General features: G+C 61.9%; 59 protein-coding genes, 1 tRNA gene and 1 pseudogene (1 of these 61 running past the window's edge). 35 read left to right on the top strand and 26 right to left on the bottom strand.

What is annotated here, in order from left to right; genetic code table 11:
- A protein-coding gene (gene htpX, locus ACKOED_RS13385) for a zinc metalloprotease HtpX (protein WP_408917096.1) crosses the window boundary here: on the bottom strand, positions 1–770 show its 5' portion. 154 nt of this gene lie to the left of the window's left edge; 770 of the gene's 924 nt are visible here — the first part of the coding sequence; the start codon lies at positions 768–770; its stop codon lies off the left edge, out of view.
- 72 nt (positions 771–842) lie between these two features.
- Here htpX and ACKOED_RS13380 point away from each other — a divergent pair, with 72 nt between their 5' ends.
- Positions 843–1013, top strand: coding sequence for a DUF1674 domain-containing protein (locus ACKOED_RS13380; RefSeq protein WP_408917095.1), 171 nt, complete (start codon positions 843–845; stop codon positions 1011–1013).
- Here the strand turns inward: ACKOED_RS13380 and gluQRS are convergent, their stop codons facing one another.
- Positions 1014–1793: a tRNA glutamyl-Q(34) synthetase GluQRS gene (gluQRS, locus tag ACKOED_RS13375; RefSeq protein WP_408917093.1), complete on the bottom strand. Its 780-nt coding sequence runs from the start codon at positions 1791–1793 to the stop codon at positions 1014–1016. It lies immediately after the preceding gene.
- A 43-nt stretch (positions 1794–1836) separates the two neighbouring features.
- On the opposite strand from gluQRS, the gene ACKOED_RS13370 reads away from it, so the two are divergent.
- Both ACKOED_RS13370 and ACKOED_RS13365 read left to right on the top strand, forming a co-directional pair.
- On the top strand, positions 1837–2466 hold the full coding sequence (locus tag ACKOED_RS13370; protein ID WP_408917092.1) for a DNA-3-methyladenine glycosylase family protein: 630 nt from the start codon (positions 1837–1839) through the stop codon (positions 2464–2466).
- Between the two features lie 79 nt (positions 2467–2545).
- Positions 2546–3106 carry an HNH endonuclease gene (locus ACKOED_RS13365; protein WP_408917090.1) on the top strand — a complete coding sequence of 187 codons (561 nt, stop codon included), beginning with the start codon at positions 2546–2548 and terminating at the stop codon, positions 3104–3106.
- On the opposite strand, the gene ACKOED_RS13360 is transcribed toward ACKOED_RS13365, so the two are convergent.
- The 3 genes from ACKOED_RS13360 to arfB are packed head-to-tail and all read right to left on the bottom strand — an operon-like array spanning position 3073 to position 4602.
- Complete coding sequence (locus ACKOED_RS13360) at positions 3073–3570, bottom strand: disulfide bond formation protein B (RefSeq protein WP_408917089.1); 498 nt, start codon at positions 3568–3570, stop codon at positions 3073–3075. The two genes, ACKOED_RS13365 and ACKOED_RS13360, sit on opposite strands and share 34 nt — an antisense overlap.
- Positions 3564–4175 (bottom strand): YqaA family protein, encoded by a 612-nt coding sequence (locus ACKOED_RS13355; protein WP_408917088.1) that lies wholly within the window; start codon positions 4173–4175, stop codon positions 3564–3566. Before ACKOED_RS13355 ends, ACKOED_RS13360 begins: the two co-directional genes overlap by 7 nt.
- Positions 4176–4182: 7 nt before the next feature.
- Positions 4183–4602 carry an alternative ribosome rescue aminoacyl-tRNA hydrolase ArfB gene (arfB, locus tag ACKOED_RS13350; RefSeq protein WP_408917087.1) on the bottom strand — a complete coding sequence of 140 codons (420 nt, stop codon included), beginning with the start codon at positions 4600–4602 and terminating at the stop codon, positions 4183–4185.
- A 64-nt stretch (positions 4603–4666) separates the two neighbouring features.
- Here arfB and ACKOED_RS13345 point away from each other — a divergent pair.
- The 5 genes from ACKOED_RS13345 (at position 4667) to ACKOED_RS13325 (ending at position 8411) form a co-directional block, all read left to right on the top strand.
- Positions 4667–4752: transfer RNA gene (locus ACKOED_RS13345), tRNA-Leu, on the top strand.
- A gap of 43 nt (positions 4753–4795) precedes the next feature.
- Positions 4796–6058: a D-alanyl-D-alanine carboxypeptidase family protein gene (locus ACKOED_RS13340; protein ID WP_408917086.1), complete on the top strand. Its 1263-nt coding sequence runs from the start codon at positions 4796–4798 to the stop codon at positions 6056–6058.
- Between the two features lie 6 nt (positions 6059–6064).
- Complete coding sequence (locus ACKOED_RS13335; RefSeq protein ID WP_408917085.1) at positions 6065–6955, top strand: DMT family transporter; 891 nt, start codon at positions 6065–6067, stop codon at positions 6953–6955.
- A 1-nt stretch (position 6956) separates the two neighbouring features.
- A complete protein-coding gene (locus ACKOED_RS13330) occupies positions 6957–8054 on the top strand; it encodes a CobW family GTP-binding protein (protein ID WP_408917084.1) in 1098 nt (365 codons plus the stop codon).
- Between the two features lie 6 nt (positions 8055–8060).
- Positions 8061–8411, top strand: a complete 351-nt coding sequence (locus ACKOED_RS13325; protein ID WP_408917083.1) for a Spx/MgsR family RNA polymerase-binding regulatory protein — start codon at positions 8061–8063, stop codon at positions 8409–8411.
- A gap of 12 nt (positions 8412–8423) precedes the next feature.
- Here the strand turns inward: ACKOED_RS13325 and ACKOED_RS13320 are convergent, their stop codons facing one another.
- From ACKOED_RS13320 to ACKOED_RS13305, 4 genes are all read right to left on the bottom strand, one after another.
- Positions 8424–9302, bottom strand: coding sequence for a dimethylarginine dimethylaminohydrolase family protein (locus ACKOED_RS13320; RefSeq protein WP_408917082.1), 879 nt, complete (start codon positions 9300–9302; stop codon positions 8424–8426).
- Positions 9299–9535 carry a sulfurtransferase TusA family protein gene (locus ACKOED_RS13315; RefSeq protein WP_408917081.1) on the bottom strand — a complete coding sequence of 79 codons (237 nt, stop codon included), beginning with the start codon at positions 9533–9535 and terminating at the stop codon, positions 9299–9301. The genes ACKOED_RS13320 and ACKOED_RS13315 overlap by 4 nt, the downstream gene beginning before the upstream one ends.
- Before the next feature lie 275 nt (positions 9536–9810).
- A complete protein-coding gene (gene polA, locus ACKOED_RS13310) occupies positions 9811–12738 on the bottom strand; it encodes a DNA polymerase I (protein WP_408917080.1) in 2928 nt (975 codons plus the stop codon).
- A gap of 40 nt (positions 12739–12778) precedes the next feature.
- Positions 12779–13828: a zinc-dependent alcohol dehydrogenase family protein gene (locus ACKOED_RS13305; RefSeq protein WP_408917079.1), complete on the bottom strand. Its 1050-nt coding sequence runs from the start codon at positions 13826–13828 to the stop codon at positions 12779–12781.
- A 235-nt stretch (positions 13829–14063) separates the two neighbouring features.
- On the opposite strand from ACKOED_RS13305, the gene ACKOED_RS13300 reads away from it, so the two are divergent.
- The 15 genes from ACKOED_RS13300 (at position 14064) to ACKOED_RS13230 (ending at position 24678) form a co-directional block, all read left to right on the top strand.
- Positions 14064–15302, top strand: a complete 1239-nt coding sequence (locus ACKOED_RS13300) for a flagellar hook protein FlgE (protein WP_408917078.1) — start codon at positions 14064–14066, stop codon at positions 15300–15302.
- A gap of 31 nt (positions 15303–15333) precedes the next feature.
- On the top strand, positions 15334–16788 hold the full coding sequence (gene flgK, locus ACKOED_RS13295) for a flagellar hook-associated protein FlgK (RefSeq protein WP_408917077.1): 1455 nt from the start codon (positions 15334–15336) through the stop codon (positions 16786–16788).
- A complete protein-coding gene (locus tag ACKOED_RS13290) occupies positions 16788–17828 on the top strand; it encodes a flagellar hook-associated family protein (RefSeq protein ID WP_408917076.1) in 1041 nt (346 codons plus the stop codon). Before flgK ends, ACKOED_RS13290 begins: the two co-directional genes overlap by 1 nt.
- Before the next feature lie 22 nt (positions 17829–17850).
- Positions 17851–18231: a flagellar biosynthesis regulator FlaF gene (flaF, locus tag ACKOED_RS13285; protein WP_408917075.1), complete on the top strand. Its 381-nt coding sequence runs from the start codon at positions 17851–17853 to the stop codon at positions 18229–18231.
- Positions 18206–18610, top strand: coding sequence for a flagellar biosynthesis repressor FlbT (flbT, locus tag ACKOED_RS13280; RefSeq protein WP_408917074.1), 405 nt, complete (start codon positions 18206–18208; stop codon positions 18608–18610). The genes flaF and flbT overlap by 26 nt, the downstream gene beginning before the upstream one ends.
- A complete protein-coding gene (locus ACKOED_RS13275; protein WP_408917073.1) occupies positions 18610–19017 on the top strand; it encodes a flagellar hook capping FlgD N-terminal domain-containing protein in 408 nt (135 codons plus the stop codon). The genes flbT and ACKOED_RS13275 overlap by 1 nt, the downstream gene beginning before the upstream one ends.
- Positions 19014–19280, top strand: coding sequence for a flagellar biosynthetic protein FliQ (locus tag ACKOED_RS13270; RefSeq protein WP_408917072.1), 267 nt, complete (start codon positions 19014–19016; stop codon positions 19278–19280). The genes ACKOED_RS13275 and ACKOED_RS13270 overlap by 4 nt, the downstream gene beginning before the upstream one ends.
- 61 nt (positions 19281–19341) lie before the next feature.
- On the top strand, positions 19342–21435 hold the full coding sequence (flhA, locus tag ACKOED_RS13265) for a flagellar biosynthesis protein FlhA (protein ID WP_408917071.1): 2094 nt from the start codon (positions 19342–19344) through the stop codon (positions 21433–21435).
- The gene (locus tag ACKOED_RS13260) at positions 21432–22193 is read left to right on the top strand and encodes a flagellar biosynthetic protein FliR (protein ID WP_408917070.1); all 762 of its coding nucleotides are present in this window, start codon (positions 21432–21434) and stop codon (positions 22191–22193) included. The genes flhA and ACKOED_RS13260 overlap by 4 nt, the downstream gene beginning before the upstream one ends.
- Positions 22193–22597: a hypothetical protein gene (locus tag ACKOED_RS13255; RefSeq protein WP_408917069.1), complete on the top strand. Its 405-nt coding sequence runs from the start codon at positions 22193–22195 to the stop codon at positions 22595–22597. The genes ACKOED_RS13260 and ACKOED_RS13255 overlap by 1 nt, the downstream gene beginning before the upstream one ends.
- A 21-nt stretch (positions 22598–22618) precedes the next feature.
- Complete coding sequence (locus ACKOED_RS13250) at positions 22619–23116, top strand: rod-binding protein (protein ID WP_408917068.1); 498 nt, start codon at positions 22619–22621, stop codon at positions 23114–23116.
- 9 nt (positions 23117–23125) lie between these two features.
- A complete protein-coding gene (locus tag ACKOED_RS13245) occupies positions 23126–23494 on the top strand; it encodes a hypothetical protein (protein ID WP_408917067.1) in 369 nt (122 codons plus the stop codon).
- A 6-nt stretch (positions 23495–23500) separates the two neighbouring features.
- Entirely contained in the window at positions 23501–23983 is a 483-nt protein-coding gene (locus ACKOED_RS13240) for a hypothetical protein (RefSeq protein ID WP_408917066.1), read from the top strand.
- Positions 23970–24431: a hypothetical protein gene (locus ACKOED_RS13235; protein WP_408917065.1), complete on the top strand. Its 462-nt coding sequence runs from the start codon at positions 23970–23972 to the stop codon at positions 24429–24431. Before ACKOED_RS13240 ends, ACKOED_RS13235 begins: the two co-directional genes overlap by 14 nt.
- A 46-nt stretch (positions 24432–24477) precedes the next feature.
- A complete protein-coding gene (locus ACKOED_RS13230) occupies positions 24478–24678 on the top strand; it encodes a hypothetical protein (protein ID WP_408917064.1) in 201 nt (66 codons plus the stop codon).
- On the opposite strand, the gene hpt is transcribed toward ACKOED_RS13230, so the two are convergent.
- Positions 24646–25233: a hypoxanthine phosphoribosyltransferase gene (gene hpt / locus ACKOED_RS13225; protein WP_408917063.1), complete on the bottom strand. Its 588-nt coding sequence runs from the start codon at positions 25231–25233 to the stop codon at positions 24646–24648. The two genes, ACKOED_RS13230 and hpt, sit on opposite strands and share 33 nt — an antisense overlap.
- A 143-nt stretch (positions 25234–25376) precedes the next feature.
- On the opposite strand from hpt, the gene ftsE reads away from it, so the two are divergent.
- The 5 genes from ftsE to ACKOED_RS13200 all read left to right on the top strand — a co-directional run bounded on the left by ftsE (position 25377) and on the right by ACKOED_RS13200 (position 30406).
- Positions 25377–26033, top strand: coding sequence for a cell division ATP-binding protein FtsE (gene ftsE / locus ACKOED_RS13220; protein ID WP_408917118.1), 657 nt, complete (start codon positions 25377–25379; stop codon positions 26031–26033).
- Complete coding sequence (locus tag ACKOED_RS13215) at positions 26030–26920, top strand: cell division protein FtsX (RefSeq protein WP_408917062.1); 891 nt, start codon at positions 26030–26032, stop codon at positions 26918–26920. The genes ftsE and ACKOED_RS13215 overlap by 4 nt, the downstream gene beginning before the upstream one ends.
- On the top strand, positions 26917–27651 hold the full coding sequence (locus ACKOED_RS13210; protein ID WP_408917061.1) for a lysophospholipid acyltransferase family protein: 735 nt from the start codon (positions 26917–26919) through the stop codon (positions 27649–27651). Before ACKOED_RS13215 ends, ACKOED_RS13210 begins: the two co-directional genes overlap by 4 nt.
- Before the next feature lie 62 nt (positions 27652–27713).
- Positions 27714–29957, top strand: coding sequence for an adenosylcobalamin-dependent ribonucleoside-diphosphate reductase (locus tag ACKOED_RS13205; protein WP_408917060.1), 2244 nt, complete (start codon positions 27714–27716; stop codon positions 29955–29957).
- 41 nt (positions 29958–29998) lie between these two features.
- Positions 29999–30406 (top strand): hypothetical protein, encoded by a 408-nt coding sequence (locus ACKOED_RS13200; RefSeq protein WP_408917059.1) that lies wholly within the window; start codon positions 29999–30001, stop codon positions 30404–30406.
- Here the strand turns inward: ACKOED_RS13200 and ACKOED_RS13195 are convergent.
- Entirely contained in the window at positions 30379–30924 is a 546-nt protein-coding gene (locus ACKOED_RS13195) for a gamma-glutamylcyclotransferase (protein ID WP_408917058.1), read from the bottom strand. The genes ACKOED_RS13200 and ACKOED_RS13195 overlap by 28 nt on opposite strands.
- A 40-nt stretch (positions 30925–30964) precedes the next feature.
- On the opposite strand from ACKOED_RS13195, the gene ACKOED_RS13190 reads away from it, so the two are divergent.
- Positions 30965–31876 (top strand): DUF2125 domain-containing protein, encoded by a 912-nt coding sequence (locus ACKOED_RS13190; protein WP_408917057.1) that lies wholly within the window; start codon positions 30965–30967, stop codon positions 31874–31876.
- Here ACKOED_RS13190 and ACKOED_RS13185 read toward each other — a convergent pair.
- The 4 genes from ACKOED_RS13185 to ACKOED_RS13170 form a co-directional block, all read right to left on the bottom strand.
- A complete protein-coding gene (locus ACKOED_RS13185) occupies positions 31851–32789 on the bottom strand; it encodes a prephenate/arogenate dehydrogenase family protein (RefSeq protein ID WP_408917117.1) in 939 nt (312 codons plus the stop codon). The genes ACKOED_RS13190 and ACKOED_RS13185 overlap by 26 nt on opposite strands.
- A 5-nt stretch (positions 32790–32794) precedes the next feature.
- The gene (hisC, locus tag ACKOED_RS13180) at positions 32795–33895 is read right to left on the bottom strand and encodes a histidinol-phosphate transaminase (RefSeq protein ID WP_408917056.1); all 1101 of its coding nucleotides are present in this window, start codon (positions 33893–33895) and stop codon (positions 32795–32797) included.
- Positions 33896–33897: 2 nt separating this feature from the next.
- A complete protein-coding gene (locus ACKOED_RS13175) occupies positions 33898–34659 on the bottom strand; it encodes a chorismate mutase (RefSeq protein ID WP_408917055.1) in 762 nt (253 codons plus the stop codon).
- A 93-nt stretch (positions 34660–34752) separates the two neighbouring features.
- Complete coding sequence (locus ACKOED_RS13170; RefSeq protein ID WP_408917054.1) at positions 34753–35481, bottom strand: class I SAM-dependent methyltransferase; 729 nt, start codon at positions 35479–35481, stop codon at positions 34753–34755.
- Between the two features lie 41 nt (positions 35482–35522).
- Here ACKOED_RS13170 and gloB point away from each other — a divergent pair, with 41 nt between their 5' ends.
- Positions 35523–36296 (top strand): hydroxyacylglutathione hydrolase, encoded by a 774-nt coding sequence (gene gloB, locus ACKOED_RS13165; protein ID WP_408917053.1) that lies wholly within the window; start codon positions 35523–35525, stop codon positions 36294–36296.
- On the opposite strand, the gene ACKOED_RS13160 is transcribed toward gloB, so the two are convergent.
- The 8 genes from ACKOED_RS13160 to ACKOED_RS13125 all read right to left on the bottom strand — a co-directional run bounded on the left by ACKOED_RS13160 (position 36289) and on the right by ACKOED_RS13125 (position 44352).
- On the bottom strand, positions 36289–37170 hold the full coding sequence (locus ACKOED_RS13160; RefSeq protein ID WP_408917052.1) for a DMT family transporter: 882 nt from the start codon (positions 37168–37170) through the stop codon (positions 36289–36291). The genes gloB and ACKOED_RS13160 overlap by 8 nt on opposite strands.
- Entirely contained in the window at positions 37170–38084 is a 915-nt protein-coding gene (locus ACKOED_RS13155; protein WP_408917051.1) for a DMT family transporter, read from the bottom strand. Before ACKOED_RS13155 ends, ACKOED_RS13160 begins: the two co-directional genes overlap by 1 nt.
- Before the next feature lie 18 nt (positions 38085–38102).
- A complete protein-coding gene (locus ACKOED_RS13150) occupies positions 38103–40619 on the bottom strand; it encodes an FAD-dependent oxidoreductase (protein ID WP_408917050.1) in 2517 nt (838 codons plus the stop codon).
- A gap of 105 nt (positions 40620–40724) precedes the next feature.
- Complete coding sequence (locus ACKOED_RS13145) at positions 40725–41261, bottom strand: DUF924 family protein (protein ID WP_408917049.1); 537 nt, start codon at positions 41259–41261, stop codon at positions 40725–40727.
- Positions 41258–41758 (bottom strand): molybdopterin-guanine dinucleotide biosynthesis protein B, encoded by a 501-nt coding sequence (mobB, locus tag ACKOED_RS13140; protein ID WP_408917048.1) that lies wholly within the window; start codon positions 41756–41758, stop codon positions 41258–41260. Before mobB ends, ACKOED_RS13145 begins: the two co-directional genes overlap by 4 nt.
- Complete coding sequence (gene mobA, locus ACKOED_RS13135; protein WP_408917047.1) at positions 41755–42348, bottom strand: molybdenum cofactor guanylyltransferase MobA; 594 nt, start codon at positions 42346–42348, stop codon at positions 41755–41757. Before mobA ends, mobB begins: the two co-directional genes overlap by 4 nt.
- Complete coding sequence (locus ACKOED_RS13130; protein ID WP_408917046.1) at positions 42345–42929, bottom strand: MOSC domain-containing protein; 585 nt, start codon at positions 42927–42929, stop codon at positions 42345–42347. Before ACKOED_RS13130 ends, mobA begins: the two co-directional genes overlap by 4 nt.
- Positions 42930–43113: 184 nt before the next feature.
- Positions 43114–44352, bottom strand: a complete 1239-nt coding sequence (locus ACKOED_RS13125; protein WP_408917045.1) for an FAD-dependent monooxygenase — start codon at positions 44350–44352, stop codon at positions 43114–43116.
- Positions 44353–44581: 229 nt separating this feature from the next.
- Here ACKOED_RS13125 and ACKOED_RS13120 point away from each other — a divergent pair, with 229 nt between their 5' ends.
- The 5 genes from ACKOED_RS13120 (at position 44582) to ACKOED_RS13100 (ending at position 50797) form a co-directional block, all read left to right on the top strand.
- Positions 44582–44920: a P-II family nitrogen regulator gene (locus ACKOED_RS13120; RefSeq protein ID WP_408917044.1), complete on the top strand. Its 339-nt coding sequence runs from the start codon at positions 44582–44584 to the stop codon at positions 44918–44920.
- A 25-nt stretch (positions 44921–44945) separates the two neighbouring features.
- The gene (locus ACKOED_RS13115; RefSeq protein ID WP_408917043.1) at positions 44946–46484 is read left to right on the top strand and encodes an ammonium transporter; all 1539 of its coding nucleotides are present in this window, start codon (positions 44946–44948) and stop codon (positions 46482–46484) included.
- Between the two features lie 150 nt (positions 46485–46634).
- A complete protein-coding gene (locus ACKOED_RS13110; RefSeq protein WP_408917042.1) occupies positions 46635–49193 on the top strand; it encodes a DNA translocase FtsK 4TM domain-containing protein in 2559 nt (852 codons plus the stop codon).
- 99 nt (positions 49194–49292) lie between these two features.
- The gene (locus ACKOED_RS13105) at positions 49293–49946 is read left to right on the top strand and encodes a LolA family protein (protein WP_408917040.1); all 654 of its coding nucleotides are present in this window, start codon (positions 49293–49295) and stop codon (positions 49944–49946) included.
- 44 nt (positions 49947–49990) lie between these two features.
- Entirely contained in the window at positions 49991–50797 is an 807-nt protein-coding gene (locus tag ACKOED_RS13100) for an exodeoxyribonuclease III (protein WP_408917039.1), read from the top strand.
- A 274-nt stretch (positions 50798–51071) separates the two neighbouring features.
- Here the strand turns inward: ACKOED_RS13100 and trpS are convergent, their stop codons facing one another.
- From trpS to ACKOED_RS13085, 3 genes and pseudogenes are all read right to left on the bottom strand, one after another.
- The gene (trpS, locus tag ACKOED_RS13095) at positions 51072–52112 is read right to left on the bottom strand and encodes a tryptophan--tRNA ligase (RefSeq protein WP_408917038.1); all 1041 of its coding nucleotides are present in this window, start codon (positions 52110–52112) and stop codon (positions 51072–51074) included.
- A gap of 124 nt (positions 52113–52236) precedes the next feature.
- Positions 52237–54336 (bottom strand): transglycosylase domain-containing protein, encoded by a 2100-nt coding sequence (locus ACKOED_RS13090; protein WP_408917037.1) that lies wholly within the window; start codon positions 54334–54336, stop codon positions 52237–52239.
- Positions 54337–54460: 124 nt separating this feature from the next.
- A pseudogene (locus ACKOED_RS13085) lies at positions 54461–54806 on the bottom strand (altronate dehydratase); the annotation flags it as partial.

Raw genomic sequence — 54806 nt, 5'->3', positions numbered from 1 at the left:
ATCCGCGCGCCCGACAGCGGATTGATGATGAACATGTGCGCGGTCGCCGGATTGGCTTCGGCGGTTCGGTTCTCGATGCGCTGCGCAGCGCCCGAGATCTTGGCAAGCGCCGAGGCGAGCGCCAGCGGCTGGCCCGAGATTACGGCGCCGCCACGGTCAGCGCCATATTCGCGCGTCCGGCTGATCGCCATCTGCACCAGCATCGCGGCCAATGGCGCGAGCACCACCAACAGGATCATGCCGATGGCGCCAAACGGATTGTCGCGGTTGCGGCTGCCGCCGAACAACATGCCGAAATTGGCCAGCATGGAAATGGCGCCGGCGATGATGGCCGTCATGGTCATCACCAGGGTATCACGGTTCTTCACATGCGCGAGTTCATGGGCCATGACGCCGGCGATTTCATCGCGGCTCAGGAGCTGGAGAAGTCCAGTTGTTGCTGCAACAGCGGCATTTTGCGGATTGCGGCCGGTCGCGAACGCATTGGGCTGTGGATTGTCGATGATATAGACCTTGGGCATCGGCAGGCCGGCGTTCCGCGCCAGGTCCTCGATAAGGTCATAGAACTCAGGAGCCGACTGACGGTCGACCTGGCGCGCGCCATACATGCGCAACACCATCTTGTCGGCGTTCCAGTAGGCGAACAGGTTCATGCCCGCCGCCATGATGAAGGCGATGACCATGCCCTGCTCACGGCCGATCACATAGCCGACCGCCAGAAACAGCCCCATCAGGGCCGCCATCAGCAAACCGGTCCGCATGGTGTTCATCCGCCTTATCCTTTCTTGCCATCTCTACCAGGCGCGCCTCATATGATAGCATGTTCCTGAAAGGACAAGATCATGACCGAGCGGCAGCTTACAGATGCAGCCCAAAGGGCGCTTGCCGAGGCCGAGCAGCGGCGCAAGGCAAGAACCGATGCGAAGCTTCCCAAGGAGGTGAATGGCCGGACCGGCCCCGAACCCACCCGGTTCGGTGACTGGGAGAACAAGGGCATCACTTCCGATTTCTGATCAGGCGAAGCCCAGCTGGTTGCGGATGGCCGCAGCGCTCACACCCTCTTGCCGGAGTTGGCGGAGTGAGCGGCTGCCGATGCTCTTGGACAGCTTCCGGCCTTGCTCATCCAGGATCAGATCGTGGTGGTGGTAGTGCGGGGTTGCAAGGCCAAGCAGGCGCTGGAGCAGAATGTGGAGCGGCGTTGCTGGCGCGATGTCCTTGCCGCGCACCACATGGGTGACGCCCTGCAGGGCGTCGTCGGTCACCACCGCGATATGGTAACTTGAACCGACCCACCGTTTGGCAATCACCGCATCGCCCCAGACAGCGGCTTCGGGGTCGGCAGCCCGCGCCATGTCGATCCGCCAGCCGTGAATGGCACCGCTGGCAACGCGACGGCGGGCCTCATTCGCCGTAAGGCCGCGACAGTGGCCCGCGTAATGCGGTTGTCCCTCAGGGTCGCGGGACGTAAGTACGCCCGCCTGTTTCCGTGAGCAGAAACAGGGGTAGATGGCGCCCATCTCCCACAGCCGGCCGAGGTTTGCCTGGTAATCGGCGAAATGCTGGCTCTGGATGCGCACTGGCTCTTCCCAGCTGAGGCCCAGCCAGGCGAGGTCCTCGAGAATGGCGGCAAGGAATTCGGGCCGGGCGCGGCTCTCGTCGGTATCCTCGATCCGCAGCAGCAGCCGGCCGCCCGCCGCGGCTGCCATCTGAGCGTTCAGCAGGGCCGAGTAGGCGTGGCCCAGATGCAGATAGCCGTTGGGGCTCGGCGCGAAACGGAAGACGGGACAGCTCATGATGTGGTCTTGCGGTCAATTCGTGCGAAGGTCAAACAGGGTCATGGAACGGCTTAATGACATCGATGATCTGAAAGTGGCAGTTCGAAGCCTGATCGCAGCCGAGCCGCGGTTTTCTGCCGTTGTCGAGCATCATGGCCTGCCACAGTTACGCCACGCCGCACCCGGTCTGCAAAGCCTGCTACGCATCGTCACCGACCAGCTGATTTCGCTCAAAGCAGGCGAGTCGATATGGGCCCGGCTTACAACCCAATTGGGCAGCTTCCTGCCAGAGGAAATCATGGCCGCCAGCCACGACGATCTCCGGGCTCTTGGCCTCTCCGCGGCCAAGGCGCGTACCTTCCATGCCGCCGCCAAGGCGTTTGCCGCGGGAGATCTTGAAGAAAACCTGCAGCTGAGCGACGCTGTACTTTACCGCAGGCTGACAGGTATCACCGGCATCGGTCCCTGGACAGCCAGCATCTATCTCCTCATGACGCACCGAGCGGTCGATGCCTGGCCGGCAGCCGATCTGGCCCTGCAGTACGCGGCCAAGGATCTTCTTGCCCTTGGGGAAAGGCCCTCACCACGCCGCATGGTGGTTCTGGCGGAGCCTTGGCGGCCTTATCGCTCCGCAGCCGCACTACTGCTCTGGCAGCATTACCGCAATCTCCGCACCATTACGCCGGACTGACGAAGTGACGAAAGGGCTTCACAGGATCGCCATACTGGATATATTAAATTTCCAAGGATTCGAGCTGAAAGAGGTGGTCTTGCAATTCGCCCCGGTTGCGCCGGAAGCCTGCCCAGCCCTGGTTCTCAACGCGGACTTCCGCCCGTTGAGCTACTATCCGTTGTCTCTGTGGAGCTGGCAGGACACGATCAAGGCGGTGTTTCTTGACCGGGTGAATATCGTTTCCGAATATGACCGGGTGGTGCGCAGCCCCAATTCCGAGTTCCGGCTGCCCAGCGTCGTTTCGCTCAAGACCTATGTCAAACCCTCGCGCACGCCCGCTTTTACCCGTTTCAATGTGTTCCTGCGTGACCGGTTCACCTGCCAGTATTGTGGCGGCCATGAAGACCTGACCTTCGACCATGTGGTGCCGCGCTCGAAAGGCGGCCAGACCACCTGGGAGAATGTCGTTGCCGCCTGTTCGCCTTGTAACCTGTTGAAAGGCGGGCATCTTCCGCAGCACATCCAGATGTATCCGGCGCAGAAGCCGGTACGGCCCACGGTGGCGCAGCTGCACCGCAACGGGCGGTTCTTCCCGCCCAACTACCTGCATGAAAGCTGGCAGGACTATCTGTACTGGGATACCGAGCTCGATCCCTGATTGCGAAGTCCGGCGAGCGCCAGCAGAGCCAGCCCCAAAGACACCACCGCGTTCCACCCGGCCAGCGATAGTCCCAAAATCCGGATTGCCGCGGTGTCGCACAGGATGACCGGGCGCGTCAGGTCCGGAAGACCGCCTGAAAAATCCGCCTGCGTGCCACAGGTGCTGGGGCCGGGCCACCATTTCCATTCCACGCCCGCATGGTAGATGCCGAACACCATGCTGCCGAGCCACAACAGCGCCAGCAGGGCAAATCCGCCCTTGGCGATGGTCTGGTTGCCGGGCGCAAGCAGGGCGGTGGCCAGCGCCAGCGGCACACCCACATAGTAGACCCAGCGCTGCTTGAGGCAGAGATCGCAGGGCGCGTAGCCGAGATACTCGAAAATCCATGCGCCGGCGATGGTCGCCAGGGACACGGCGAAGATCAGCCAAGCGGCGCGTTGCGGGGAGAGGCTGTTCAGCATGAGGCGAGACTTCCGGCGAGGCCTGAGTATTTGAGAAGGATATAGAGGAGGATCACCGCCGCCGCTATACCGGCGGCAACCAGCCCGAGGCGGCGCTCGATGAAGTGTCGCACCGGCTCGCCAAACCGGCGCAGCGCCCAGGCCAGGACGAAGAAGCGCGCGCCTCTGGCGATGATGCAGGACACCACGAAAAACGTGAAACTGATTTGCGCAACGCCAGCAAGGATGGTCACCAGTTTGATCGGCGGGAGATGGGTGAGGCCTGAGGTGACAAGAAGCAACATCAGCGTGTCCTCGCCGGTACAGGCCCGCAGATGCTGGAACTCGTCAAGCTTGCCGTAGAAAGACAGGACCGGTTCGGCCAGCGCCGCAAAGGCCCAGTAGCCCAGGAAATAACCGGCGATTCCCCCAAGTGTCGAGGCGATGGTGGCAATCAGGGCAAAGCGATAGGCCCGCTTCGGCCGGGCAAGTGCCATCGGCAAGAACAGCACATCGGCGGGTACCAGAAAGACCGAGCTTTCGACAAAGGCGATGACGGCGAGCCAGATTTCCGCGGTCTCGCGTGCGGCCAGCAAGAGTGTCTTGTCATAGAGCTGGCGCAGCATGATGGGCCTAGTCCGGCTCCGGCCTTGCGCCGCGCAGCTTCTTGGTCTGGGCTCGCTTGGCTTTGGAGTCGAGCCGCCGTGCCGTGGAGCTGCGGGTAGGCTTGGTGGCGATGCGGCGCTTGGGCCTGTGCGCCGCCTTGCGCAGGAGTTCCACCAGTTTTCGCAAAGCGATGTCGCGGTTGCGCTCCTGCGAGCGCGTCTCCTGCGCGGTGATCACCAGAATGCCGTCCTGGGTCAGCTGCCGGCCGGCCAGCGGCCGCAGTCGCGCCTTCAGGTCATCCGGCAGAAAAGCCCGCGCCACGTCGAAACGCAGTTCAACGGCGGTCGAGACCTTGTTGACATTCTGGCCGCCAGGCCCGGAGGCGCGGGTGAAGGACCAGGCCATGTCGTTCTCGTCGATGGCGAGTGAATCGGTGATGCGGATCATGGAATGTCCTTCTCGCCCTTTGCGGTTGACGGCGCAAGGGCGGGGAACTATGCGATTTCGGCTTGCCTCTGTGGCGGAATGGTAGACGCGGCAGACTCAAAATCTGTTGCTCGCAAGGGCGTGGGGGTTCGAGTCCCTGCAGGGGCACCAGCCGGCCGCGCGCAGCTTCTGGAGTAGCCGAGATTTGTTGATCGTGCGACGTTTCCTCCTGGCCGCCGTGCTGCTGCTGACGGTTCCACAGGCGTTCGCCGGCGGGCCTTCGTTGCTGTTCGACCCGATGACCGAGGAGGTGATTGCCCAGGATCGCGCCGGTGAGCCGTGGTATCCGGCATCGCTCACCAAGCTGATGACCGCATATGTGGTGTTTCACAAGATTCGCGCGGGGCAGCTGAAGCTCGACCAGAAGATCGCCGTCTCCGCGCTGGCCAATTCGCAGCCGCCCAGCAAGATCGGCGTGCCGGTTGGCCAGAAACTGCGTGTCGATTTCGCGCTGCAGGCGCTGCTGGTCTATTCCGCCAATGACATGGCCTATGTTCTCGCTGAAGCCGCGTCTGGCAGCGTCGCTGCTTTTGCTGCCGAAATGAACGCGGAGGCGCGCAAGCTGGGCATGACCGGCAGCCATTTCGTCAATCCGAATGGGTTGTTCGACCCACGCAATATCTCCACGGCCCGCGACATCGCGCTTCTCGCCGCGGCGATCCTGCGGGACTACCCGGAACATAACCACTACTTTTCACAACAGTCGCTGCGGGTTGGCAAACGCCGCCTCGCCAATCGCAATTCACTGCTGCGGCAGATGCCGGAAGCCGATGGCATGAAGACAGGCTTCGTTTGCAGTTCCGGTTTCAATCTGGTGGCCACCGCCACCCGGGACGGAAGACGCCTGGGCGCGGTGATTTTCGGCGCGAACAATGGCAAGCAGCGCGCGGATCTGGCGGAAATGCTGCTGGTCGATGGTTTCTCGCGGCCACGTACCGTGGGGATCAAGCTTGACACGATCCCTAATGTCAAAACCGGTGCTATCGTGCCGGCGGACATGACCAAAGAGGTCTGCAAATCCAAGCCCGTCATGGTGGCGCGCGCCAAGGACCTGGCTGGCTGGGGCATTTCCTTTGGCAATTACGAAACTGCTGCCACTGCTGACATGGCTCTGCGCGGCCGTATGCTGAGCAAGTCGGGCATCACGCTTCCCGGTACAGCGGGGATCATCCGTCTTCCGGAAAACCGCGGCTTTGCGGCGGCAGTCTGGAACCTCGACAAGGCCACCAGTGAAGAGGCCTGTGCGCGTTACCATGGTGAGAAGGCGCCCTGCACGCTGCTGCCGCCAGAGGTTCTGGCCGGTCTTGCGGCGATTGCAGCTGTGGCCAAAGAGACGGCGCCAGCGGCGGACGACCCAGAAGGCGACGAGGTCGAGACTCAGAGGAAGATCAAGCCCCGCAAGGTGCAGAAGAACTGATTGGCAATGATCAACAGAGCGGGATTGGGAATAGTCTGCGCGCTTGGCGCTGCCAGCCTTTATGGCATGGTGCCGAACTTTGCGCGGGCCGCCTATGTGAATGGTGTTCCGGCGATTGAAAGCACACTGTTCCGTACCTTCATCGTTTCGATTGCTTTCGCGATCATCGCTGTCGTCTGCAATGAGCGGCTGACAGTCCCCAAGGCGGCGGTCCCAAGCTTCACCGGACAGGCCGTCGCCACATTCCTTGTCTCCTCGGCCTATCTGGCTTCGATCCAGTTCATTCCGGTTGGCCTGACGGTGATCATTTTCTTTCTATTTCCGGTGCTGATCATGCTGCTGGCTCCGGTCGTGGAAGGGCGGAACCCCGGCCTGTCCCGGGTTGCGGTTGCGCTGGTGGCATTTTGCGGGCTGGCGGTGGCGATTGGCCCCAGCTTCGAAGACCTGGATATCCGGGGCATACTGCTCGCCGCCGTGGCGGCTGCTGGCGCGACACTCCAGTTCTTTTCCGGCCGTTCGATATCGCGTTACATGCCACCGGCGGCGTTCGGCAGCCTTGTGCACATGATGATCCTGCCACCCATTCTGGTCATTGCGCTGTTTGCAGGATCGGGCTCGCTGCTTATTCTTCCAGGGGGATCAGCGACCGGACTCGGCCTTCTTTTTATGACTGGCGTGGCCGCGGTCTATGTCGTTGCCTATATGGTTCACATGCTGTCCCTGCGCTTTGCCGCGGCTTCGACAGTGGCGCCGTTTTTCAATCTTGAACCGGTGGTGACGACCGCCATCGCCGCCACGGTGCTGGGCGAACGCCTTGAGCTCAATCAATATGCCGGGGGTGGCCTCGTTCTGGCTGCCCTTCTGGCCTCGGCCTTTCTTGGAAAACGGAGGACTTAGCTTGATCGCGGACGCTCCAATACCTGTCGCGGTGCTCACCGGATTTCTCGGTGCGGGCAAGACCACGCTGTTGAACTTTCTGTTGAAGGACCCGTTTCTTTCCGATGCCGCGGTGATCATCAACGAGTTTGGCGATGTCGGCATCGATCATCTGCTGGTTGAACGGGCTGATGAGAATGTGATCGAGATGGCCTCGGGCTGCCTGTGCTGCACCATCAGGGGCGATCTGATCGATACCATCCATGATCTGCTGGCCCGGCGCGGCCGGGGAGAGCTCTCCAGGTTCAACCGCATTGTGATCGAGACCACGGGCCTCGCCGATCCCGCCCCGGTGCTGCACGCGGTGATGAGCGAGCCTGGGCTTCTGGCCGCTTGCCGCCTCGAAGGGGTGATCACCGTCGTCGATGCCGTCAATGGCATGGCCACACTCGATGCTCACGCTGAAGCCGTGAAGCAGGTGGCGGTGGCGGACCGGATCGTGCTGACCAAGGTCGATCTGCTCGTCGGCCAGGAGGGCGAGGATACGCTGTTCGCCATCATCGGGCGATTGCGCAAGCTCAACCCTGCCGCACGGCTGCTGACGACCCATCGCAACGAGGCCACGGCGGAGCGGCTGTTCACAATGGGGCTTTTCGATCCCCGCACCAAGACGGCGGACGTGCAGCGGTGGCTGGCGGCGGAGGCCTATGAGATGGGCGGCCGCCATCATGGCCACCATCACCACCACGACGTCTCCCGCCATGATGCCTATATCCGCTCGTTCAGCTTTACGGAGGCCAACGCCATCAGCCCGCAGGGCCTCGAACTCTTCATGGAACTGATAAAATCCTATCACGGGCCCAACTTGCTGCGGATGAAAGGCATCGTGAAGCTGGCGGACGACCCGGGCAAGCCGGTGGTCCTCCACGGGGTGCAGCACGTATTCCATCCGCCAGTGAGGTTGCAGGCCTGGCCGGACGGCGACGAACGGACCCGCCTCGTATTCATCGTGAAGGATATCGAAAAACCGATGATCGAGGGATTGTTCCGGGCGTTTACCGATCAGATCTCCGGTGGGGCCGACGCTTTCACTGACAAGACCCTTTCGCTCAACAGGTGATGTGACATGACACTCAAGCTCTACGGACTTTCGAAATGCTCGACCTGCCAGAAAGCCATCGACTGGCTTGACGAGCACAAGATCAAGCACAGCTTTTCCGATGTGAAGGACAACCCGCTCACCAAAGAGATGGTAGCCAAATGGTCCAAGGCGCTGGGCGGCTGGGAGAAGATGATCAACAAGGCCGGCTACACCTGGCGCGGGCTACCGCCCGAAAAGACCGCGAATCTGACGGAGGCCAAGGCCGTGGCCCTCGCGGTGGACAATCCGTCGCTCATCCGCCGCCCCCTGATCGAGCACAAGGATGGCAGCGTGACGGTTGGCTTCTCAAAGAAGATACAGGATCTTCTCTCCTGACACCGCGTGGCCTCAGCCGCGCACCAGCGGCCGCGTCATGCAGGTGGGGCCGCCTTCGCCTTTGCGGCAGATGTCAGTACCGGCGATCACCTCGACCCTGACGCCGGCTTTGCGCATGCGTCGCTCGGTTTCCGGGTTGCCCTCCACCATCATCGCATGGCGGGGTCCCAGCGCCAGGACATTGCAGCCCATGGTATCGAATTCCTCCTGTGGAACCTCCACGAATTTGATGCCACGGGCTTCCAGGAATTCGATCTGGCGGGCTGCCATCAGCGGCGGGTAGACCACCGCCAGGTCCTGGTCGAGTGGCGACAGGCAGGACATCAGGTGGAATACGTCTGACCGGCCCTTGTAGTGGGGCATGTCGAACCACAGGATTTCCACATCCGGCCCCGCCAGCTCGCCCAGCTGGCGCAAGCCTTCGAGGTTGGTGCGGTAGCCAACCCCGGCCAGCAGGGTGTAGCGGTCGATCCACACGAGGTCGCCGCCCTCGACCTTCCCGTTGCCCGTGATTTCGCCGGCAATCGGAAAGCCCAGCGCTTCCAGCGCCGCGCCATTGACCGCCGCCTCCTGGCGCCGCTGGGGCTTGCCCATGCGCGGCTTCACCAGGCCGCGCGGAGTGACGATCAGCGCATCATGGGTATAGATCGAATCGAGGGTAAGGCCCGGCGCCGGCGGCAGCCTGATCACCTCGGCGCCGGCCCCCGCAAGCATTGCTTCGACCGCCGCGTACTCCTTCCTGGCATTGGCGAGATCGGGGCGCGAATGGAAATTGAGATCCTTCCATTCGGCGTCGATCTTGGCATCGCTCACAAAGGCAGCGTCAACGTCGCGGATGGCGACTTTCCTGAGCGGTCCCCAATTGTTGAAGGCGCCGAAATCGAAACTCATTTGCGTCTGATCCTGAAGATGAAGGCGCCGCCGTCCTGGGATTGGTCCAGCAGCACGTGGCCCTGTTCGTTGCAGAAGTGGGGCATGTCTATGGCGGACATGGGGTCGGTGGCAATGACCTTGATAATGGCGCCGGCCGGCATGGCCTCAAGCCGTTTTCGCGCCTTCAGCACCGGCAGCGGGCAGAGCAGGCCGGTGAGGTCGAGCACGGTTTCAGGTTGATTTCCGGTCATTTCCTGCCGCCGGGATCAGGCATCATACGCTCTGATGGCGGATCGGTGATAGTTTGGTGTCCATGATAATGGCTTTCGGATCAGCGCCGCCAGCAGTTGGGATCTGTGCAGGAGGTTATTTGGGTTCAGATCGAAAGTGAAGAGGTGTTTGGCGAGGTGTCGCTCCGCGACTTTGGTCCTTGTGATCTCTGTTCCAGCATAGCAGTGCGACCGATGGAATTTGCGCAGGGGGCTGGCGGAAGTTCCGGCGCAATTCAGTCCTGCCGGAAGACGTGTCAGTGGGCGGCTTCCCAGTCGGCGGCGGCGCGGGCGTCGACTTGCAGCGGCACGCTGAGTTTCACGGCGGGCTCGGGTGCTGCGATCATCACCTGCCTGGCCACCGCCATGGTCTCTTCCGCTTCGGCCGTGGGGCATTCGAAGATCAGCTCGTCATGCACCTGCAGCAGCATGCAGGCGGAAAGGCCGGCTGCCCTGATCGCGTCCGGCATGCGGATCATGGCGCGGCGGATGATGTCGGCCGCGGTACCCTGGATGGGTGCGTTAATGGCGGCGCGCTCCTGGAAGGCGCGCTCTGACGGGTTGGAGGAGGCGATCCGCGGGAAATGCATGCGGCGGCCGAACACGGTTTCGACATAGCCCTGTTCGCGCGCCTGCTTCTTGGCCGCTTCCATATAGTCCCTGATGCCGGGAAAGCGCTTGAAATAGGTGCGGATATATTCGCCCGCCTCCTCGCGCCCGATGCCCAGCTGGTTGGCAAGCCCGAAAGCCGAGATGCCGTAGATGATGCCGAAATTGATGGCCTTGGCGCGGCGGCGCACCATCGGGTCCATGCCCTCGACCGGTACGCCGAACATTTCCGACGCGGTCATGGCGTGAATATCCTTGCCCTCGGCGAAGGCCTTCTTGAGCTGCGGAATATCAGCGACATGCGCCACCACGCGCAGTTCGATCTGACTGTAATCGGCGCTCACCAGCCTGGCGCCCGGCGGCGCCACGAAGGCCGAGCGGATCTTGCGGCCTTCCTCCGTGCGAACGGGGATGTTCTGCAGATTGGGATCGGTGGAAGCGAGCCGGCCGGTCGATGTGGCCGCGAGCGAATAGGAGGTGTGGACGCGATGGGTTTCCGGGTTGATGTAACCCGGCAGCGCATCGGTATAGGTGGAGCGCAGCTTGGAAAGCTGCCGCCAGTCCAGCACCCGGCGGGCAAGTTCCACACCCTGCGCGGCGAGGTCCTCGAGCACGTCGGAGTCCGTGCTCCAGGCGCCGGTCGCGGTCTTGCGGCCACCCGCAAGCGCCATGCGGCCGAACAGGATATCGCCCAGCTGCTTGGGCGATCCGATGTTGAAGCGCTCGCCCGCCAGCTCATAGACCTGGGTTTCGATGACGGACGCCGCGGCAGCGAAATCATTGGACAGGCGGCGCAGCAGTTCGGGATCGACGAGAATGCCTTCCATCTCCATGGCTGCCAGCACCGGGACCAGCGACCGCTCCAGCGTTTCATAGACCGTGCGTTTGGCCGCGGCCCACAGCCGCGGCTTCAACAAGAGCCAGAGCCGCAGCGTCACATCGGCGTCCTCCGCCGCGTAGCGCGTGGCCTCGGGGATGGCCACACGGTCGAAAGTGATCATCGATTTGCCGGAACCCGCGACATCCTTGAAGGCGATGCACTTGTGGCCCAGATGGCGCTGCGACAGCTCGTCCATGCCGTGGCCGCCCTCGCCTGATTCCAGCACATAGGACATCAGCATGGTGTCATCGATGGGAGACACGGTGATGCCGCAGCGGCGCAGCACCTCGAGATCATATTTGAGGTTCTGTCCGATCTTGAGAATGGACGGATCCTCGAGCAACGGTTTCAGCGCGTCCAGCGCCTGCTGGCGCGGCATCTGGCCGTCCGCAAGCCCGCCGCCGAACAGGCCGCCGCCGTCCGCGGTGTGGCCCAGCGGAATGTAGCAAGCCTTGCCGGGTGCCACCGCCAGGGACACGCCCACCAGATTGGCGCGCATCGAATCGAGCGAGTCGGTTTCGGTGTCAACCGCCACATGGCCAATTTCGCGCGCCGCGGCGATCCATTCCATCAGTGTACTGAGCGATGACACCGCCGGATAATCGGCATGGACAAAGGGGACGGCAAGCAGGGCAGCTTCGCCGGGCGGCGTTTCCTGTTTGGAAGGGGCGGCGGCGGCTGCCGGCGCTTCGGTCTTTCGCGGCGGCGCTTCAGCCATGGCCGTTTCTGGAGGCGCAGCACCTTCCGGCGGCCAGAACGTGACTTCGACCGGGACGGGATCGATGGCCGCCGCATCGCAATCGAGCGCTGCCGCCACCTTGCGGGTAAAGCTTGTGAACTCGAGCGCCTTCAGGAAGCCCACAAGCTGCGAGGCCTTGGGGGCGGCCACCGCAAAGCCCCCGGCCTCATGCTCAACCGGCACGTGATCGTCGAGGGTGACGAGTTTCATCGAAATCCGCGCCTGATCAGCGAAGGCGATCAGATTCTCGCGGCGTTTCTGCTGCTTGATCTCCGGCGCATGGGCCAACAAGGTTTCGAGATCGCCATATTCGCCGATGAGCTGGGCCGCCGTCTTGACGCCGATCCCTGGAACACCCGGAACATTGTCGACCGAATCGCCGGCCAGCGCCTGCACATCCACCACCTTGGCGGGCGGCACACCGAATTTCTCAAGGACCTCGGCCTCGCCCACCTCGCGGTCCTTCATGGTGTCGTAGAGTGCCACGCCGGGACGTATCAGCTGCATCAGGTCCTTGTCGGAAGACACAATGCGGCAGGTGGCGCCCACCTCGACCGCCTGTCGCGCATAGGTGGCGATCAAATCATCCGCCTCGTAATTTGCCTGCTCGACGCAGGCCACGTTGAAGGCGCGGGTGGCCTGGCGGATCAGCCCGAACTGTGGCCTGAGATCGGCCGGCGGTTCCGGGCGGTGCGCCTTGTAGTCAGGATAGATGTCATTGCGGAAGGATTTCGAGGAATGGTCGAAGATCACCGCCAGATGCGTGGGCTTGTGCCCAGCATTGGTTTCCTTGAGCAGCTTCCACAGCATGTTGCAGAAGCCCTGTACCGCGCCCACCGGCAGGCCGTCCGACTTGCGGGTAAGCGGCGGAAGCGCATGATAGGCGCGGAAGATATAGCCGGAACCATCGATGAGATAGAGATGGTCGCCGGACTTGAGATCAGGAGAGCGGGACATGCCACGCACTATGCCACCGCGGGCTGGCCGAAGCCAGAGATCAGCCTTGCATGTTGTCGATCACCGTGACGCCAACGCCAGAGTAACCATCCATGGCCGCCAGCGCCGCGCCGGCCTGTGACAGGGGAATGCGCCTGGTAATCATGCGGGCGGGATCAAGCCGTCCGGCGGCGATCATGCCGAGCAGGGCGGGGAAACGGCTGGCAGCGATGCCGCGGCTGCCGAGAATGGCGATCTGCCTCGCATAGACGGTCTCGAGCAGCGGGACCGGCGGTGTGGCGTGCCGGCCCAGCGGCTGGCCGATCTGCACATGGCGGCCGAGCTTGCGGAGCGAGCGCAACGAATTGTGGATGGTCTCGGTGATGCCCAGCCCGTCGATCGAGACATGCGCGCCGCCTCCGGTGAGATCCCGCACCGCCAGTGCTGCGTCGCCCACGGCCGCGGGATTCAGCGTGGCCGTGGCGCCGAGGCTTTTCGCCATGGCCAGCGCCTCATCATTGATGTCGATGGCGAGGACCTGCGCGCCCATCGCCGCGCCGATCATCACCGCCGAGAGTCCGACGCCGCCGCAGCCATGGATGGCGAGCCACTCGCCGGGTTGAAGCGCCGCGCGGTCCACAAGGCCGCGGAAAGCAGTGGTGAGGCGGCAGCCCATGGCAGCCGCCTCGGCAAAGCCAAGGGTGTCCGGCAGCCGGACCAGGTTGAAATCGGCGCGCGGTACGGCGAGCTGTTCGGCAAAGGCACCCCAGCCCGAGAAGCCTAAGACATACTGGTGATTGCAGACGGTGGGCTCACCGCCACGGCAGTCCGGGCACTCGCCACAGGCGAGGATAAAGGGCGCGGTCACCCGGTCGCCCACCTGGAAGCGGCGGCAATCCCGCCCCGCCGCGATGACGATGCCCGCGAATTCATGGCCTGGCACATGCGGCAGCGCCACATCAGGATCAGCTCCGCTCCAGCCGTGATGGTCAGAGCGGCAAACGCCGCAGGCCGCGATCTTCAGCACCACGCCATCAGCCGGGCAATCCGGGTCTGGCACATCACGGATGAGCAGAGGACCCCGGTAGGTTTCAAACACGGCGGCTTTCATGAGTGTGGCCTCCCGGGCGCGCTGTTAACGCAAAACCGGCTGCCGCGAAATCGCTTTTGCGCTCGGAGAGCGGGTTTCTGTCGTTGCCACAGATTGACAAGTAGTTTCTGACAGTCGCTGAAGCCCTGCCTGAAGATGCTTGCTGACAGACTTTTCATCAGGTCTGCGCAAGGCAAGGAGAGCATTCTGCAAGAATGACCAACAACAGGTTCCGGAAATGAGTCTATATGGAGTAATGCGCACGGGCACCTCCGGCATGAATGCCCAGGCTACCCGGCTGTCTATTGTGGCCGATAACGTGGCGAACGTGAATACTTGCGGCTACAAGGCCGGGTCCTGCGAGTTCTCAAGCCTAATTCTGTCCGGCTATGGATCCGGCTACGAATCCGGATCCGTGCTGGCCGATGTTCGCAACAGCATCTCCGCCCAGGGGGGTCTGTCCAATACGTCCTCGTTCAGCGACCTGGCCGTCAGCGGCGACGGCTTCTTCATCGTCGCCAATCCCGCCGGGTCGCCCTATCTAACGCGGGCAGGATCGTTCATCGTGAATGGCGACGGCACACTCATCAATGCCGGAGGTTTCAAGCTCCTCGGATACAAGCTTGATCCGGACCAGCCTGACATTACGGTGAACGGTTATGACAATCTTACGCCGGTCAATGTTTCCACATCTTCGATGTTGTCGTCTCCAACGACGTCTGGATCATTCAAGGCGAACCTTCCTTCCGAGGCAGCCATCGTCGATGCCGCCGAGCTGCCGTCGCTCAATCTGCCTGAATCGTCCTACACCGCAAAATCTTCCCTGCTGACCTACGACAATCTTGGCGCCACGGTAAAGCTTGACATCTTTTTTGCAAAGACGGCGGATAACCAGTGGGAAGTGACGGTTTTTGACGCCAAGACGGCTTCCATTGATGGCAGCTTTCCCTATTCGGAACCTCCACTCCTAACCCAAAATCTTGAGTTTGGACCCACTGGAAAACTGGCTACAGGCCAGCCATCGACCGTATCCTTGACGGTCCCGGGCGGCGCAGGCTGCGTCCTCGACATAACCGGCCTCTCGCAGCTTGCCACCCAATACACGGTGCTCTCCGCGAGCGTGAACGGCAAGCCCGCCGGCGAACCGACGGACCTCGAGATCACCAAGGATGGCTATGTCTATGCGATCTACGACTCGATCACCCGCATTCCGGTCTACCGTATACCGCTCGGACATGTCACCAGCCCTGACTTGCTAACGCCGTTGCCAGGAAACGTCTTTACCACCTCGCTCGATTCAGGAAGTGTTGGAATAGGCTTCGCGCAAGCCGGCGGGCTGGGAAGCATTCTTTCCAAAACGCTCGAGCAATCGACGGTGGACCTTGCTGGCGAGCTGACGTCGATGATCGACGCGCAGCGCGGCTATACCGCGAATTCGAAGGTATTCCAGACCGGTTCGGAACTGATGGAAGTGCTGGTCAACCTAAAACGATAAGTCCACCTGATGGCGGCATGAGGCCCCAATAATGGCAAATCTCTCGACGGCGCTCAATTCCACGCTTGCAGGGCTCTCGCTCAGCGCCGCGCAGTCCGCTGTCGTATCTCGGAACGTCGCTTCCGCCAGCGACGAGAACTACGCCCGCCGGAGCGCCGAGATCGCCACTTTTCCATCTGGAAATCCGGCTGTCGCCCGCATCAACCGCAGCGCTGACAAGCAGCTCCTGGAAAGACTCCTTTCGTCGGGCAGCGAGGCTGCCGGCAAACAAGTGCTCATCGACGCCCTGCAGCGCATGAGTGGACTTACTGGCGATCCTGAAAACGACTCTTCAATTTCCGCGGCGGTCGGCAAGCTCCAGCAGGCGCTGAAGAGCTACGAAACAAACCCGGCCAGCACGACTCTCGGCGGCGGAGTGCTGGAAGCAGCAAAGAGCTTGGTAAGCAAGCTCAACGGAGCATCTGCCGAGATCCGCTCGATCCGCGAGGAAGCCGACAAGGCCATGGCGGGATCGGCCGAGAAGATCAACAATCTGCTGGCGCAGTTCAAAGTCCTCAACGACAGCGTAGTCCGCGGCCAGGGAACTCCGGACGAGCTTCTCGACGCCTTAGACCAGCGAGACAGCGTTCTAAAGCTGCTTTCGGAGGAAATTGGCATTCGGACAGTCATGCGTCCCAACAACGATGTACTGATCTACGCTCAAGGCGGCGCCGTGCTGTTCGAGGCCAGCCCCCGTCATGTGAGCTTCCTTCCGGCGGACAATCTGGAGCCAGGCATAACCGGCAACTCTCTGATAATCGATGGCGTGCCCGTGACTGGGGCGGGCGCGCCGATGCCTCTGTCTCATGGCCGGATAGCGGTTTATGCAATGGTGCGGGACGTGACCGCCCCCCAGCTGTCATCGCAGCTGGATCAAATTGCAGCAGGATTGGTGCGGGCGTTCTCTGAGACTGCTCCATCCCTTTCCACCGTGGAAGGCCTCTTCAAGGCCTCTGGATCGGTACCGGATCTGGGTAATCCGAACCATGGCCTTGCTGCCGCCATAAAGATAAATCCGCTGGCGGACCCGGATCACGGCGGATCCATTCTTCTGTTGAGAGACGGCGGTTTTGGAGGCCCGGATTATGTCGTGAATGCCAATGGCCACGCGGGATTCCAGACCCGGATCAAGGAACTCGCCGACTCGCTGGACGCCGTTCAGAACTTCCCGGTTTTGGGCGGCCTGGGCGGAAACATCTCGCTTAAAACGTTAAGTCTGCAATCCGCATCATGGGTCGAAACCCAGCGTCAGACTGCTCAGAGATCCCTTGATCTGTCGCAGTCGATCGCCGCGCGGGCTTCCGACTCACTCGCCCGGGTAACCGGCGTCAATATCGATCAGGAGATGGCGGCGCTTCTCGATCTGGAGAAGAGCTACCAGGCTTCGTCAAAGGTACTTACGGTCGTCGACTCGATGCTGGCGAGCCTGATGGAGGCGGTCAGCTGATGGATTTCCCCGGCAATATTCCTTCGCGGCTGCTGCTTCATGCCTCGCGCTTCTCAATTGCGCAGTCGCAGACGCGGCTGGAAAAGGCGCACACCGAAGCGTCGACAGGCCGTCATGCCGATATAGGCATAGCTCTGGGAGCTCAAACTGGGTCAAGTATCCGGATGAGGATAGAGCTCTCCGCGGCGGAGTTCTCGATTGCGAGCATGAAGCAAGCGGCGGCAAAGGCCGACATCACACAGACCTCGCTGACAGCGCTCAACACGCTATCGGAAAAGTTCCGTTCCACCCTTACAGCCGCGAGGAACGGCGAAAATGGCCGGAGCGTCGCGATAACCGCCGCCGCTTCATCAATCGATGCGATGCAGGACATTCTCTCCGCATCCCATGACGGCCAATACCTCTTTTCCGGCCTCAATGTTGACACAGCTCCGCTAAAGCCCTACCAGGACGGCCCGAGACTCGCGGTTGTGGCCGCGTTTGAAGCGGAGTTCGGCTTCCCGCCCGATGATCCCGCTGCAGCCTCTCTGGCCAAGCCTCAGATTGAGAGCTTCATCGAAGAATCTCTGGATGCTGTGTTTAACGGCGCGGGCTGGGCCGCCGAGTGGTCAAACGCCACCGACACGACTCAGGGCTTCCGGCTCTCTCCAGACCAGAACCTGAGTCTCTCGGCGAGCGCCAATGCCGAATTCTCCCGCAAACTGGCGCAGTCGCTGAGCATCGTCGATGTGCTGGGCGAGTCGAAGATCAGCACCGCAGCATTCGAGGCCGCCGTCGACGCTGCGCTTGCAAAGATTTCGGAGACCCAGATTGCCATTGGCCGGGAACAGACGCGCATCGGTTTCGGACAAGCCACGCTGAAGGACTCGGAGCCCCTGCTTATCGAGAAGAAGAACAGCCTCACATCTTCAATTCAGGCTCTGGAAAGCGTTGATTCTTATGAAGTGGCAACACGGGTTACGCTGCTGATGACCCAGTTGGAAAGCTCTTACGCCCTAACGGCGCGCATCGGCAGGATGAGCCTACTAAGCTACTTATAGCGTCCGGCGAGGAAAGAGAACCGTGTACGAATCCACTTATATAGCGATGCTCGAAGATACCACCGAGCAAATCCGTGATAATGAGAGGCGCGCTTTTGACACCGCTATCAGCAAATTGCGGCTTGCCCAGCAGGCCGGGCGCGGCACCCGGGAATCGGTGGACGCTCTGCTGTTTGTCAACCGGCTATGGACGATCCTTCTCGAGGACCTCGCGGATCAGGGAAACGGGCTTCCGGATTCGCTCAAGGCTAGCCTCATATCTATCGGTATCTGGATGCTGCGCCGAGCAGAGGACATCCGCCAAGGGCGTGTCGACGATTTCTCGGCGCTGATCGAGGTTTCTGAGACCATACGGAAGGGATTGGGAAGGCCTGAGCATGTTCATTCATTTGAAGCGCGGTGAGAAACTCTACGTCAATGGCGCCGTCCTGAGGGTCGACCGCCGGACATCCCTTGAATTCCTGAACGACGTGACTTTCCTGCTGGAGAATCATGTCATGCAGGCGGAAGAGGCAACAACGCCAGTCAAGCAGCTCTACTTCGTTGTCCAGACAATGCTGATGGACCCCGCTAATGCCGGCATGACTGCGGAGCTTTACAAGCACCTCTCGTTCCGGGTTCAGCAAGACACTGGCGACGAAGCCGTCAAGAGCGCGATCGACATTGCGGACAAGAAGGTTTCCGACGGCCGCTACTTCGATGCTCTCAAGCATCTTAGAAGCTGTTTTTCACCCGCGAAACGGCCAGAAAACGCGAACACGCACGCCGAGGAGGCCGCCTGATGACAACCATAAGCTCAACCGCATCCCCGACGAACGTCGCCGCAGCTCCGCAAACGACCGCCGCCAAGACGGCTTTGGACTACGATGCTTTCCTCAAACTCTTCATTGCGCAAATGAAGAACCAGGATCCCATGAATCCCAACGATCCGTCTCAAACCCTGTCGCAACTTGCATCGTTCTCGAACGTCGAGCAATCGATAAGACTTAACGAAAAGCTCGATACGCTAGTGTCCTCCTCGAACGCAAGCTTAGCCTCTTCGCTGATCGGCAAGAGACTCACCAGCCTTGATGGATCCATCAGCGGCATTGCCGAAAGCATGGAGAACGCCGGTGGCCAAATCACCGCCGTTCTCGATAACGGCAAGCGGATTCCGCTGGCGGGCGGCTACAGGCTCGCCGGCGCATGAATGAAGCCGACGCACTAAAGCTGGTGCAGGACGCGATCTGGGCGGTGATCGTGGGGTCCGGCCCCGCCATCGCCGCAGCGACCACCGTCGGCGTCATAATTGCGTTCTTCCAGGCTTTGACGCAGGTGCAGGAAGCTACGCTCACCTTCGTGCCTAAGATCCTCGCTGTTTTTGCCGCTTTAATCCTGCTCGCGCCGGTCGCTGCCGCGCAGCTCATGAGCTTCACGGAACAAGTTTACGCTCATATCCAGACCGGATTTTGATTCTGCTCCAAACCGGAGCAAGCCTCGGCCCGCAGACTGAGCTGGTTGGAGAATTGTTCGAATGACGGACGTAACCCGCGGGGGTGCAATCGAATCAAAACCAGCCGCTGGCAACCGGGACATCGGATTTGCGCTTGGAATCATCGCGATTCTCATCGTTCTGTTCCTGCCGATCCCGCCGTTTTTGCTGGATATGGGCCTGGCGCTCTCAATCTCGCTTTCCGTTGTCATCTTGATGGTCGCGCTGTGGATACCGCGGCCACTTGACTTCTCGGCCTTTCCAACCGTTTTGCTGATCGCCACGATGCTGCGGCTGGCGCTTAACGTTGCGACCACCCGCCTGATACTCTCGCACGGGCATGAGGGCCCGACCGCCGCGGGGCACATGGTCGGCGGATTCTCGAAGCTGGTGATGAGCGGCGATTTCGTGATTGGCGTCATCGTGTTTCTGATCCTCATAACAATCAACTTCATGGTGATCACCAAGGGTGCTTCGCGGATCGCCGAGGTGGGCGCCCGCTTTACGCTGGACGCGATTCCCGGCAAGCAGATGGCGATCGACGCAGACCTTTCCGCAGGGCTTATCGACGACAAGGAGGCCCGGCGCAGACGCGCCGAGCTGGAGCAGGAAAGCGCATTCTTCGGCTCAATGGACGGCGCCTCGAAATTTGTCCGCGGGGACGCAATCGCTGGAATCATCATAACTGGCGTCAATATTTTTGGCGGCATCATCATCGGCGTCGCGCGCCATGGCATGAGTTTCTCTGAATCTGCCGACGTCTACACCAAGCTCTCCGTCGGTGACGGCCTGGTGACGCAGATCCCGGCGCTCATCGTTTCGCTGGCCGCCGGCCTTCTGGTCTCCAAGGGCGGCAATCGCGGCGCTGCCGAAGAGGCTATCTTCACCCAGCTCGGCGGCTATCCGCGCGCGCTCATCGTCGCCGCGATGCTCCTGACAATCCTGGCGCTGGTGCCCGGGCTGCCGTTTTTTCCCTTCGCAACTCTCGCGGCACTGGTGGCGGGAGGAGCCTTTATCGTTAACCGGCAGAACCGTAATACCCAGAAGGCGGCTGTTGAAAAACAACAGAAGGAAGAGGCCGCCAAACAAGACGAAGAGCGGAACTCGGTACGCGAACTGCTTCGAACGGCGGAGATCGAGCTGCGCCTTGGCCGTCAGATCTCAAGCGCCATGCTCATTTCGCATGGCGAGCTGGCCCACCGCGTCGCCAAGATGCGGCGGCGCTTTGCCCAGGAGTTCGGATTTGTCATTCCTGACATTAGGCTTAGCGATGATTTGCAGATCGCGCCCAAGAGCTATGCGATCCGGATTCACGGCACGACCGCGGCCAGCTTCGAACTGCGGCTCGGCGAAGTTCTGGTCATTCCCGGCAGCAAGCCCCGCCCCGATTTGCCCGGAGACGAGGTGCGCGAACCGGCTTTCGGCATGGAGGCGCTCTGGTATCCCGATGTCTTCGCGGCGGAACTGAGGGCCAATAGCCATATTCCGGTCGATCCAATGTCGGTGATGCTTACCCATCTTTCGGAGGTGATTCGCAGCAACCTCGGAAGCCTCATGTCATACAAGGACTTGCGCGCTCTGACCGACCGGCTGGAGCCTGAATACAAGCGGCTTCTCGACGAAACGTGCCCGTCCTTGCTGTCGTTCTCCGGTCTTCAGGCGATCCTCAAGCTGCTCCTGTCGGAGCGGGTCTCGGTGCGCAATCTGCATCTGATTCTCGAGGCGATTGCCGAGGTAGCACCGCATGTGCGGAAGCCTGAAGTGATCGTCGAGCATGTCAGGCAGCGGTTGGCGCAGCAGATCTGCGGCGATCTCGCCCAGGACGGCGTTGTCAAGATCGTGAGGCTGGGTAACCGCTGGGATATCTCCTTCATTCAGAGCCTCAAGCGCGACGGCAAGGGAGACGTGATCGAGTTCGATATCGATCCAAGGCTGATCGAGCAATTCGCGACCGACCTGACCAATTGCGTGAAGGGCTTCATCGAACGCGGCGAGCAATTCGCTCTCGTCACCGCTCCGGAAGCCCGGCCATATGTGAGAATGATCGTCGACCGTTTGTTCCCGGCGCTTCCCGTCTTGTCGCACATCGAGATATCGCGGAGCGTCAAACTGGACGTTCTGGCCTCCATGTCATGACCGCGCCGCTGACCGACGATATCTTCGTTCTGTTTTTGCTGTTCTGCCGCATCGGTGGCTGCGTGATGTTCGCGCCGGGCCTTTCCAGCCTCAGAATACCTGTTCAGATCAGGCTATTCGTCACCCTCGGCGTCACCGCGGCGATTTCACCTGTTCTGTTCCCGGAACTTTCTGAAGCGGTCCGGTCTGCGTCTTCCAATGAACGGGTCTTTATGATCTTCACGGAGACTCTGATTGGATCGGCCATTGGGCTGATGGCGCGTTTCTTCCTTATGGCGTTGCAGTTCGCCGCTACCGCGATTTCAAACTTCATTGGACTTGCCGGCATCCCTGGCCTGGCGCTTGAAGACGGAGATACCGGCTCGCCGCTCGCCACGCTTGTATCCTCCGCCGCCGTGGTGCTGATCATGACCATGGGCCTCCATATTGAGATGCTTAAGGGCGTAATCGAATCCTATAATGTTATTCCCATTAGGCAGCAGCTGCCGATCGAAGCGATTACTGCCAATCTGCTGAAAGCGGCCGCTGAGACCTGGCTTCTGGCGTTGCGGCTGTGTGGCCCATTCCTGCTCTATGGAGTCGTGGTCAACTTCGCGCTCGGCCTCGGCAACCGTTTTGCTCAGCAGATTTCCGTTTACCACGCGACTACTGGCGCGGTGATACTCGGTGGATTTCTGCTGTTTTATCTGATGTGGATTGATTGGATTCTGATTTTCCTCGGCGCCTACCAGGCGTGGGTGCGCTCGGGCGGATTTTGATGGCTGATCCAAAGCGCTTGATGCGGGTGGCGCGGGCTCAGGCCGCCCTGGCCGGCTCTCTTGAATTGAAGCTTCTCGAACAGGAGCGGAAGCTTGCTGCGCTGGAGGCGAACCGGGGCGAGCTCGATGCCTTGCTCGGCCGCCACTCAGCGATCGTGCTGTCGCTTCACGAGCCGGCGCTGCACCGTTTGGCGGGTATCGAAGCCGAAATAGCGGCCGTCAGGATCGTCAAGGCAGGGCTTCAGCGCGAGGTGCTGATGTCGCGCGGCAGGCAAAAGTCATTGGCGATGCGAGCCCTCGTGCTGGACAACGCGTTGGCAAGGCAGGCGGAACAAGCGCAGATTCAGGAGTCCGTGCAAGGGGAGCAGACAAAAGGTTCCGGCAAGCAAGATGTGATGGAATAGGCACAAGCATAGGAACTGAACATGGCGGTCACGCTTCCTTCCGATCTTATCGTCGATGTCTTACGCAATGCTGATCCAGCCCGGCAACGGGCCGCCCTTGCCAAGCTGGAAGGACTCTCGGAATCCCCAGAGCCGGTTTTCGCAGGTGTCTTGAACAACACTGGAACTGTCGCAGCGAGCCTCGATGAGCTCGCGCCGCAGTCAGGGCCTTTGGCTTCGGTAAGCCCCTCTCAGCAAATGGGCAATGCCGCACTCGCTTACCAGGGCTTCGAGCGCATGGTGCTGCGCAACATGTTCGAGACGCTGTTGCCCAACGAGGATTCCGGCGCCTTTGGCGAGGGTCCGTCATCCGGCGTATGGCGCTCGCTGGCGGCTGATCAGCTCGCCGGCGTTTATGCCAACGCGGGCGGCATAGGAATTGCCAATACGCTGGCATCCGCTCAGCGAGATGAGGCACCTGTACAGCAAGCCCAATGGCCCTACTTCTCGCTCAGCAAGATCAACTCCTTTTCTGGCTGATCGAGTGACATGATATCGCCCGCGCTTTCACAAAAATCTGCGCTTACCCACGCGCTCACCAAACTCATTGAAGTGCTCGACGAAGAGAACAGAGTGCTTCAGGAGCACCGGGTGGGTCTCCACGCAGGCTTTACCGACCGTAAGAACCAGGCGCTGCGCGAACTTATGGCGGCGTTGCGCTTCGAGAGCCTCCCGAGCGCTATCGACGCCGTGAAACCACTGGTCCAAAAGCTTTCGGCGACACTCCAGGACAATGCGCGGCTGCTCAAACTGCATATTGCGGCATTGGGCGAAGTGAGCGACATCATTATTGGAAGCCTCAAAGAGGCGGAGTCGGACGGCACCTATTCCCGGATCTTTGCCAGCCGCAGATCGTAGATCGTTATGCTGAAACTGGTTGGGATCGGTATCTGGGTCATCCTCGTGACCGCCAGCGCGACTTTCGCATCGGTTTTCCTGAGTTCCGGTCAAGACAGCACGAATCAGGAAGTAACCGACCTGGGCGTCGAACAGATATCGACTGACATGATCAGCATCCCCGTCATCAGGGAGGGCGATGTGACGGGTTATCTGGTCATGCAACTTTCCTTCGCAGCTGACAAGGCAACGCTCGAGGAAAAGAAGACTGATCCGGTGCCGTTTCTCAAGGATGCCGCCTTCCGCACAATCTTCGTGGATGCCAACCTGGACGTCCGCCGCCTGAAAAAGAAGGACCTCGACGCGCTGACTGCGGCCATCATCCAGGAAGCCAATGAGCGGTTGGGGAATGAGCTCGTTCGCGATGTCCTGTTTGAACAGATCAGCTATGTGAAGAAAGAAGATATTCGCAACAACGCGGCCATCAACAACGAAAATGGCGGCAACTGAGCCCTTTCCGTCCGAGGCCGCGAAGGCCATTCGAGACATCAGCCAAAGCGGGATCCGCCGGGTGGCTGGCGACGACCGCGAAGATGAACTGATGCGGCTCGCCAATGACCCCTTGATGATCAGGAATTTCCTGATCCGTCAGGAAACCGATGGCTCAAAACCGCCGGAGCTGCGCGGCGGTCTTTCAGCTGATGCGGCGCTTCATCTGCAGCAACATGAAGACAGGCGGCGGACCAGTGGCGTCAAGATCATGTATGCGCAACGGGAACGGAAGATTGATCCTTCGCTCGTGCCGGAAGCATTCGCTCCCTCGCTTGAGGATCGAGAACAGGCCATCACCAGCCTTTATCCGGTGCTGCCCAGAACACTGCGTATCGCCATCATTCCGGCATTAGCTGCGCTTATGGGGTTTCTACTGGTTCTTACGCTTCTCCTCGTGACTTTCTGATTCCTGGCACGGAACTTGCTCGTCTCTGGTAAACGGGGTCAGAGTTATGCAAGAGCGGCTATTTGAACGGATCAGAGGGCTTCCACGGAATGAACTGGAAACATTCGCCATCCGGGCTGCTGCGTATATCCGCAGCCAGCATGAAGAGACTGATTCGGGCCGGTTTTTCCTTGCAATTCTGGCGGGCTTCCTGCTGGGCGCGCTGGTCGCGTCTTCAGGTTTCCTGCTCGGCGCGGGTTTTGGCTGAGGCCGGTTGTTCTGGAATGACATGGCCAACAAAGGGCAGTTCGCGGAACTGGTGTGCCATATCCATACCATAACCGACGACGAATTTATCCGGACAGACGAAACCCTGAAAGTCCGCCACAATGTTGGCCGCAAGGTGACCCGGCTTGTCGAGCAGTACGGCCGTCAGGGTCGTCCTGGATCCGCGTGCCGAGATCAGGTCCTTGGCAAAAGCCAGGGTTCGTCCGGATTCCAGTATGTCGTCTATTAGCAGCACGTCGCGGCCACGAACATCCGTCTCGATATCCCGTAGCACCGTAACCTGCCCGGACGACTTGGTCGACTTCCGGTAGCTGGACAGGATCATGAAATCCACTTCTGGCGACAGGCCAGCATGGTGCATGGCGCGGATGAGGTCCGCCGCGAACACAAAACTGCCCTTAAGTATCGGAACTACAACCAGATTGACCGGCTGGCGCGCAGCGATATCGCGCGCAATGGCGTTGACCCGGGCAGCGATGTCTTCAGCCGGAAAAAGGACGCCAATGCGATGACCGTCGATGTCAAGAACACTCATGAGGCGGTATTTGAGCCGATTTTGCCGGTCCGGGCAAATCGATTTTGAGCGGCCAACCGCCGACGCTCGAAATCTGCAACAGGGTTAATAGCTCGTTAAAAGTCGGATGGTTAAACGAAACGGAAAGAAGGGAACAAGAAACGGTGCTGCGGCTGGAGAACGTCGGGCTGAGATATGGCGACGGCCCGGAAATCCTGAGGGACGTGAGTTTCTCGGTCCGGCCGGGCGACTTCTATTTCTTAACTGGACCGTCAGGGGCCGGCAAGTCCTCGCTTCTAAAACTGCTGTTTCTGGCGCTGCGGCCAACGCGTGGCAACCTCCATATCTTTGGCGAGAATGTCGGTGACCTCAGCCACAATAAGCTGCCGCCGATCCGCCGCCGTATCGGTGTTGTGTTTCAGGAATTCCGGCTTCTCGATCACCTGTCGACCTATGACAACGTCGCTCTGCCGTTGCGGATCGCCGGCAAGTCTGAGTCTTCTTACCGGCGCGACGTGATGGATTTGCTGGATTGGGTGGGGCTTTCTCAAAAATCCACATCTCTCCCACCGGTGCTCTCGGGTGGCGAGAAGCAGCGGGCGGCAATTGCCCGCGCGGTGATCGGCAAGCCGCAGCTGCTGCTGGCCGACGAGCCCACCGGCAACGTCGACCCGGTTCTGGCCAAGCGGCTTCTGCATCTGTTTCTCGAACTCAACAGGCTCGGTACGACGATGTTGATCGCCACGCATGACAAGAGCCTGATTCGGCAGGCCGAGCGGCCCGTGCTGCATCTGGAGGAGGGCGCTCTCACGCTGCAATGAAGCCGGGCTCCATCATTCCGTCCTCCGCGGCGTCACTGACATCGCTCACCGTCACCCTGGCGGTGATGAGCTATCTCGCGTGCCTTGCCATCGGCGCGCTGATACTGGTCGACCGCGCGGTAGCCAACTGGACGAGTGGATTGACCCGCGAGATGACCGTTCAAGTGCGGATGGTGAGGGATGCCGATATCCGGCAGGAACTGGCAAAGGCGCGTGACATCGTATCTGGCTTTCCGGGTGTGGTTCAGGTGGAGGTGCTTGATGAAGACGCCAGCGCGCGCCTCTTGGAGCCTTGGCTTGGCAAGAGATCGCTTGAGGGGCTTCCGCTGCCCCGGCTTATCAGGGTGCTGGCCGATCCAGACAATCCACCCGATACTCAGACACTCGAAAACGCGCTGTCCAAGGTCAAGGGCGCAAGGCTCGATACCCACCGCAAATGGGAAGCCGAACTGACGCGCATGGCGCGGGCGCTGTCGGTGCTTTCCTATGCTGTGCTCGGGCTGATATCCATCTCAGCGATCGCCATCGTGGTTTTTGCCACCCGCGCCGTTCTTCAGGCCAACCGTCATATCGTCGATCTTTTGCATCTGGTTGGCGCCCGCGACTCTTATATCGCCCGGCAGATCGATGGCCGCTTCCTGCGCACTGGCATGCTGTCAGGCCTGATTGGCGTAGGTCTGGGGCTTCTGACATTCCTGCTGCTTGGCCTGTTCGGCGGCGGCGGTGATTCCGGCATGGCCGCGGCGAGCCGCGGCCTGTTGTTTTCCGCACCCAGGATCGCAGTCTGGAGCTATGGTTTTCTGCTGACCGTGCCGGTCGCGGCTACGCTGATCTGCCTCGTCACCGCGCGCGTTACCCTGATGCGGCGGCTGGGAGTGATCACATGATCGTCCTCAGATCAGCCCTTTTCAACATCGTCTTCTACGTCAATCTGATCGTGTTCATGGTGTTCGGTGCGGTGTTCTTTCTCACGCCGCGGCGGTGGTCTGTCCGCGCGCTGAGGGTGTGGGCGAATTCCTCGCTGTTCTGGCTCAGGATTGTGGCCGGCATCAAGATGGAAGTGCGCGGCGCGGAGAATATTCCAACTGGCGCCTGTCTTGTCGCGGGCAAGCACCAATCTCTCTGGGAAACCTTCGCAATCCTGCCCTTGCTGGACGATCCGGCGATGGTTCTGAAGAAAGAGCTTTCCTACATCCCGCTCTTCGGCTGGTACATTCTCAAATTCCGGATGATACCTGTGGAGAGATCGGCCGGAGCGCAGGCCTTGCGCTCTCTGACCAAGGCGGCGGCCTGGGCAATTGACGACGAGCGCCAGGTGGTGATCATGCCGGAGGGAACCCGTCGCGCACCAGGGGATGCGCCGGACTACAAGCCGGGTGCGGCAGCCATATACCGGAAGTTGTCGGTTCCCTGCGTTCCTTTCGCCCTCAATTCGGGCCTCTACTGGCCGCGCCGCAGTTTCCTCCGGTATCCGGGAACGATTGTAGTCTCGTTTCTTCCGCCGATTCAGCCCGGACTTGACCGCAGAATTTTTCAATCCAAGCTTGAATCCGCTATCGAAACCGAAACCGAGCGACTGGTTGCCGAAGGCTGGACGGAAGTCGATAGGTACAAATAGTGAACAAATACTCGACTCGCTGACCGATGGCGGCTAAACTGTCTCAAAAGAGGAGTTTGCAGATGACCAGCGGCCGCTTTCCCCTCGATCCCATTTCCCGGGAAATCTGGGCGATGAAGTATCGTTACCATGACCCCGATGAAGACATTGAGGAAGCGTCGATCGAAGATACGTGGGGCAGGGTAGCGCTTGCCGTCGCGTCAGCTGAACGGCCCGAGGATCGCGCCTTCCGGGCTTCCGAGTTCTATCGCATCCTCGAGGACTACCGTTTCCTGCCGGCCGGCCGCATCCTCGCCGGGGCTGGCACCAACCGCCAGGTCACGCTGTTCAATTGTTTTGTAATGGGCACGATCCCGGATTCGCTCGATGGCATCTTCACGCAGCTCAAAGAAGCAGCACTTACAATGCAGCAGGGCGGCGGTATTGGCCTTGATTTCACGACGATCCGTCCGAAGGGAGCTGCAGTCAAGGGCATCGGTGCCGATGCCTCCGGTCCCCTCAGCTTTATGGATGTGTGGGACGCCATGTGTAAGACCATCATGTCGGCCGGTGCCCGCCGCGGCGCAATGATGGGCGTGATGCGCTGCGATCATCCGGATATTGAGGCTTTTATCAAGGTCAAACAGCACTCCCGCCGGCTGCGTAACTTCAACCTTTCGGTGCTTGTCACCGACGCTTTCATGGCGGCGGTGAAGGAGCGCAAGGATTGGCCGCTGGTGTTTGACGGAAAAATCTACAGAGCCGTGAATGCGGCGCAGCTGTGGGACCAGATCATGCGGGCGACATATGATTTTGCCGAGCCCGGCGTGATTTTCATCGACCGAATCAACGCCACGAACAATCTCGCCTATTGCGAAACCATCAGCGCCACCAACCCCTGCGGCGAGCAGCCCTTGCCGCCTTATGGCGCTTGCCTTCTTGGCTCGCTGAACCTCACCCGCTTTGTCACAACCCCTTTCGAGCGGTATTCAGGCTTCGATTTCGCGGCGCTCAGGCAGACGGCGGCAACCGCCGTCCGGTTTCTCGACAATGTGATCGACATCTCGAACTATCCGCTGCCTGCGCAGCGCGAGGAGGCGCACAGCAAGCGCCGGATCGGTCTCGGCGTCACCGGGCTGGCGGATGCGCTGGCAATGTGCGGGCTTGTCTACGGCACCCGCGAAGCCGCCGAAACCGCCCGCAACTGGATGGGCAACATCGCTTTTGCCGCCTATGAATCGAGCGTCGCGCTGGCCCGCGAGCGGGGTCCGTTTCCGCTGTTCGATGCAGAGAAATTCGCCGTCAATGGCGGCGCGTCACAGCCCAGTGAAGAACTGAGGAGTTCGATCGCCAGTTATGGCATCCGGAACGGACTTCTCACCTCGATCGCGCCTACGGGCACGATCTCGTTGCTGGCAGGAAACGTCTCAAGCGGCATCGAACCGATTTTCAGCATCCGCCAGCAGCGCAAGGTACTGCAGCCCGATGGTTCGCACCGCATCGAAACAGTTACCGACTATGCGGCCTCGCTTTACTGGCAGTTGCACGGTCCGGACGCGCCCTTGCCGCCCGCCTTCGTCACCACCGATCAGTTGGATCCATCCGCACATATCCTGATGCAGGCGGTGATGCAGACGCACGTCGACAGCGCGATTTCCAAGACGATCAATATCCCCGTCGATTTTCCGTTCGAGGACTTCAAGACGATCTACGAAGACGCCTACGACATCGGGCTGAAAGGCTGCACCACATTCCGGCCGAACCCGGTCACCGGCTCGGTCCTGTCGGTGCCTGAGGCCGAAGGAATGATTCCGGCCGCCGAAGAAGGCCGTAAGCCGATGTCCCGTGAAGACGTCTTGCCTGGCATGACCTACAAGCTCAATTGGCCCGAGACTGACCACGCGATCTACATTACCATCAACGATATCCTGATTGACGATGTCAGACGGCCGTTCGAGATCTTCATCAACTCCAAGAACATGGAGCATTACGCCTGGACGGTGGCATTGACCCGCATGATTTCCGCGGTGTTCCGGCGCGGCGGCGATGTCTCCTTTGTGGTCGAGGAGTTGAAGGCGGTTTTCGATCCGCGCGGCGGGCAGTGGATGGGCGGACACTATGTGCCGAGCCTGCTGGCGGCGATCGGCGGGGTGATCGAACGGCATATGATCGACACCGGATTTCTGTCACCCGCGCAGGCCGCCACTCTCATGAAAGCCGAGAGCGGCAGCAGTGCCACGGTTTGCCCGCGCTGCGGCAGTGGCGCGCTCAGCTTCCAGGAGGGTTGTGCAACCTGCCTCTCCTGTGGCTATTCAAAATGCAGTTGAAACAGCTTGACAGCGAGATGTGATGTTCTATATTTGTTCTCATGCTGCACGGTTACTCCCTTTCCAGCTCTCTGCCTCAGGACATCGGTCTCGCTGAGCGTTTCTGGTATTGGCGGGGCGCTTCCGGCCAGGCCTTTATCCATTCGATCTATTCCCGCGAACTCTGCCCACCGGTGCCCGGCGCCGTTTTTGTGATCGTGCATCGGCACGGCAATGTCCGGCATGCCATCTGTGCCGGACGGATTGGCGTCGACGGAAAAATCCCTGATATGGCGCCGCCATCGGCAGGCGAGGAAGAAATCCACCTTCATCTTCTGGCGCGCGATACCAAGGCGGCCATCGAGATATTGCGTGACATCGAAGAAGCGATGGCTGGACCGGGACGGCAGGCGCCCGAACGAAAGGGCAGCGCAAAACCGGTTCAGCTTGAATTGCTGCTGGCGGCCTGACTGCCGAGCCGCAGTGCCAGGCGCTCCAGCGCCGGGTCATGGATTCGCATCTCGCGCAAATGGCTAAGTGTGTTCATGACATAGTCGATGCAGTGACCCGACACGCCCTGGCCACGACGCACCAGACGCAGGATCTCTTCGTCCTCCAGCACACCGGCATATTGCCGGTGTGCCCTGTCGACCAGAAAGGTTACCGCCCGCACCACACGGCCGCTGGCCAGAAGCCGCACCGTCTTGTGACGCTCGAGATAGACTGACGTGGCCTGCTCACGAGACCGCAAATAGCCGATCGTCGCCGGCCAATCCTCTGGCGCAACCTGAAAGGCCATGCCGTGGCATGAGCCGCCACGGTCAAGGCCCAACACCAGCCCGGGCGCCTCGGGTGTTCCGCGGTGAACATGCGAATAGACGCATAGGCTGCGGTGATAGCCGTGCAGACGGGCCGCTTCGCTTACCAGATAGGCGAAGCCCGGCCGCCACATCAGCGAACCATAGCCAAAGACCCAGAACTGATCCATTGTGATGGCCTGACTAACGCAAAAGACGAGCAAAGAGCAAATGCCGAATGCCAGCCCCCGCCCATGGCGGATGTTCCTGCCTCTGGGAATCGTCCTGGTTCTTGCCGCGGTCTGGACCATCTACTGGTTCGTGGCATCGGGTATTGCAAGAGACCGGTTTCAGGACATGCGCGAGCGCTTTGCCGCGAAGGGGCTGACACTTGTCTGCGCAAAAGAAAGCTGGGGCGGGTTTCCATTCCATTTTGAGCTTACCTGCACATCGCCCGTCATCATGCTGGCGGGCAAGGCGGAGGCTCGCTCGGAAAATCTCCTGCTTGTTGCGCTCGCCTATGCGCCCCGGCAGGTCGTGGCGCTGCTCGACGGCCCAACCACAATCTCAACCAGTACCCTGAAACCCATGACCGCCAAGCATGAACGTGCGGTTGCCGCAATCACCTTCGATGGCGGCGCCGAGCCCAAGGTGTCGGCGGAGTTTCCGGCGATTGTGATTGACGGCTTCGGAACGGCAGGGATGCTGCGGCTGCACAGCCGCCCGGCCGCGGTCAATGGAACCGATATTGCCGTCTCAGTCAGCAAGCTGAACTATCAGCCTCCCGGCAAGCCACCTCTGGCCGTTGAAGAGGCAAATTTGCTCGGCACCGCCCCGGATGATGACAGCCTGAAGATCGACCAGATCGAGGTGCTGCAAGGCCAGCTCCGTTGTTCTGGATCGGGCTCAGTGAGCCTCGATGAACAGCGCCGGCTGGCCGGGAAGATCGATGCGGAAACCAACGACATCGATGCGCTGCTTGCCCTGTTGGCGCCGCAACTTCGCCTGTCCGAAACTCAGACGAACAACCTGCGCACCATGCTTGGCTTGCTGGGGAGCGAGACCAAGGCATCGGTCATCGCCAAGGACGGCGCGCTCTATCTGGGGCCATTCAAGATCACCGATCTCCCGCCGGTTTATTGAGCCCCGTATTCGGCTGGCCGCGTCCGAAATCTGGCGCGGCGGTATCCTGGCCCGCCGCGATAATGCCGCGGCGGATCTGGCGCGAGCGGTTGAAGATATTGAACAGCGTTTCGCCATCGCCCCAACGGATCGCCCGCTGCAGAGCGGACAGGTCTTCCGAGAAACGCCCAAGCATTTCCAGCACCGCCTCCTTGTTGTTCAGGAAGACGTCGCGCCACATGGTGGGGTCGGAAGCGGCGATGCGGGTGAAATCGCGGAAGCCACCGGCCGAGTATTTGATAACTTCCGACGAGGTCACCTCCTCGAGATCGGCCGCCGTGGACACGATGTTGTAGGCGATGAGATGTGGAAGATGACTGGTGATGGCGAGCACGAGATCATGATGCTCAGGCGTCATGGTATCGACATTGGAGCCGCAGGCCCGCCAGAAGGCGGCAAGCCGTTCCACTGCCGCCGGTTCGGCATCGGCCAGTGGCGTGAGAATGCACCAGCGATTGGCGAAGAGTCCGGGAAAACCCGCTTCAGGGCCAGACTGTTCCGTCCCGGCAATCGGATGCCCCGGAATGAAATGTACACCCGCCGGAACATGCGGCGCGACATCGCGCACTACTGCGCCTTTGACTGATCCAACATCGCTCAGGATTGCTCCCGGCCTCAGGGCGGCGGCAATTTCCCTGGCGAGATCACCATACGTGCCGACCGGAGAACACAGCATCACCAGGTCAGCGCCAGAAACTGCTTCAGCGGCCGTCGGGTAGACTCTGTCGACCAGCCCCAACTCATGCGCTTTGCTGCGAGTCGCCTCGCTTCTGGCGTAGCCGGTGATCTCCGCCGCAAGCCTCAGGCGGCGCACGTCATGGGCGATCGAGGATCCAATCAGCCCGATGCCGATCAGCGCAATGCGCTCAAACATCATGGTCATGACAGGAATGCCTTGAGACAGCCCGCCAGGCCGCGGTTCGCCTCTTCACTGCCAATTGAGATGCGCAGGGCGCCCGGCAGGCCATAGGCATCCATCCGCCGCACGACATAGCCATGCTCCTGCAGATAGCCGTCGGCAGTGGCAGCATTGCGCTTTGCGTCCGCGGGAAAATGCACCAGCACGAAATTACCCACACTCGGCGTGACCGACAGCCCGAGCGCGGTCAACTCGCTGCTGAGCCAGGAGAGCCAGTGGTCATTATGGGCAACCGCCTGGTCAACAAGATCATGGTCGGCGATGGCCGCCGCACCCGCCGCGATTGCTGGCGCGCTCACATTGAAAGGTCCACGAACCCGGTTCAGCACATCGGCAACATGTGCCGGGCAGTACGCCCAGCCGAGCCGCAAGGCCGCAAGCCCATGAATCTTGGAGAAGGTGCGCGTCATCACCACGTTCTCCGATGTCGCGACCAGTTCAATCCCCGATTCATAATCATTCTGCCTCACATATTCGGCATAGGCGGCGTCGAGCACCAGAAGCACATCTGCGGGCAATCCGGCATGCAGGCGCTTGACCTCGGAGAAGGGCAGATAGCGGCCCGTGGGATTGTTGGGATTGGCGAGGAACAGCATTTTGGTCCGCGCCGTCACCGAGGCCAGCATCGCATCGACGTCCGCGAGATAGTCGCGCTCCGGCACGATGACGGATTTGGCGCCGCTGGACTGTATGGCGATCGGATAAACAAGAAAACCATATTGGCTGTAGATCGCCTCGTCGCCAGGCTTCAGATAGGCATGGGCCAGCAACTGCAGCAGCTCATCCGAGCCTGCGCCGCAAACAATGTTCTCTGCCTTGAGGCCATAACGGGTAGCGATGGCCTCACGAAGCTGCGTCGCGCCACCATCCGGATAGAGCGCCAGCGATGCCGCCGACGCCTTGTAGGCCTCAATGGCCTTTGGACTGGCGCCAAGAGGCGACTCGTTGGATGAAAGCTTGTGGACCTTGCCGGTCCTGGCGCCGCTCTTGCCGGGGACATAGGCCGCGATCTCCAGTATGCCGGGATTTGGCTGGGGGCGGCGGTTGCTCAACGATGTCATGCTCATGCTCTCATGGGGCGCGGGCAGCGCCCGGCAATTCGGGTTTCCGGAAAACGCGTCAGCAGATCCTGCAGCACCGGCGCCTGCATTGTGAGAAAGCCGGGTACGGCGAACACCATATGGCTGCCAGCTTGCACGTTCCAAAGCGCGGAGGATGGCGGCGTCGTTCCCGCGGGAGCGAGCAGCAGCGTCTCGTCATCTCCACTCGGCTGCGGTTCGGCATGGCCGAACACCAGGAGCTGCGGTTCAGAGCTGTTTCTGACAAACGGCAAGGCGCCGATGACATTGGCCTGTGACACGCTTCCCGGCCAGGCGGAAGCAGCCGCGATCACCGCAAGATTGCCCCGCCGATGGTTCAAAGCCTCCAGCGCCGCCGCCGGTGTTCCGTGAAGTTCCACATCCATGTCGCAGAAGTATTGGGACACCAGAAGCCTGGCACCAAGATCCTGGCCAAGTGACGTGTCCATATGGAGGGTGATGGGCGCCTGGGACTGGCTGGACGCTGAGAGAATCACACGCCAAAGACGCACCAGAAGTTGCGGGGACATATCTGCACCCGCCTGCGCAGAAAGCCGCCGGAGCATGGTTGCCTCACGGGCGGGCCGGATCGGTGAGGACGATATTGACCCGTCCATGGCCTTGCTGGCCCCCACCCTGGCGGTCGCCGCAAAGCGGCGCACCAGCAAGGCAAGGATCTGATCATCAATCGAGTCGATCTCGCGCCGCAAAGCGTCCAGGCTGTTTTCGGGCTGAGGGGCAGTCATAAGGGGTCGGACTCGCTTGAACTTCTGCCCCGGCCGCCGGAAGGCCACGAGCGCGCTATTCATAGGCGGCGGGCTGGGAAAAGCAATCCCGGGCTAGAGGCGCGTGGCGGGCGCAGGAGCAAGTGCCGGCCGGACCCGTGGCGAGAGCCTTCGCACCCGTTTGCCCGCGGCGACCGCATAGACCTGCTTCACCGCCTCGACGATGATGACCCCGGAAAGCGCGGGCATGAGCCGCGCGCCGATGCCCTCAATGGCTGCAGCGGCGGACAGCACCGTGCTTCGGGTCGACGGCGGGAAATAGAGCGCATGCGCCCAGGAGACCACCGAGAACTGGCTTTCCTTCAACAAGGCCGAAAGCTGTGGACGGGAAAACGGCTGACCCTGGCCGAAGGGCGAGGTGTCGAACCGCGCCCAGACGCCGCGGCGGTTCGGCACCACCAGGAACAGCCGCCCCTGTGGCGCCAGGACCCGCCACAACTCCCGAAGCATGTCCTGCGGTGCATCCGTGAGTTCAAGCCCGTGAACGACGAGCGCGACGTCGACAACGCTTTCCAGAAGGGGCAGGTCGCATTCATCGATCAAGGCGGAGCGGACGGGACCGTCTTCCGGCCAGCGGAACACCCCCTGCCGGGCCATCATGAAGGCCAGCGGCGCCTCGGCGGGGTCCAGGCAATCCATGAGATAGGGCATGGCATAGCCAAGCCCCATGACACGCCGCCCGCTCAGCCCGGCAAGCCGGGGCTTCAGCTGTCCCGTGAGGCAACGGCGGGTGGCCAGACCAAGCCGGGTGCTGTAGAATTCCCTGAGGTCGACGATATCCATCGGCGCCGAACATAGCCTCCTTCACGGAAAAGAGCATCCCCATGACGCCGATCGTCTTTCATCCGTTCATCTGCCGGTCTGACAATTACGGCCTCCTTCTCCACGATCCCGAAACCGGCGCGACGGCCAGCGTCGATGCCCCGGATGCAGCGGCTATCGCCTCCCATCTTGAGGCCCGCGGCTGGAAGCTCACGCATATCTTCACCACCCACCACCATCAGGATCACATCGAGGGCAACGAGGCCCTGAAGCAGCGGTTCGGCTGCATCATCATCGGCCCCCGCGCGGAGGCCGCGCAGATCCCCGCCATCGATCAGTCTGTTTCCGGGGGTGACCAGATCTCCTGGAGCGGCCACACGCTCTCAGTGCTGAACTGTCCGGGACACACCAAGGGTCATATTGCCTTCCACTTGCCATCGGACCAGGCGGTGTTCGCCGGCGACACGCTGTTCTCGCTTGGCTGCGGACGGGTGTTTGAGGGAACCATGGACGAAATGTACCGCTCGGTTTCCCAGTTCGGCGAACTGCCGCCAGACACACGGCTGTTCTGCGGCCACGAATATACACAGTCCAACGCCCGTTTCGCGCTGGCGGTCGAACCCGGAAACGCCGCCCTTCAGCAGCGCGCCGTGGAGGTGGACCGCTTGCGCGCGGCAGGCCAGATGACCTGTCCGTCGACCACCGGCCAGGAGCTTGCCACCAATCCTTTCCTGCGCACCGGCAGCGCCGAAATCCGCCGCGCGCTCAAGCTTGACAGCGCCTCCGATGCCGAGGTCTTCGCAGAACTGCGCCGCCGCAAGGATACTTTCAAGTAGCGGGCTTACGCCTGAACAGCATATCCTTCGCCGCGATCAGCGCTCCCAGCGTGATCAGCAGGCAAGCCATCACCACGGGCCATGTGAAGGGCGCAAAGCCTGCCGCCACGAGAACCATGGTAGAGAGCAGCGGCGAGGCATAGGAGGCCGCGCCCAGCACCAGGATATCACCGTGTTTCACGCCATAGTCCCAGGTGTAGAAGGCGGCGCCTACAGGCAGAAGACCCAGGCACAGAACCGCGCCCCATTGCGAGGAATCCTGCGGCCATACAGTGGTCTCGAACATCACATGGCAGGCGGCCGACAGCACCGCCGTGAGCAGGCAGAAGCCCGCCACCACATCGGTTGAAACTTCCCCGAAACGGCGCGACAGCACCGAATAGCCAGACCAGATGAGGGCGCAGGCGAAAGCCAGAAGATGCCCGAAGCCGAAGCTGGAGAAAATGTCGACGCCCCGTCCGCCGGTGATGATGACCGCGGCGCCTGCCAGGCCGAGCAGCACCCCGATGATATGGTGAAGCTTCACCCGCTCACCCGGCAGGAAAGCGGTGAAAACGACAAGAAACAACGGCCAGAGATAGGCAATGAGGCTCACCTCGACAGGCGGCGCGGCGCGGATCGCACTGAAATAGACGAAATGATATCCGAACAGACCGCCGATCCCCAGCAGCCATACCGGCAGGCCTTGGCGCAGTGCCGCAACAGCACCCTTTCGAAAAGGCCAGGTGACGGCACCGAGCAAGCCACCAATCAGAAACGTCATGGCTGCCAGTTGAAACGGCGGTACAGCGCCGCTCGCTGCAGTCAACATGGCCAACAAGGCCCACATCAGAATGGCGGTGAAGCCGATCAGCGTGGCGCGCGATCTTGCCATCACGCGGGCCTCATGTCCTGGCGGCCGAGCCAGCGGTCGCCGAAGATGGCAATCACCACTGCCAGCACGATCACCGCGCCGCCCACATAGGCAGATGGCGCCGGCTGCTCGCCAGCGCCAAGCCAGGCCCAGAGCGGGTTCAGCACCACATCAAGCATGACGATCATGGTCAGTGTCACGGCGGGAACGTGTCTGGCGCCCCTGGCATAGAGGGCGAGCGGGATCGAGAGCTGCAAGGGACCCATCAGCGCCAAGAGCAGCATCTCGTAGCCCGAGACCTGCCAACCACCCCCAGGATGGCCGCCAAACACATAGCCCAGCACGCCGGCCGCAAGAAACGTGAAGAAGCCACCGGCACAGATCGCCGGCACCATGTCGAACGACCGGTAGCGCCTGAGCGCCACGGTTTGCGCCGCGAAGGAAGCGGGCACCAGAAGACAGACGAAGATGCTGAGCAGATTGCCCGCCGACACGCCATCCCAGGCGATGACGCCCACGCCTGCCACCGCCATCAGCGCGGCAAGCCAAGAAGCAAGCGAGGGCCGCTCGCCGGTGATCCACGGGCTCAGAAGACCGGTGAAGACCGGCGACAAAGCGCCGATCACCGACACGGTGGCGGTTCCAGCAAGCGTGAGTGACGTGACATAAAGCGTCGATCCAGCGGTGAAGAACCCCGCTGTCGCCACCAGTGCTGGAAGCGGAATCTGGCGGAACTTGCTTGCTGTTTCTCCGCCATAGACAGCCACCAGGTATACGAGCAGAAAGATAGACATCCAGAAGCCGCGCCAGCAATTGATCTGCCAGCCGTCAAGCCCCGGCAGAAACCGGACGAAGACACCGGCCAGGCTCCAGCCGACCGTGGCCAGCAGGACAAACAGAACGCCCGTTCCGTAGCGCGGCAGTTCCTCGTTCACCACGGAGCCTTCGTGAGTCTAGGCGCGCAGCGCCTTGTTTTCCGGGTCATAGGGGCTTTCTGGGATGACCGTGGCGTTGAACATCTGGCCCAGGATCTTGATCTCAAGTTCCGTGCCCACAGCGGCATGTTCGGGACGAACCATGCCCAGCGCCAAGGATTTGTTCACCCGGAATCCAAAGGCGCCGTTGGTAGCGCGACCGATGAGCTCACGATGGCGGTAGATGGGTTCCGAGCCACGCGCATCCAAATCCCGATCGGTCACACCATGGACTTCCATGGTGACAAAGTTCCAGTTCAGGCCTTTCCGCTTACCTTCGATCAGGGCCTCGCGCCCGATGAACGGGCCTTTGTCGGGGTGTACAAAGCGATCAAGTCCCGATTCATAGGCGGAGTATTCGATGGAGAGCTCGCGCGGCACCAGCCGGTAGCTTTTTTCGAGCGACAAGGACGACATGGCCTTGATGCCATAAGGCCTGATCCCAAATTCCCGGCCAGCCTCCATCAGCAGGTCGAAGAGCGCCACCTGCTGCTCGATGGGATGATGGAATTCCCAGCCAAGCTCACCCACGAAGTTCACCCGCAGCGCATGGGCTGAGCAATGGCCCACGCTGATCTCTTTGCCCGAGAGCCAGGGAAAGGCCTCGTTTGAGAGGTCGGTGTCGGTAAGTTTCTGCAGCACCTTTCGGGCGTTTGGTCCCGCGAGAACCAGCACGCCGAGACGCGTGGTGATCGGCGTCAGACGTACCGAACCATCGGCAGGGCAGAGCTTTCGCAGATAATCATGGTCATGCCGCTCATACGCACCGGCTGAAACCAGGTAGAACCGCTCCGGCGCCCATTCATAGACGGTGAACTCCGCCCGCACGCCGCCGCGCACCGTCAGCAAATGGCAGAGCGCGATCCGGCCACGCTTCTTCGGGATGCGGTTGGCGAAGATCGAATCGAGCCAGGTCCGCGCGCCGGGGCCCGCAACCTCCATCTTGGCGAAGGCCGACATGTCCTGGAGCGCCACGTTGCTCATCACATTGCGGCATTCCTCGCCCACGAAGCGAAAATAGTTCGAGCGGCGGAACGACCATTTCTCGACGATCCGGCCATCATCCGTAGGCGGAGCATAATTATGATTTGTCAGTACGTCAGGGCTGTTGAGCTCTTGTTCGGTCAGAGCATAATCCTTGGGCGCGAACCAGCCTGGCCGCTCCCAGCCATAGACGGAGCCAAAAACCGCGCCCAGGGCCTTCATGCGGTCATAGCAGGGTGTCCGCTTCAAGGGCCGGGCGGCGGCGCGCTCCTCATCCGGGTAATGCGGCGTGAAGACGTTGGCATAGGCTTCCTCGTTCTTTTGCTTCAGGTAGCCGCGCGTGGCGTAAGGGCCGAAGCGGCGGGGGTCGACGCCCATCATGTCGATCGATGGTTCGCCTTCCACGATCCACTCGGCGAGCTGCCAGCCGGCGCCGCCGGCCGCGGTCACCCCGAAGGAATGGCCCTCGTTGAGCCAGAAATTCCGCTTGTCCCAGGCGGGGCCGATGATTGGCGAACCATCCGGCGTATAGGCAATGGCGCCATTATAGACCTTCTTGATGCCAACCTCGCCGAAGGCCGGCACGCGGGCGATCGCGGTTTCAATGTGCGGGGCAAGGCGGTCCAGATCTTCCTGGAAGAGCTCGTACTCGCTTTGGTCGGACGGGCCATCCATGTAGCAGCAGGGGGCACCCTTCTCGTAGGGACCCAGCAACAGCCCGCCGTTCTCCTCACGCATGTACCAGGAGGAATCTGCCTCGCGGAGAACGCCCATCTCCGGCAGGCCCTTGGCCTGACGTTCCCTGATCAGCGGATGCGGCTCGGTGACGATGTACTGATGCTCGACGGGGATCACCGGAATATCGAGGCCGACCATGGCGCCCGTCCGGCGGGCGAAATTGCCGCTCGCCGAAACCACATGCTCGCAGGTGATGTCACCCTTGTCGGTCTTGACGATCCATTCGCCATTGGGCTTCTGGTCGATGCCGGTCACGACCGTATGGCGGTAGATCTCAGCACCGCGGGCGCGCGCGCCTTTGGCCATGGCCTGGGTGAGATCAGCCGGCTGAATATAGCCATCGTCCGGGTGCTGGATGGCGCCGATGAGGCCATCGGTCTCGCACAACGGCCAGATCTCCTTGATCTGGGCCGGTGTCAGCTTGTTGACCTTGACGCCGATCGTCTCGGCGACGCCCGCATAATACATGAACTCGTCCCAGCGGTCAGGCGTGCGCGCCAGACGGATATTGGAAACATTCTTGAAGCCCACCGGCTGGCCCGTCTCGGCCTCAAGCGATTTGTAGAGATTGACCGAATACTTGTGAATCTGGCCCACCGAATAGGACAGGTTGAATAGCGGCAGCAGCCCCGCCGCATGCCAGGTCGAGCCGGAGGTGAGTTCCTTGCGCTCGATCAGGACAACGTCACTCCAGCCCTTTCTGGCCAGGTGATAGAGGGTGCCGACGCCGACCACGCCTCCCCCGATGACGACGACCCGAGCATGTGTTTTCATGGGAGAGTTCCTTGGAACAGCGAGAAAAGGTAGTTGAATGGAGATTAGTCGGCCTTGCCCGTCGGGCGCTAGGCGGAACGACCGGGACCGGCCTGAATCCGACACTTACCCGGCGAAACCACCCGCCTTCAGAAACGCCATCTCCTCCGGCGTCGATGGCCGGCCCAGTACGGCATTGCGGTGCGGAAAGCGGCCGAACCGGGCGATGATGTCGAGGTGAACCTGCGCCCAATAGGCCATGTCGCTCAGTCCCATGGTCTGGAACAGCGCCACGCCGCGGTGTTGGGCGTCAAGGTCTTCGGCATGTTCAAACGGCAGGATCAGCCAGCGCGCCCGGGGCGGGGTGAGCTTGTGGTGAAAGCCCTGCCCGATCCATTGTTTGGTGAGCCGCAACGCCCGCTGGTCAGCGGCGAAGGCCAGCGGGCTTCCGCGATGGACATTGCGCGACACCTGGTCGAGCAGGATGACCAGACCCAATGCTCCTTCCGGCGTTTCTCCCCATTGATCGAAAGCGCCGGTGCGCGCATGTGCCAGGGCAGCACCAAACCTTACCCTCAGCGCCCCGTCAAAGGCGGCATCCTTGGTGAACCAGCGGGTTTCGCCAGCCTGCTCCCAGAAATCCGTCACCTGCCGCGGTGTCATGAAATCCCTGTATGGTTTTCAATGAAGCTGGCGAGGGCGGAAACGTCGTCACGGTCGAATACCGGCACCGGTGCGCCGGCAATCTGGCCATTGGCGGCAATCGCCACGACTGTCGGGTCGTCGCCCGCGAGTTCAGGATGGGTGAGCGCCAGATTGCGCACTTCGATCTTGTCGTGGCTGTCTCGCTTATAGCCTTCGACAATCACGAGATCGCAGGGTTCAAGCTTGGCAAGAATATCCGCCAGGCTCGGTTCCTCGCCGTCACGCGTTTCATGGATGATGGCCCAGCGGTGGCGCGAGACGACCGCCACTTCGGATGCGCCTGCCTTGCGGTGCCGGAAACTGTCCCGGCCCTCGTGATCAATGTCGAAGGAGTGATGGGCGTGTTTCACCGTCGAGACGCGGTGACCACGGCGCGAAAGCTCCGCCACCAGCTTCTCCACCAGCGTGGTCTTGCCCGCGTTCTTGAACCCGGCAACGCCGATCACCCTGTTCATGGCATGAACTCTGCCGCAATCCTCTGCGCTTCGGCAAGTTCCCGCGGTGTATTGACGTTGAAAAACGGGTCGTAGGGCTCCGTCGGCCATGCGACGGCCACGGCTCCGCACTGTGCCGCCCAATCCTGGAGGCGAGGGATCCGCGGTTCATCCAGCGCCCGCGCGACCCCCGGCAGCAATGCCGTTGACCACAGGCCCGTGAGATAGTGCGATTGCCCGGCCGATGCCGCAATCGCTGCCGCACGCCCGGCGCTCGCCAGCCTTATCGCCAGATCAGCTGGCAGGAACGGCGCATCGGACGGAACGGTAAGCACGGCCTCGAACGCTTCAGCCTTCGCCAGGTGCAGGGCCGTGTGAAGCCCGGCCAAAGGTGTTGCCGCGTCAGGCCGGAGATCGCCCACGACCGGCAGCCCGGTAGACCGGAATCTCTCCGCAGCGCCATTGGCGTTGATGACGATCTTGGCGGCCTGCGGCGCCAGCCGGGAGATGATCCTGTCGAGGATCGTGACGCCCCCGATTGGCTCGAACGCCTTCTCGCGGCCCATCCGCGCCGAGCGGCCACCAGCCACGATTACCGCGACAAGCTTCATTTATGCGCGAAGATTCTTTGAGGCGGTATCCACACCGTGATCCGGTCGCCGCTGCTGATGAGCCCTTCCGCCTCCACCCAGCCGACCACGCCGCGCTTGTGCATGGCCGCCTTGACGAAACCCACCGCTGGATCGGGGTGATGACGCGCGATGATCTCGGCCGGGTAGCGGCAGGGGTGGTTCTCGGCATCGACCACCAGCATGGCGCCGGACGGAAACTGCAGACGGCTGCCAGGCGGCAACAGCGTCAGATCGGGAATGCCGCTGACCAGCATATTGGCGCCCACCCATTCCGGCTTCACCGCAGGGATTGCCATGCGCGCCGCAACCTCCGCCAGCTCCTCCCGCGAAAGGATCGACACCTGCCGGGAATTCCGCACCTCGGTGCCGCGCTTGTATTGTTTCAGCATGCGGCTGTCGGAGGCCCGTGTCAGGCCGCCGTGGCAATCACCCTCCATGCCGGAAAAGCGGAAGTACGCCTTGGAGACCGCCCCTTTCTCAAGCCCGCTGCCGCGGTCCGGATTGGCAAGAAGCTGGTCCACTTTGCCTTCAAACGACAGTTTGGTCAGAAGCTCCGGCAAGGCTGTAACTCCCCGTCATGCAGAGCGCCTTTCTAAAGCAAGAACTGGCGTCATTGAAACACTGCCGTTCGGTCGCATGGGTGCGGACCGCGACCAGCCGGACGGCTGCCGCTCTCGAGCTTGGCGCTGCCTTTGGCCGTTGCGGCGTCTCATTGAAACCGCGTTGTGTTGCGTGTGCGTTTCGTTAGGCGGTTTCGCCGCGTAGCAGGCGCGGCAGCCCGCCGGATTGTCCAGCCGCCTGGGAGGCGAACACCGCCTTGAGCCCGCCCATGCGATTGACCGCCATCAGGCCGGCGCGGCGCAGCAGGGTCAGCGCCGGGTTGGTGTTGGCGAACAGCCTGTTCATGCCATCCATGGCGGCGGCGGTCGTGACCGTGTCGAAGCGCCGCCAGCTGGCGTAGCGGCTCAGCACGGTCTCGCTGCCCAGGTCCAGGCCGAGCGCGGCGGCGTCATGCACGCAGTCGGCGAGCGCGGCTACGTCACGAAGCCCCAGATTGAAACCAAGGCCCGCCAGCGGGTGCAGTACATGCGCGGCATCGCCCACCAGCGCGAGGCGCGGACCGGTGAAGCGGTCGGCCACATACATGGCCAGCGGATAGCCATGGCGGCCGGACACCAGCTTGACCGCGCCGAGATGGGGTCCAAACCGGAGCCGCAGTTCCTCCTCGAAGGCGGGAAGTGGAAGCTCCAGCATGCGCCGGGCGTCTTCGGTCCGCTCCGACCACACCAATGAGGAGCGGTTGCCGGGCAGCGGCAGGATCGCAAACGGGCCCGAGGGCGTGAAGTGTTCCTCCGCACGGCCCCGGTGCGGCAGCTCATGGGCAACGGTGGCCACCAGCCCCATCTGGTCATAGGGCCAGCCGACCAGCTTGATGCCAGCCGCCTCGCGGGCCGGGGAGTTTCGGCCATCGGCGGCGGCGATCAGCTCGGCGCGCAGTTCCGCGCCACCGGCCAGCGTCACCGCGGCAAGCCCCGGTGCGAAATGAAACCCCTCAACCGGCTGGCCCACCGCGAACCGGATATGCGGGCTCTGCTCCGCCTCGGCGAGCATGGCGGCATAGAGGAAACGGTTCTCGATCATATGGGCGGTTGGCCCGCCGGCCATGTCCTCGGGCCCGAAATGCAGCAGGACCGGCCGTGCCTCGCCGGGCGTGGCGCTATCGGTTACGATGATCTCGGCCATCGGCTCCGCTTCATGGGAGACCTTGTCCCACACGCCCAGGGCTTCGAACATCCGCCTGGCGGTGGCGCTGATCGCCGTGGCCCGTCCGTCGAAAGCATTGCTGGCGAAGCCGCGCGGGTCACGGGCGTCGACCAGCGTGACGTCGAGGGGCCGCCGCACCCGCCGGCCACCCAGCGCCAAAGCTGCCGCAAGCCCGTTCAGGGCCGCCCCGATGACTATGATGTCGGACCGCTGATCCATTGGGCGAGATAACTCGGTCTGGCCTGACAAGAACAGGGGTCGCGGCGTCGCGGATTGAGATGCACAATAATTATGCAACCATATCCTTGCGTGGTCTATCTGCATAAATTTACAGCAGTACGAGTTGTTGGACGTCCTACAACCCTATTATTTTCATATACTTAGCGGCAGCTTCCCAACTGGCACGAATCTTGTGACTCACCCTCTGGCAACTAACAGGGGGTTCTGAATGAAATTCGTGATCGCCATCATCAAGCCGTTCAAGCTCGAGGAGGTGCGGGAAGCACTGGGGGCCTTGGGCATCCAGGGCATCACCGTCACCGAGGTCAAGGGCCATGGCCGCCAGCGCGGCCACACCGAGTTCTACCGCGGCGCCGAATACACCGTGAGCTTCGTTCCTAAAGTGAAGATCGAACTCGCGGTGGACGAGCACCTGGCGGACAAAGTCGTCGAAACCATCCAGGTCTCGGGCCAGACCGGCCAGATCGGCGACGGCAAGATCTTCGTCCTGCCGCTGGAACAGGCGGTGCGCATCCGCACCGGTGAAACTGGCCAGGCGGCCCTCTAACTCCATGCTGACAGGAAAAATGACCATGATGCTTTCAAATATGATGCGCCGGCCGATGCTGGCCGGGCTGGCCGGCCTCGGGCTCAGCGCCGTCTTCGCCTCAACCGCCCAGGCGGCGGCCACCGTGAACAAGGGTGACACCACCTGGATGCTGGTGGCGACCTGTTTCGTGGTGCTGATGACCATCCCGGGCCTTGCCCTGTTCTACGGCGGCCTGGTGCGCGCCAAGAACGTCCTGTCGGTCCTCATGCAAGTGCTGATCGTGTTCTCGATCATCTCCATTCTCTGGGTGATCTACGGTTATTCGCTGGCCTTCACCGGCAATGCCAGTGCCAGCCTCAACCCGTTCATCGGCGGGTTTTCCAAGTTCTTCCTCTCGGGCGTGACCACCGCGTCGGAGATCGGCACCTTCTCCAAGGAAACCAATATTCCGGAATTGGCCTTCGTCATCTTCCAGATGACGTTTGCCTGCATCACGCCGGCCCTCATCGTCGGCGCCTATGCCGAGCGCATGAAATTCTCGGCCGTGCTGCTGTTCATGGTGCTGTGGTTCACCTTCGCCTACCTTCCCATGGCGCACATGGTGTGGTTCTGGGCGGGTCCCGACGCTTACACCCTGTCGGCCGATAATCTCTCGATCGTGTCGGCCATGGTGGGTGAAGAAAAGGCAAAGCAGCTCCTCGACGCGCTGGCTGCCGCCGCCACGGACGAGGCCAAGGCCGCCGTGCTTGGCGAGTATGCCGCGCTCGTGAACGCCACCAATGGCTATCTCTTCCAGCTCGGGGCGCTCGATTTCGCGGGCGGCACCGTGGTGCACATCAACGCCGGCGTGGCTGGCCTGGTCTGCGCCTATGTGCTGGGCAAGCGCCTCGGCGTCGGCAAGGATGCGTTCATGCCCCATAACCTGACCTTCGTGCTCACTGGCGCCGGTCTGCTGCTATTCGGCTGGTATGGCTTCAATGCCGGGTCCAGCCTTGAGGCCAACGGTCTGACCGCTCTGGTGATCCTCAACACCACCATCGCGGCGGGCGCCGCGGCCCTGGCCTGGACGGCGGGCGAGTGGATGTTCCGCGGCCACCCCAGCCTGCTCGGCGCTGCCTCGGGCGTCATTTCCGGCCTCGTTGCAATTACCCCGGCCTGCGGCTGGGTCGGCCCTGGGGGCGCCATCGTGATCGGGCTCATCGCCGGTCTCGTCTGCCTGTGGGCAGTGGTCTCGCTCAAGTCCTGGCTGGGATATGACGATGCGCTGGACGTGTTCGGCATTCACGGCGTGGGCGGCATCGTGGGCGCCATCCTCACCGGGGTGTTCGTCAATCCGGCGCTGGGCGGCATGGGCGTCACCGACTATCTCGCCGCAGACACCTCCGTCGCCGTTGCGGCCTATTCCTTCGGTACGCAGATGTATGCCCAGATCGTGGCGGTGATCATCGCGGTGATCTGGACGGCGGTCGTGTCCTATGTGGCGCTGATGATCTGCAAGGCGGTGTTCGGCCTGCGGGTCAAGGAGCAGGAGGAGCGCGAAGGTCTCGACCTCGTCGATCACGGCGAGCGCGCCTACAACTGATATCCTTCAATTTTGGGACATGCGGCCGGCGGGGTATCCCCGCCGGCCGTTCTTTTGGCAGCTGTTAAACCAGCCCTTAACCACGCTCCGCCAGAATGGCCTTAACGAAGTGTTGCGGCTGGCGGAGTTCCTCCGCGGCGGAGGCTCGAAATGGCGTATCAGCCGACCTATGACACCGATGACGATGCCGTTCCGGAGGCGGTCCGGGTCTTCCTCAAGAACCGGCTTCAGGAAGCTGCCGGCGTCCTGCTTTTCCTGGCGCTGATCGCGCTGGCTTTGGCGCTTGCGACCTGGTCGCTCGATGATCCCTCGCTCAATCACGCGCTTGACCGCGCGGCCAGCAATTGGCTTGGCTATCCGGGTGCGGTGGTGGCGGATGAACTCATGCAGGTCGTGGGCCTTGGCGTATTGCCGCTGTTTATCATTCCGATGCGCTGGGCAATCGACTGTATGGCGCTCCGCGGCCTGGTTCGGCCCATCAGCCGGGTGCTGGCCTGGATAGGCTGCACGGTCGCGGTCAGCGCCGCGCTGTCAGCCGTGCCTGCGCCACCGTCCTGGCCGCTGATCTCCGGGCTGGGCGGCAACGCCGGCGACATCCTGCATAATTTGCTCATGGTGATGGTCTCTGCCGCGCTGCCTGGCATGCTCGCCAAGGTCCTTGCCGGATTGCTGATGCTGGCCGCCGCCGTGTTTCTTGGGCTGCGGGCGCTTGGTGTCGCCCCTCCCGCGGCGTTCGTCCAGGTCTCCGGTGCTGTGGGCCATGGGCGCGCAGCGGCGCTGGCCATGCTTCGCCACGCGAAGGTGGCAAGAAGCTTCGTGGCCACTCAGTGGCGCGGCCTGCGCCGGGGCGAACCAGACCCGGAGTTTCCGCGGCATGAGGATGATATCATTCGCAGGCTTGCGCCGCAGCCTGATGCACCAGCCCGCCGCGGCTCCGGCCCCGGCCCCCGCATCGAACCGGTCTTTGGTCATGCGCCGCTCCGCGCCGCGGCCGGGATCGCGGAACCGGACGACGGCGAAATGGAAACGGTGATAGAGTTCGATGAAGAACCCGGTACTGCCGCCGATGACTCCGCGTCCTTTGCAGAGGCTGCCCCGCCGCCGCGGGTGACCCGCAACAACAAGCCGTTGAAGCAAGGAAAACGGCTGACAAAGGATCTTCAGCCGGCACTCGGTTTTGATCGCGGCGATGATTATGAGTTTCCGCCATTGACCCTGCTGGCCGAGCCCAAGCGCGTGGGCAAGGCCGTCGAGCTTTCCGACGAGGCGCTGGAACAGAACGCCCGCATGCTTGAAGGGGTGCTCGAGGACTTCGGCGTGAAAGGCCAGATCATCAAGGTGAGGCCCGGACCGGTCGTCACCCTCTACGAACTTGAGCCCGCTCCCGGCATCAAGTCGTCGCGGGTGATCAGCCTCGCGGACGACATCGCGCGGTCGATGAGCGCCCTCTCGGCGCGCGTCGCCGTGGTGCAGGGCCGCAACGCGATCGGCATCGAACTTCCCAACGCCAAGCGTGAAACTGTTTTCCTGCGCGAGATGCTGGGCTCGGAAGCCTTCGAGAAGACCAGCCTCAACCTGGCCCTGGCGCTGGGCAAGAACATCGGCGGCGAGCCGGTCTTCGCCGATCTCGCCCGCATGCCGCATCTCCTGATCGCCGGCACCACCGGCTCCGGCAAATCGGTGGGCATCAACACCATGATCCTGTCGCTGCTCTACCGGCTGCCGCCGGAACGCTGCAAGCTGATCATGATCGATCCAAAAATGCTGGAGTTGTCCGTATACGAAGGAATTCCGCATCTCCTGGCGCCCGTCGTGACCGATCCGCGCAAAGCCGTGGTCGCGCTAAAATGGGCGGTGCGCGAAATGGAAGAACGCTACCGCAAGATGTCCAAGGTCGGCGTGCGCAACATCGATGGCTATAACGCCCGCATGAAGGCCGCCGCCGCGAAGGGCGAGGAGATCTCGCGCACCGTGCAGACCGGCTTCGACCCCGAAACCGGCGAGCCCGTGTTCGAGAAAGAGGCGATGGATCTGGAGCCGATGCCCTATATCGTGGTCATCATCGACGAGATGGCGGACCTCATGATGGTCGCGGGGAAAGACATCGAGGGCGCCGTGCAGCGCCTCGCCCAGATGGCGCGGGCGGCCGGCATTCACGTGGTGATGGCCACCCAGCGCCCGTCTGTCGATGTCATCACCGGCACCATCAAGGCCAATTTCCCGACCCGGATCTCATTCCAGGTCACGTCAAAGATCGACAGCCGCACCATTCTCGGCGAGCAGGGCGCCGAGCAGCTGTTGGGGCAGGGCGATATGCTGTTCATGGCGGGTGGCGGCCGTATTTCGCGCCTGCACGCCCCGTTTGTCGCGGATGACGAGGTGGAGAAGATCGTGGCTCACCTCAAGGCGCAGGGGCATCCGGAGTATGTCGAGGCGGTCACCGAGGATGCCGAGGAGGACGCGTTTGGCGAGCCGGGCGGTCTTGCAGGTGAGGGCGGCGGGTCTGGCGACGATCTCTATGACCAGGCGGTGGCGGTGGTACTGCGCGACAAGAAGGTGTCCACCTCCTATGTGCAGCGCCGCCTGCAAGTGGGCTACAACAAAGCCGCCAGCCTGATCGAGCGAATGGAGAAGGAAGGCCTGATCTCACCCGCCAATGCCATTGGCAAACGCGAGATTCTGGTGCCGGGCGACAGCGCCCGTGTCTGATTGGCCCGCGCTTGCCTTGAAATTGGCCGGTTGTTGCGAAAAACGCTGGTATCGAATAGGGACTTCCCTCGTTAACCGCCTGATTCCGGAACCGATGGAATGATGAACTGTCTCGAGATTTCGCGCCGTGTCTTCCTCAGCCTGGCCGTCCTGGCCTTCGCGAGTTCGGCCACCCCGGCCGCCACGCCGCTCGAACTTACGCCGGAACAGAAAGCGGCGGTTGACGGCATTTCGGCTTATCTCAACAGCTTCAAGACCTTGCAGGGCGAATTCACCCAGATCAGCCCCAAAGGCAACATGTCGCAGGGTGTCTTCTATATTTCAAAGCCTGGTAAGATGCGTTTCGAATACGCGCCGCCCAACCCCTATCTGATCGTGGCAGACGGCACCTGGCTGACCGTCAAGAACGTCAAGAAGGAAAAGGGCGACCAGTTCCCCTTATCGCAGACGCCCCTGCGCCTGGTGCTGGCCGATCAGGTGGACATCGCCGGGGATACTCATATCCTCGATTACCAGGACCAGGACGGTATTCTGTCCATCACCCTCGAGGACAAGAAGAACACCCTTGCCAACGGCCAGTTGACCCTTGTCTTCGACACCGCGCGAAACCAGTTGCAGCAGTGGGTGGTGATCGACGGCAAGGGCCGCCGCACCACCGTATCGCTGGACAATATCGAGGCCGGGATCGATCCCGATCCCAAGCTGTTCGTGGTGAAGATCGACCGCAAGGATAAGCACCGGTCCAGCCCCTGACGCCCGGGCTTGCAGCCGCCAGCCATGGCCGCTAATGGCCTTACATGCCGCTCAAAGTCGTCAGCTGGAACATCAACTCGGTCCGCCTGCGGATCGGCCTCGTCACCCGCCTTCTCGATTTGTGGAAGCCCGATGTCCTGTGCCTGCAGGAAACCAAATGCCCGCAGGGCCAGTTTCCGTCCGCGCCGATCCGGGCCATGGGCTATGACCATATCGCCGAGTTCGGGCAGAAGGGCTATCACGGCGTGGCGATCGTTTCGAAGCGGCCGTTTCTCACCGAGGCTGCCCGTTCATTCTGCGGCAAGGATGACTGCCGGCATATCTCGGTGACGCTCGCTGCCAGCAAGCCCATCACCATCCACAACCTCTATGTTCCAGCCGGTGGCGACGAGCCGGACCCCCGCGTCAATGACAAGTTTGCTCACAAGCTGCAGTTCGTCGATGAGCTGGGAGACTGGTTCACCAGAGATTGTGTGCCCAAGGGCCATGAGAGTATTCTGGTCGGCGATCTCAACATCGCGCCGCTCGAACATGATGTCTGGTCGCACCGGGACCTTCTGAAGGTGGTGAGCCACACCCCGGCCGAGACCGAGGGGCTGCTGCGCATCCAGAAACAGGGCAAATGGGTTGATCTCATGCGGAGCCACGTGCCGGCGGACCGCAAGCTCTATACATGGTGGAGCTACCGGGCGCGGGACTGGGAGGCGAGTGACCGCGGCCGCCGTCTTGACCATATCTGGTCAACCGCCGGGCTGGCGCCCAAGTGCCGGAAGATCGAAATCCTGAAAGAGGCACGCGGCTGGCAACAGCCCTCGGATCACGTGCCGGTCATGGCGAGCTTCGCGGCCTGAGGATGCCGCTCCGAGTGATCTTGTTTCTTGCCCATCCATCGGCTCTGTTCCGGCGCTACCGCAGCCAAGGTGAGAGCAAGAACCGGTGTCGCAAGGCCGGAGATTGGTGAGAAAACTCTTTTCGGCGCAGAGCTGAAAGTTCTCGTCATCGATCGGGCAATCGCGGACGCAAAGTGCAGCGATTCCATCGCACCGCAAACCGGAAAGAAAAGTCGTGGTTTGCCGATAGTCTTCCGCTGGTTTTGCCAACGGGAGAAAACAATTCATCCTGGGATCAGGACACGATGAAACCGACGATCTGGCGGGCTTCGCGCATCACCGGCGCGATGATCGCCCGGGCGCGGGCGGAGCCGTCGCGCAGCACGGCCTCCACATAAGAGGGATCGGCCTGCAGCCGCTTGGTTTCCTCGCCAACCGGGCCCAGCCGGGCGACCGCCAGATCGGCCAGCGCGTTCTTGAACACCGAGAACTGCCCGCCGCCATATTGGGCCAGCACCTTGTCCACGCTCTCGCCCGACAGCGCCGCGTAAATCCCCGTGAGGTTGTCAGCCTCCGGGCGGCCCTTGAGGCCCGCCGTTTCGGTGGGCAGCGGTTCCGGATCGGTCTTGGCCTTGCGGATCTTCTTGGCGATGGTGTCGGCGTCATCGGTGAGGTTGAGGCGCGAGAGATCGGACGGGTCTGACTTCGACATTTTCTTGGTTCCGTCCCGCAGGCTCATCACCCGGGTGGCCGGGCCGGTGATGTAAGGCTCCGGCGGCACGAAGAAAATGCCGTCCTCATGGCCGGCGGCTCTGATGCTGTCGGCATAATCGAGGTTGAACTTGTTGGCGATGTCGCGTGCCAGTTCGAGGTGCTGCTTCTGGTCCTCGCCCACCGGCACATGGGTGGCGCGGTAGCCGATGATGTCCGCCGCCATCAGCACCGGATAAGTGTAAAGCCCGACCGAGGCCGCCTCCTTGTCCTTGCCGGCCTTCTCCTTGAACTGGGTCATGCGGTTGAGCCAGCCGATGCGCGCGGTGCAGCCGATGATCCACGCGAGCTCGGCGTGCTCGGCCACCTGCGACTGGTTGAAGATGATGCTCTTCTTCGGGTCGAGCCCACAGGCGAGATAGGCGGCGGTCACATCGATGATCGCCTCGCGCAGCTCTTTCGGGTCCTGCCACACGGTGATCGCATGCATGTCAACAACGCAATAGATGCATTCATGGGTGTCCTGCATGGCAATCCAGTTCAGCATGGCGCCCAGATAATTGCCGAGATGCAGATTGCCGGTCGGCTGCATGCCGGAAAACACGCGCGGGACGATTGTGGCCATGATGGAACCCTCTGGGCTGAACGGCGCCGCTTATGCCTTCAATCCGTCCGCCTGAAAAGAGCCTTGCGCCGGGTTCTCACTGCAGTGGGGCATACGGCCGGGGCACCCCTAAGGGTAAACATGCTCAATAGTCTTCCCGCGCCCGCTTCATCCGCTCGAAAGCGGACAGCCGCTCGTTGCCGGAATTGTTTGACGATCCGCCGAACAGCCTCTCGAAGAAGCCTTTTCTCTCTTGCTGCGATGGCGGCACCGGCTCCTCGGCGGCGCCCTGGTCATAGACGGAACTCGAGATCGACGGCTGCTCCGCCGAGGCCACCAGCGCTTCGCCCGGTAAGGGCTGGGGCGTGAGGCCGCGATGGGCAGGTTCCATCACCTCGCGCCAGATCACCGCGGGAATGAGGCCGCCGGTCACCTTGTTCATCGGTGAATTGTCGTCATTGCCAACCCAGACCCCGGCGATGAACTCGCTGGTGTAGCCGATGAACCAGGCATCGCGGTAATCCTGGCTGGTGCCGGTCTTGCCGGCGATGTCGAAGCCGGGAAAGGCGGCGCGGTTGCCGGTACCATCGGTGACCACCAGCCGCATCATGCGGTTCATGCCGTAGAGATTGCCGTCGCTGACAGCCTTTGGGAAGCCGGAGCCGTTGCGCTCATAAACCACGCGGCCATCGCGCGTCAGCACCCGGGTCACCGTATAGGGTGTCACCGGATAGCCGCCATTGGAGAACGGCACGAAGGCCGACGTCAGCTCGAGCAGCGTTACTTCGGAAGTTCCCAGCGCGATCGAGGCATCCTCTCCGAGCGGCGAGGTGATGCCCAGGCGATGCGCCACGGCCGCCACCGCGGCGGGGCCCACCTGCATGGCGAGCCTGGCGGCCACCGTGTTGAGCGACAGCGCCAGCGCGGTCTCCAGCGATACGCTGCCCAGATACTTCTTGCGGTAGTTTTCCGGTTGCCAGTTGCCGATGCGGATCGGCTCGTCAACCTCCCGGGTCTCGGGCGTCAGTCCGCGCTCCAGCGCGGCGAGGAACACGAAAGGCTTGAAGGCAGAGCCTGGCTGGCGCTTCGCCTTGGCGGCACGGTTGAACTGGCTTCGCTTGTAGGAGGTGCCACCGACCATGGCGAGGACCGCGCCAGATCCATCCATCACCACCATGGCGCCTTGCGACGCGCCGAGCCTGGCGCCCTCGCTGCGGAGCTCCTTGTTGATCGCCAGTTCCGCCTGCGCCTGGATCGCCGGATCGATGGTGGTTTCGACGACCAGCGACTGCTGATAATCCTTGACGAATTCCGGAAGCTGCTCGGCCACCCAGTCCACCGCGAAATACTTGGCGGACACATAGGACGGCGTCCTGGCCTCCGCTGGCCGCTCGATGGCGGCGGCCGCCTCCTCCGCGGTGATGAAGCCTTCCTCCGCCATGCTCTGGAACACCAGCTTTGCGCGCTCCGCGGCCGCCCGCGGATTGGACACGGGGTTGGCGGCACTCGGAGCCTTGACGACGCCCGCCAGCGTGGCAGCCTCGGCAAGTGTCAGGTCAGATGCGGACTTCTGGTAATAGACCCGCGCCGCCTTCTCGATTCCCGTGGCGCCGGCGCCGAAATAGACGCGGTTCAGATAGAGCTGAAGAATCTCATCCTTGCTGAAATGATGTTCCAGCCAGATGGCCAGCACCGCTTCCTGCAATTTGCGCTGGAGCGTGCGGTCGGGCGTCAGGAACAGGTTCTTGGCCAGCTGCTGGGTGATGGTCGAGCCGCCCTGCACCAGCCGGCCAGCCCGGTAGTTCGAATACATGGCGCGCAGCAAGCCCAGGGGATCGACGCCAAGATGACTGCGGAAGCGGCGGTCCTCGATGGCGATCAGCGCATTGGGCACATAGTCCGGCAGGTCGGCGAGGCGTGCCTCGTCGCCGCTGAACGAGCCTTGCTCAGCCAGAACAGTGCCGTCCGAGGCGAGGATCATCACGCCCGGCTCGCGCTCCGGAACCTGCAGCACGCCCTGCCGCTCCAGCGATGACCACACCGCTCCGAACAGCACCGCAAGACCGGCCAGGCCAACCACCGCAAGCGTGAGCGAAAAACGGATCAGCGCCCAGAAGAAGGAGCGGCGGCGGCGGGGTCTTGCCGGTTTGGATCTGGCACGGCCGGCCTTGCGGCGCGGCTCGCCGGAAAACAGTCGCGGCTCCTGGCGCTCGGCCTTGCTGTTGTTCTTCTTCGACAGGCGCATGCCCCCTTGCTCAAGGGCCTCAGGCACTAGCAGCGGCGCATTGACGTTTGGTGAAGCAGCGACTGGGGGCCCGCCGCGTCATTCCCCTCAAATCATGGTGCAATCATGACTGGCGTTGACGCCGTCACATCGTCGCGCCGATGTGCCAGGGCACATATTCATTGTCGCCATAGCCCAATTCCTCGGACTTGGTGCGCTGGCCCGACGCCACCTTCAGCATCAGATTGAAAATCTGCTGGCCCTTCTCCTCGATCGACACGCCATCGAGAATGTCGCCGCAGTTGATGTCCATGTCGTCGATCATGCGATTGTAGATATCGGTATTGGTGGCAAGCTTGATCGACGGCACCGGCTTGCAGCCATAGGCGGAGCCGCGGCCCGTGGTGAAGCACAGGAGATTGGCGCCGCCCGCCACCTGGCCGGTCGCCGCCACGGGGTCATAACCCGGCGTGTCCATGAACACGAAGCCC

It is taken from the genome of Aestuariivirga sp. (genome assembly GCF_046093005.1).
Lineage (GTDB): Bacteria > Pseudomonadota > Alphaproteobacteria > Rhizobiales > Aestuariivirgaceae > Aestuariivirga.
Note: the sequence above shows the minus strand (reverse complement) of the source record. Positions and strands in the feature narration are given on the sequence as shown.

What these genes read in the sequence shown, in the direction of transcription:
- ACKOED_RS13100 (WP_408917039.1), top strand. Translation starts at nt 49,991, where the DNA reads ATGCCGCTCAAAGTCGTCAGCTGGAACATCAACTCGGTCCGCCTGCGG.
- ACKOED_RS13245 (WP_408917067.1), top strand. Translation starts at nt 23,126, where the DNA reads ATGATATCGCCCGCGCTTTCACAAAAATCTGCGCTTACCCACGCGCTC.
- ACKOED_RS13335 (WP_408917085.1), top strand. Translation starts at nt 6,065, where the DNA reads ATGATCAACAGAGCGGGATTGGGAATAGTCTGCGCGCTTGGCGCTGCC.
- ACKOED_RS13125 (WP_408917045.1), bottom strand. Translation starts at nt 44,352, where the DNA reads ATGGATCAGCGGTCCGACATCATAGTCATCGGGGCGGCCCTGAACGGG.
- ACKOED_RS13370 (WP_408917092.1), top strand. Translation starts at nt 1,837, where the DNA reads ATGGAACGGCTTAATGACATCGATGATCTGAAAGTGGCAGTTCGAAGC.
- ACKOED_RS13275 (WP_408917073.1), top strand. Translation starts at nt 18,610, where the DNA reads ATGACAACCATAAGCTCAACCGCATCCCCGACGAACGTCGCCGCAGCT.
- ACKOED_RS13200 (WP_408917059.1), top strand. Translation starts at nt 29,999, where the DNA reads ATGCTGCACGGTTACTCCCTTTCCAGCTCTCTGCCTCAGGACATCGGT.
- ACKOED_RS13250 (WP_408917068.1), top strand. Translation starts at nt 22,619, where the DNA reads ATGGCGGTCACGCTTCCTTCCGATCTTATCGTCGATGTCTTACGCAAT.
- ACKOED_RS13120 (WP_408917044.1), top strand. Translation starts at nt 44,582, where the DNA reads ATGAAATTCGTGATCGCCATCATCAAGCCGTTCAAGCTCGAGGAGGTG.
- ACKOED_RS13170 (WP_408917054.1), bottom strand. Translation starts at nt 35,481, where the DNA reads ATGGATATCGTCGACCTCAGGGAATTCTACAGCACCCGGCTTGGTCTG.
- ACKOED_RS13115 (WP_408917043.1), top strand. Translation starts at nt 44,946, where the DNA reads ATGATGCTTTCAAATATGATGCGCCGGCCGATGCTGGCCGGGCTGGCC.
- ACKOED_RS13260 (WP_408917070.1), top strand. Translation starts at nt 21,432, where the DNA reads ATGACCGCGCCGCTGACCGACGATATCTTCGTTCTGTTTTTGCTGTTC.
- arfB (WP_408917087.1), bottom strand. Translation starts at nt 4,602, where the DNA reads ATGATCCGCATCACCGATTCACTCGCCATCGACGAGAACGACATGGCC.
- ACKOED_RS13185 (WP_408917117.1), bottom strand. Translation starts at nt 32,789, where the DNA reads ATGTTTGAGCGCATTGCGCTGATCGGCATCGGGCTGATTGGATCCTCG.
- trpS (WP_408917038.1), bottom strand. Translation starts at nt 52,112, where the DNA reads ATGGCCACAATCGTCCCGCGCGTGTTTTCCGGCATGCAGCCGACCGGC.
- ACKOED_RS13195 (WP_408917058.1), bottom strand. Translation starts at nt 30,924, where the DNA reads ATGGATCAGTTCTGGGTCTTTGGCTATGGTTCGCTGATGTGGCGGCCG.
- ACKOED_RS13235 (WP_408917065.1), top strand. Translation starts at nt 23,970, where the DNA reads ATGGCGGCAACTGAGCCCTTTCCGTCCGAGGCCGCGAAGGCCATTCGA.
- ACKOED_RS13205 (WP_408917060.1), top strand. Translation starts at nt 27,714, where the DNA reads ATGACCAGCGGCCGCTTTCCCCTCGATCCCATTTCCCGGGAAATCTGG.
- gloB (WP_408917053.1), top strand. Translation starts at nt 35,523, where the DNA reads ATGACGCCGATCGTCTTTCATCCGTTCATCTGCCGGTCTGACAATTAC.
- mobB (WP_408917048.1), bottom strand. Translation starts at nt 41,758, where the DNA reads ATGAACAGGGTGATCGGCGTTGCCGGGTTCAAGAACGCGGGCAAGACC.
- ACKOED_RS13190 (WP_408917057.1), top strand. Translation starts at nt 30,965, where the DNA reads ATGCCGAATGCCAGCCCCCGCCCATGGCGGATGTTCCTGCCTCTGGGA.
- ACKOED_RS13380 (WP_408917095.1), top strand. Translation starts at nt 843, where the DNA reads ATGACCGAGCGGCAGCTTACAGATGCAGCCCAAAGGGCGCTTGCCGAG.
- polA (WP_408917080.1), bottom strand. Translation starts at nt 12,738, where the DNA reads ATGTCCCGCTCTCCTGATCTCAAGTCCGGCGACCATCTCTATCTCATC.
- hpt (WP_408917063.1), bottom strand. Translation starts at nt 25,233, where the DNA reads ATGAGTGTTCTTGACATCGACGGTCATCGCATTGGCGTCCTTTTTCCG.
- ACKOED_RS13320 (WP_408917082.1), bottom strand. Translation starts at nt 9,302, where the DNA reads ATGAGTTTCGATTTCGGCGCCTTCAACAATTGGGGACCGCTCAGGAAA.
- ACKOED_RS13240 (WP_408917066.1), top strand. Translation starts at nt 23,501, where the DNA reads ATGCTGAAACTGGTTGGGATCGGTATCTGGGTCATCCTCGTGACCGCC.
- ACKOED_RS13355 (WP_408917088.1), bottom strand. Translation starts at nt 4,175, where the DNA reads ATGCTGCGCCAGCTCTATGACAAGACACTCTTGCTGGCCGCACGCGAG.
- ACKOED_RS13315 (WP_408917081.1), bottom strand. Translation starts at nt 9,535, where the DNA reads ATGACCGGAAATCAACCTGAAACCGTGCTCGACCTCACCGGCCTGCTC.
- ACKOED_RS13360 (WP_408917089.1), bottom strand. Translation starts at nt 3,570, where the DNA reads ATGCTGAACAGCCTCTCCCCGCAACGCGCCGCTTGGCTGATCTTCGCC.
- ACKOED_RS13160 (WP_408917052.1), bottom strand. Translation starts at nt 37,170, where the DNA reads ATGGCAAGATCGCGCGCCACGCTGATCGGCTTCACCGCCATTCTGATG.
- flgK (WP_408917077.1), top strand. Translation starts at nt 15,334, where the DNA reads ATGGCAAATCTCTCGACGGCGCTCAATTCCACGCTTGCAGGGCTCTCG.
- ACKOED_RS13150 (WP_408917050.1), bottom strand. Translation starts at nt 40,619, where the DNA reads ATGAAAACACATGCTCGGGTCGTCGTCATCGGGGGAGGCGTGGTCGGC.
- ACKOED_RS13105 (WP_408917040.1), top strand. Translation starts at nt 49,293, where the DNA reads ATGATGAACTGTCTCGAGATTTCGCGCCGTGTCTTCCTCAGCCTGGCC.
- ACKOED_RS13145 (WP_408917049.1), bottom strand. Translation starts at nt 41,261, where the DNA reads ATGACACCGCGGCAGGTGACGGATTTCTGGGAGCAGGCTGGCGAAACC.
- ACKOED_RS13300 (WP_408917078.1), top strand. Translation starts at nt 14,064, where the DNA reads ATGCGCACGGGCACCTCCGGCATGAATGCCCAGGCTACCCGGCTGTCT.
- flhA (WP_408917071.1), top strand. Translation starts at nt 19,342, where the DNA reads ATGACGGACGTAACCCGCGGGGGTGCAATCGAATCAAAACCAGCCGCT.
- ACKOED_RS13210 (WP_408917061.1), top strand. Translation starts at nt 26,917, where the DNA reads ATGATCGTCCTCAGATCAGCCCTTTTCAACATCGTCTTCTACGTCAAT.
- ACKOED_RS13175 (WP_408917055.1), bottom strand. Translation starts at nt 34,659, where the DNA reads ATGACTGCCCCTCAGCCCGAAAACAGCCTGGACGCTTTGCGGCGCGAG.
- ACKOED_RS13255 (WP_408917069.1), top strand. Translation starts at nt 22,193, where the DNA reads ATGGCTGATCCAAAGCGCTTGATGCGGGTGGCGCGGGCTCAGGCCGCC.
- ACKOED_RS13290 (WP_408917076.1), top strand. Translation starts at nt 16,788, where the DNA reads ATGGATTTCCCCGGCAATATTCCTTCGCGGCTGCTGCTTCATGCCTCG.
- mobA (WP_408917047.1), bottom strand. Translation starts at nt 42,348, where the DNA reads ATGAAGCTTGTCGCGGTAATCGTGGCTGGTGGCCGCTCGGCGCGGATG.
- ACKOED_RS13270 (WP_408917072.1), top strand. Translation starts at nt 19,014, where the DNA reads ATGAATGAAGCCGACGCACTAAAGCTGGTGCAGGACGCGATCTGGGCG.
- ACKOED_RS13230 (WP_408917064.1), top strand. Translation starts at nt 24,478, where the DNA reads ATGCAAGAGCGGCTATTTGAACGGATCAGAGGGCTTCCACGGAATGAA.
- gluQRS (WP_408917093.1), bottom strand. Translation starts at nt 1,793, where the DNA reads ATGAGCTGTCCCGTCTTCCGTTTCGCGCCGAGCCCCAACGGCTATCTG.
- ACKOED_RS13110 (WP_408917042.1), top strand. Translation starts at nt 46,635, where the DNA reads ATGGCGTATCAGCCGACCTATGACACCGATGACGATGCCGTTCCGGAG.
- ACKOED_RS13215 (WP_408917062.1), top strand. Translation starts at nt 26,030, where the DNA reads ATGAAGCCGGGCTCCATCATTCCGTCCTCCGCGGCGTCACTGACATCG.
- hisC (WP_408917056.1), bottom strand. Translation starts at nt 33,895, where the DNA reads ATGACATCGTTGAGCAACCGCCGCCCCCAGCCAAATCCCGGCATACTG.
- ACKOED_RS13325 (WP_408917083.1), top strand. Translation starts at nt 8,061, where the DNA reads ATGACACTCAAGCTCTACGGACTTTCGAAATGCTCGACCTGCCAGAAA.
- ACKOED_RS13305 (WP_408917079.1), bottom strand. Translation starts at nt 13,828, where the DNA reads ATGAAAGCCGCCGTGTTTGAAACCTACCGGGGTCCTCTGCTCATCCGT.
- flbT (WP_408917074.1), top strand. Translation starts at nt 18,206, where the DNA reads ATGTTCATTCATTTGAAGCGCGGTGAGAAACTCTACGTCAATGGCGCC.
- ACKOED_RS13090 (WP_408917037.1), bottom strand. Translation starts at nt 54,336, where the DNA reads ATGCGCCTGTCGAAGAAGAACAACAGCAAGGCCGAGCGCCAGGAGCCG.